This window comes from Micromonospora sp. NPDC049089, assembly GCF_040648775.1.
Classification (GTDB): domain Bacteria; phylum Actinomycetota; class Actinomycetes; order Mycobacteriales; family Micromonosporaceae; genus Micromonospora.
The window spans coordinates 1-44,802 of record NZ_JBEZEH010000030.1; the positions used below are offsets into that span (position 1 = coordinate 1).

Sequence of the window (44,802 nt, forward strand, 5' to 3'; positions counted from 1 at the left end):
CCTTTCCTGAAGGGGGGGCGGGGGGGGCCCCCCCCCGCCCCGCGGGGTCGCCCACACCGCCGGCGGCCGGGGGGCCCGCGCCCCGCGACGGTGCGTGGTCGAGCACGGCGAGCAGCTCGACCAGGTCCCGGTCGTCGACCCGGCACTCCACGGCCAACGCGCCCTGAGCGGGAGCGGGCAGCATGAGCATCGGGTCCAGCGACTCGGTGATCACGTCGAGTCGGCCAAGTCGGGCCAGACCGGCCCGTGCCAGGACGACGGCGTCGAGATCGGCTTCGGGGCCGAGCACCCGCCCCAGGCGGGTGTCGACGTTGCCGCGGATCGGGGTGACCTCCAGTTGCAGGCCGAGGGCGTGCAACTGGGCGATCCGACGCAGCGCGCCGGTGCCCACAGTGGCCCCGGGCGGCAACTCGGCGAGCGTTCGGCCTTCGCGGGCCACCAATGCGTCGCGCGGGTCCTGCCGGGCTGGCACCGCCGCGATGTGCAGCCCACCGGCGGCGGCCGTGGGCAGGTCCTTGTACGAGTGCACAGCGAAGTCGATCGTCCCGGCGGTCAGCGCGTCGCGCAGTGCGGAGACGAACACCCCGACGCCCAGCCGGTGCACCGGCGCGTTGGAGCGGTCGCCTGCGGTGACCACCTCGACCAGTTCGACGGGGCGACCGGTGGCGACGGTCAACGCCTCGGCGACCTGGCCGGACTGGGCCATCGCCAGGGCGCTGCCCCGGGTGCCGAGGCGCAGTGGGGCGGTCATCGCGCACCTCCGCTGGGTGGGGTGGGCTCGGCGGCGTCGGCTCCGGACAACGGGTCGGTGCCGGGGAGCGCCATGCCGAGGTCGGGGGTCAGCACGTCAGGGACGGTGTCCACCGGCGAGGTCTGCGGCACCTCGAGGTCGAACAGCTCGCGCAGCAGTGCCGCGTACTGGTCGCCGCCGGGCTCCGCGGCCAACTGGCGAACCTTCACGGTGGGCTGGTGCAGCAGCCGCTGCACGACCCGGTGCACAGTGCGGGCCACCTCGGCCCGCAGGTCGTCTCCGAGGTCGGGGCGACGCTGGGCCAGTCGGCGCAGCTCGGCGGTGACCACGTCGTCGGCCCGGCCGCGCAGCGCGGCCACTGTGGGTGCCACGTCGGCGCCGCGCAGCCAGGTGAGGAAGCCCTCCACCTCGCCGAGGACGATGCGTTCGACGGCTGCGGCGTCGGCAGCCGCCGGGCCGTCGGCGAGCAGCGCCGCCATCCGGTCGATGTCGATCACCTCGACGCCGGGCAGCTCGGCGACGCCCTCCTCGACGTCGCGCGGAACGGCAAGGTCGAGCAGGACCAGCGGGCCTCGGGACCTGTCGCGTTCGGCCAGCGCCGCGGTGACCACGGACCGGGTGAGGACCGGTTCGGTGGACGCGGTGGCGGCCACTACGATGTCCACTGTGGAGAGGGTGTCGGCCAGCTCGGTCATCGGCGCGGCACTCGCCCCGTACGACTCGGCGAGCCGGACGGCCCGGTCAGCGCCCCGGTTGCTGACGGTGAGCGGCCCGGCGCCCAGCCGGGACAGCGTGGCCACCCCGAGCGAACCCATCGCACCGGCGCCGACCACCAGGGCCGGGTGGCCGACGAGGTCGCCGTCGAGGTGCCCGGCGGCCAGCTCCAGGGCGGCGGTGACGACGCTCTGGCCGGCCCGGTCGATGCCGGTCTCGGCGTGGGCCCGCTTGCCGACCCGCAAGGCCTGCTGCATCAGCTCGTGCAGCAGCCGGCCGGCCGAGTCGGCGCCGGTGGCCCAGTGGTACGCGTCACGCAGCTGGCCGAGGATCTGCGCCTCGCCCACCACCATCGAGTCCAGACCGGTGGCGACCCGGAAGACGTGGTCCACGGCCGCTGTGTCGTAGTGCACGTACAGGTGGCTGGCGAGCGCGGTCGGCGAGCTGCCGGCCTGCTCGGCCAGCACGGCGCAGACGTCGCCGAGCCCACCGTGGAAACCGGACACGGCGGCGTAGACCTCCACCCGGTTGCAGGTGGAGACGATCACCGCCTCGGCCACGTACGGCTGGGCGACCAGGCGGTCCAGTGTGCGGGTCAGGTCGGCGGGGGGCACGGCCAGCTGCTCCAGCGTGGCGACCGGGGCGGTCCGGTAGGACGCGCCGACGACGAGCAGTTTCACGTGCCTATCGCCTCCTGGGTATCGGTGGCCGCGAACCCGCCCGGCAGGGCCGTGAGAGCGGACCCGCCGGTGGCGGGCAGCGCGGTCAGCGACGCCTTGCGGTGCTCGTGGAAGGACAGAATCTGCAGCTCGATGGCGAGGTCGACCTTGCGCACGTCGACCCCCTCCGGAACCGAGAGTACGCACGGCGCGAAGTTGAGGATGCTCGTCACGCCGACGGCGACCAGTTGGTCGGCGACCTGCTGGGCGGCGGCGGCCGGGGTGGCGATCACGCCGATCGCGAGGGATTCCTCCGCGGCGACCGTCGGCAGGTCGTCAATATGCCTGACGACCAGGCCGTTGATCTCCTCACCGACCCGTGAGCGATCGGCGTCGAGCAGTGCGGCGATCCGGAAGCCCCGGCTGGCGAAGCCGTCGTAGCCGGCCAGAGCGTGACCGAGATTACCCACGCCGACCAGGGCGACCGCCCGACGTTGGGTGAGCCCGAGCACATACTCGATCTGCTCGATCAGCAGCGCGACGTCGTAGCCGACGCCCCGGGTGCCGTACGAGCCGAGGTGGGAAAGGTCTTTGCGGAGCTTGGCGGAGTTGACCCCGGCGGCGGCGGAGAGACCCTCGCTGGAGACCGTCTCGTGCCCGGTGTCGGCGAGGTTGTGCAGCGCGCGCAGGTACTCCGGGAGCCGAGCGACGGTCGCCTCGGGCAGATCCGGGAGCGCCGGTACGGCACCGGCGCGGCCGGGCGCGCCTGGGTGACGGTGCTGACTCATGAGACTCCGTGCGGTGCGATCCTCGGCCAACTCCGCTGGTCGGCCGTTTGTGGACTCCCGCTGGCGACCGAGATTGCCGGCTGTGCTAGCAGGGCGCGTCGGAGTCACAGCGTAGGCGCTTGTGAAGACGTGCACAAATCGCGATCTTGTCGCTGCGTGGCGCGACCTCACCAGCCCCTCCATTCCACAAGATCGATTGAACGGCCTGGTCCGCTCACCGCCCGGGCGATTATTGCTCAATCCCGACTTCTCTGACCAATCCCGCGCCGGCCCCACCGCCACGTCCCGCGATCTTGCACTTACTGCTCTCGCTTCTCGCCCATTCAAGGGCAATTCACCAACACAAACTGCAAGATCGACGCCGTAGGGCGGGTGGGGTGGGGTGGGGTGGGGTGGGGTCGGGTGGGGTGGGGTGGGGGTAGCACTACGGCGGAGAGGCGGGGTTTCGGGATGGGTCCGGCGAGGCCACATGCCTAGCCTTTGGGCATGACCGCCGTTGCCGCCACCAGCGACCGACCGACGCTGGCACCGAGCATTCCCCGCCAGCTCTTCGTCGACTCCGGGTACGTGCTGCTCGGCCTGCCCCTGGGGCTGACCAGCTTCATCGTCCTCGTCGTCGGCCTGTCGGTGGGCGTCGGCCTGGTCGTCACGGTGATCGGCCTGCCGATCCTCAGCGGCACCCTGTACGCCGCCCGTGGCCTGGCCGACATCGAGCGGCTGCGGATGGCCGCGGTGCTCCGGCAGCCCCGGATCCGGCCGAACTACCGGCTGCCCGAGGCGGGCGCGAACGCCTGGCGCCGGATCTTCGTGCCGATCCGGGACGCCCAGTCCTGGCTCGACCTGGCGCACGGCATCCTGCGGTTGATCGCGGCGGTGGGCACCTTCGTGGTCACGTTGTCGTGGTGGGCCGCGGCAATCGCCGGCTCGCTCTACTGGGCGTACGACTGGGCCATCCCCCACCCGTCCGGTGAGGGTGACCAGGATCTGGCGCAGCTCCTCGGCCTGGGCGACTCGACCACCGCCCGGATCGGGCTGAACACCGCGCTCGGGGTGTTCTTCCTGATCACCCTGCCGATCGTGGTGCGGGGCTGCGCACTGCTCCAGGCGAGTTTCGCCAAGGCCATGCTGACCGGGGTGGCCGAGATGCGCGACCGGATCACAGTGCTGGAGGAGCAGAAGCGGGCCGCCGTGTCCGCCGAGGCCTCCGCGCTGCGCCGGTTGGAGCGTGACATCCACGACGGTCCCCAGCAGCGCCTGGTCCGGCTGGCGATGGACCTCAGCCGGGCCCGGATGCAGCTCGCCTCGGACCCGGACGCGGCCGGCCGGACCATCGACGAGGCGGTCAGCCAGACCCGGGACACGCTTGCCGAGCTGCGGGCGTTGTCCCGGGGCATCGCCCCGCCGATCCTTGTCGACCGGGGCCTGCCCAGCGCCCTGGCCGCGATCGCCGCCCGCGGGCTGATCCCGATCGAGCTCCAGGTGGACCCGCAGCTCGGCACCCCGGCCGGGCGGCTCGACCCGGCGGTGGAGAACACCGCGTACTTCGTGGTGTCCGAGGCGCTGACCAACGTCGCCAAGCACAGCCGGGCCACCGAGGCCACCGTGACGGTGACCCGGCGGGGCTCCCACCTGCAGGTGTGGGTGGGCGACGACGGGCAGGGCGGCGCGCACCTGGCGAAGGGGCACGGGTTGGCCGGCATCGCCGACCGGGTCCGGGCCGCGGGTGGCGAACTGATGGTGGCCAGCCCGACCGGAGGCCCCACCGAGATCCGCGCCGAGCTTCCCCTGTGAGCGCGAGGAGTGAGCCGGGTTTGCGAGCCCCGCAGTCGCGAACCAAGAAGATGCTGTGAGCGCGAGGAGTGAGCGGGGTTTGCGAGCCCCGCAGTCGCGAACCAAGAAGATGCTGTGAGCGCGAGGAGTGAGCCGGGTTTGCGAGCGAACCAAGAAGATGCCGTGAGCCGCCGGAAGCCGCCGCGATGGTGAGCGACGTGGTAGACACCACAGCCATGCGCATCGTGATCGCCGACGACGCCGTCCTGCTCCGGGAGGGGTTGGTCCGGCTGCTGACCGAGAGTGGGCACCAGGTGGTGGCCGCCGTCGGGGACGGTGACGCCCTGGTCGAGGCGGTGGTCGAGCACCGGCCCGACGTGTCGATCGTCGACGTCCGGATGCCCCCGTCACACACCGACGAAGGGCTGCGGGCTGCGGTGGAGGCCCGCCGGCTGGTGCCGCGTACGCCGATCCTGGTGCTCTCCCAGTACGTCGAGGTCTCGTACGCCGATGATCTGCTCGCGACCACCGGCGGCGCCGGCGGCGGGATCGGCTACCTGCTGAAGGACCGGGTGGCCGCGATCGACGAGTTCCTGGACGCGCTGCGCCGGGTGGCGGGCGGCGGCACGGTGCTCGACCCGGAGGTGGTCGGTCAGCTCTTCGCCCGACGCCGCCGTGACGACCCGCTGCGGGAGCTGACCCCCCGCGAACGCGAGGTGCTCGCCCTGATGGCCGAGGGACGTTCGAACACCGCGATCGCGCGCGCCCTGGTGGTCAGCGACGGCGCGGTGGAGAAGCATGTGCGCAACATCTTCACCAAGCTCACCCTGCCACCGGACACCGAACAGCACCGGCGGGTGCTGGCCGTCCTCACCTACCTGCGGAACTGACCTCCCGGGCCAGGGCCACCGCGTCGGTGAGGGTGTCGGCGACCGGGTGACCGGAGGCGCGCAGCCGGCCCGGGTCGGTGAACCCGCCGGTGTAGAGCACGGCACGGCCGCCGACCGCGAGCGCCGCGTCGGCGTCGTCGATGGAGTCGCCGATCAGCACCACCGAGGCGCCGTCCACGCCCAGTTCGGCCAGGTGCAGCTGGAGCGACTCGGCCTTGTAGCCGCCGCCGACCGTGGCCCGCAGCCCGTCAACGCGGGTGAAGTGGCTGGTCAGACCGTACGTGTGCACGGTCGGGACCAGTTCCTCGTGGAACCACATGGAGAGCAGGCTCTGGGTGCCCGGCCAGGAGGCCATCGCGCCGCGTGCGTCGGCGGCCAGCTCACAGGTGGTCAACCCGGTGCGGTACGCGTCGTGGAAGATCTTGTCCAGTCGACCGAACTCGTCGTCGTCCACTGCCTGCCCGAGCACGTCGGCGTAGTACTCGGCGATCGGCCTGCGGAACCGCACCCGGTGCTCGTCCAATGTGACAGTCGGCCCGCCCAGGCTCGCGAACACGACGTTGGTGGCGGACACCACCAGGCTGAGGTCGTTGAGCAGAGTGCCGTTCCAGTCCCAGACGAGGTGCGGGTGCGCGAAGGTCATCAGAGCACCATAGGTACCGGTCAGAGCTGCGGCGTGGTCAGGTCCCGCAGCAGCCGGTCCTCCTCGACCCGCCAGTAGCCGTGCTCCTTGCCGTCGAGCATGACCACCGGTAGCCGGTCCCCGTACTCCCGCTCCAGCCCCTCGTCGCCGGTGACGTCCCACTCGACCCACTTGTCGCCGGTGACCGCGACCACCCGGTCGAGCGCCGCCTTGGCGTCGTCGCACAGGTGGCAGCCGGGTCGGGTGATCAGGGCGAGTCGGGCGTCACTGGCCATCGGTTACCTCCGTGCGGTCGGTCGGCGGCGCCGACCGGAGTTGGGTCTTGCGTACCTTGCCGATCGCCGAGTGCGGCAGGGCGTCGACGAACTCGACACCGGTCGGGCACTTGAACCGGGCCAGGTTCCGTGCGCAGTGGGCGAGCAGTTCCTCGCTGGTCACCGGTCGGCCCTGCACCGGCACCACGTACGCCCGCACAGTCTCGCCGGTCCGCGGGTGTGGCACACCCAGTACCGCCGACTCGACCACCCCGGGGTGCCCGGCGAGCACCAGCTCGACCTCGTGCGGGTACACGTTGAACCCGTTGACCAGGATCAGCTCGCCGAGCCGGTCGACCAGGAAGAGGTCACCGTCCTCGTCGGCGTACGCGATGTCACCGGTGCCCCACCAACCGTCGGCGTCCGGGCCACCCCGACCGTCGGGCCAGTAGCCGGTGAAGAGGTTCGGGCCGGACACCACGATCTGCCCCGGGTCGGTGCCCGGAGCCACGTCGGAGATGTCCAGCTCGTCGGGGTCGTCGTCGGGGACGGCCAGCCCGTCCCGCCACAGGTCCGTCCCGTCGGCGCCGACCAGGCGCAGCCGCACCCCGGGCAGCGGCCGGCCGATCGAACCCGGCTTGGCCACGCCGCCGACCAGGGTGGAGGTGAGCACCGGCGCGGTCTCGGTGAGGCCGTACCCGATGTGGACCTGATGCCCGGTGACCTCGGTGAAGCGCGCCGCGACAGCGGGTTCGAGCGGTGCCGCGCCGCAGACCGCCACCCGCACCGACGCGGTCGCCGCGCGGGCCGCGGCCGCGCCGGCCCAGGTCAGGAACATCGACGGTACGCCGACCAGCACGCTGACCCGGTGCCGCGCGACCTCGTCCAGCCCTGCCGTCGGGCCCGGCTCGTCGAGCAGCACACCCGTCGCGCCGTGGTGCACTACCGCGCCGAGCCCCGAGTTGAGCCCGTACGCGTGGAACAGCGGCAACGCCAGGAGAACGGTGTCGGTCGGCCCGACCACCGGCGGCTCGATCCCGTCGACCTGTTCGTGGTTGGCGAGCAGGGCCTGGTGCGAGAGCATCGCTCCCTTGGGTCGCCCCTCGGTGCCGGAGGTGTAGAGCAGGACAGCCAGGTCGGTGCCGCCACGTCGCGGGCGGGGTGCCGGTCCGGGCGGGTCGACGGTCGGTGGCGTGCCGTGCACCGAGGCGAGCGCGGGCAGTTCGGCGGCCACGTCGGCGACCAGGCCTCGAACGTGGTCGGTGGCGATGAGCACCGACGCGCCGGAGTCGGCGAGCACGTGCCGTAGCTCCGGGGCGGTGAGGCCGGGGTTGACCGGCACGGTGACCAGTCCGGCGCGGAGGGCGCCGAGCCAGGCGATCACGAAGTCCGGTGTGTTGGGCAGCGCGATGGCGACGCGTGGCGGCGTACCGCCGGGGTCGGTGGGTGGCGCGGCGGCGGACAGGCCGCGGGCGGCGGCGTCCACAGCGGTGTCCAGTTCGGACCAGCTCACTGAGTGTTCACGCCAGTGCAGCGCGGGCCGGTCGGCGCTGTCGAGAGCCGCCCGGCGGACCCGGTCGGCGAGGTTCGGCGCGGGGCTTTCCGAGACGTCCTGCACGGTGATCGAGTCTGGCACAGCGGACCCCGGCGGGCCACGCCCGATGGTGGTGCGCCACGCCCGGAGGACGACACTGCGACAGTCCCATGTACGGGACTGTCCGGTGTGCCACCGGCGATCAGATCAGGTCCTGTCGATGGGACGTGCGACGCTGACCAAGGGCGGTTCGGCCGCCACCGTCCGGCCGGCCGGCGCGGTGGGTCAGCCGAACGGCCGGAAAGCCTCCGACCTGGGGATCCATCCTGGAACACCGAGCCGACGGAAAGTCAATCGCACACGACGGACAACCGGTCCGCCACCGGTGCGACGGAGCGGGAAATACTTCCGCCTTGTGTAACGGACTTGCCACGCGCGGGTGACGTTGGCCCTATCATCACTCGGGTCGGCTCACCCCATTTGCCGTGAGTCGACACCCCTCAGCCCGAGGAGGCCCCCGTGCCTGTGAGCGCATTGGACCAGCACCTCCACGGGAATTGCCGCGCGTCGGCAACTCCCGTGACCGTCCTGCCCGACCGGTCACCCGGCCGGTCCGCCCCGACGAGACCCAGACCGGCCCGCCCGGCGACCGACGGGACGGGGGCGACGCGATGACCACCTTCGGATACGCGGAACGTCCGGTCGGCCTGACCGGTCAACCCGCCCGCTCCCACGTCAACGAGCGGCCCGCGGCCCGTGCCCCGTCTGACGAACAGCACGGCGGCGTCGTGCGAGGTGACGGCGCGGCGCAGCGGATCCGCAGCCGGCCACACCACAACGAGCCACCGCCGCGACCCGCGGTGCCCGGTGGAAACGCGAAGCCGGCCGGCGGCCGGGTCGCCGTACCGCCGCGACCCACGATGCCTGTGCAGGGGCGTCGGGTAAGCGACACACCGGCGGTCACCACCGACCCGGCGGCGGGCGAGACAGCGGTGATCCCGGCGGTGCCGGCCACCACCGCGACCACTCCGACCGGTTTCCCGAGCCGCCCGGACCCGTCCGACCCGGCGACCGAGGTCTGGACGCTGATCGAGCGGGCCCAGGCCGGTGAGTCCGAGGCGTTCGGTCTGATCTACGACCGCTACGTGGACACCGTTTTCCGGTTCGTCTACTTCCGGGTCGGCAACCGGCAACTCGCCGAGGACCTCACCTCGGACACCTTCCTGCGCGCGCTCAAGCGGATCGGCAGCTTCACCTGGCAGGGCCGCGACCTCGGCGCCTGGCTGGTGACGATCGCCCGTAACCTCGTCGCGGACCACTTCAAGTCGGGCCGGTACCGGCTGGAGGTCACCACCGGCGACGTGCTCGACGCCGACCGGGAGGACCGGGGCCCGGAGGGCAGCCCGGAGGCGGCGGTGGTGGAGCACATCACCAACGTCGCGCTCCTCACCGCCGTCAAGCAGCTCAACCCGGAGCAGCAGGAGTGCATCGTGCTCCGCTTCCTCCAGGGCTTCTCGGTCGCCGAGACGGCCCGCGCGATGGGCAAGAACGAGGGAGCCATCAAGGCCCTCCAGTACCGCGCCGTCCGCGCCCTGGCCCGGCTGCTGCCCGACGGCTTCCAGCCGTAGTTTGTTACGGCGGGACCGACGGACGTCGATCAACGTCCGCGCAGCTCAAAGTCGGTCCCGCCCGGTGATGACCATCACTTTCTGTAATTTCCGCCCCGCCAGGCCCGTAACCCGTGCGCGGTCCGCCGCGTTTCTCCGGGTGCGACCGGTGGATGTCCCGGCAGGCCCGGGTCACCGAGGTCCGACCGGCATGCCGGCGGCACCTCACCTCCGTGGTGTCACACTGCCGCCCGGTCGCTGGCAACGACGGCGGCCGACCGGCCGTGACCAGCGAGAGGAGGTGCCTGCGGTGGACAACACCCTCTTCTCCCGCCGGCGCGCGGAGCGCTTCGCGCAGCTTCTCGACGAGGCCAACGGCGCTCGACGACACCACGTGCGATCCCGGGTGGACGGCCAACTGGCGCCGCTCGTCGCAGTGGGTCAGCGGCTCAGCGTCGACCCCCCGGCTGTCGAGGTGGACCAGGACTTCCGTACCGGCCTGCGGGCGATGCTGCTCGCAACCGCCGAGCGGGAAGGGCTGGGCAGTACGCCGGCGGCGGTCAGCGAACCGGCCGCCACCACCACCCGCGGGCGGCTGCTGCCGGCGGTCACCGCACGGCGGGCCCGAGCCCGGGGCGCGATCCTGGTCGGCATCGCCGCCGGGGCCATCGCCGTCTCCGGAATCTCCGCCGCCAGCGAGAACGCGGTGCCCGGTGACGCGCTGTACGGCATGAAGCGCTCCACCGAACGGGCACAGCTCGCCCTGGCCAGCTCCGACATCAGCAGAGGCCAACTCTTCCTGGACTTCGCCCGGACCAGAGTCGGCGAAGCCGCCAAGCTGCGCGGCGACCGGATCGGTTACAGCGCGGTCCTCGACGACATGGACGCCGACAGCCGGCAGGGAGTTCGCCTGCTGACCTCCGCCGCCGTGCAGCGGGCCGAGCCGGGCAGCCTGGACACTCTCAACACCTTCGTGTCGAGCCAGCGCCGGGCCGTACGCGGTCTGCTCGACGGGAGCACCCGGGTCGACCGGGAACGGACCCAGCGGTCGCTGGTGTTGCTGGACAGCATCCGGGAACGCTCGGACGACCTGCGCGCGGCGATCGCCTGCGGCCTGCCGGCACCGACCGCCAGCGACGCCCTCGGGCCGAACCCGAACACCTGCCCCGGGGCCCGCTGACCCGCGTCCCCATACCGCACGTCCGACCGGCCGCGCCACAGTTCGCTGTGTGCCCGGCCGGTCGCCCGTCTACGGCGGATACGCTCGCGGGGGAGCATCCGTCGTACCGGTGAGGAAGGGATTCGCGTGGCGCGCAGCCGTAAGGTGACGGTCAGCACCGACGCCGAGGGGCATACCGCAGCCTGGGCGGAGACCGACCTGGCCCCGGTCAGCGCACCCGATCCGAGCGCTGCGGCGTTCTTCGACGTGGACAACACGATGATGCAGGGCGCGTCGATCTACTGGTTCGCCCGTGGGCTCGCCTCCCGAAACTACGTCACGACCGCCGACCTGGCCCGATTCGCCTGGCAGCAGCTCCGCTTCCGGCTGCTGGCCCGGGAGCACGCCGGTGACATGTCACTGGCCAAGGAGGCCGCGCTGGCCTTCGTTCAGGGCTGGCGGGTCAACGAGGTCGAACACCTCGCCGAGGAGATCTTCGACGAGATGATGGCCCCCCGGATCTGGGCCGGCACCCACCGGCTCGCGCAGCGTCACCTGGACGGCGGTCAGCGGGTCTGGCTGGTCAGCGCCGCCCCCGTCGAGATCGGCCGGGTGATCGCCGCCCGGCTCGGCCTGACCGGTGCCATCGGCACTGTGGCCGAGGTGCTGGACGGGGCGTACACCGGACGGTTGGTGGGTGACCTGATGCACGGGCCGGCCAAGGCTGAGGCGGTCACCCAACTCGCCGCCGTGGAAGGGCTCGACCTGTCCCGCTGCGCGGCCTACAGCGATTCGGCGAACGACCTGCCGCTGCTCCGCGCGGTGGGCCGGGCCGTGGCCGTCAACCCGGACGGCACCCTGCTGCGGCAGGCCCGCCAGCACGGCTGGGAGGTGCGGGACTTCCGCAGCGGTCGCCGGGCTGTGAAGATCGCCGTACCGTCGACGGCGGCCGCCGGGCTGGTCGCGGGCGCGGTCACCGCCGGCCTGGCCCTCCAGCGCCGCCGCCGAGCCGGCTGACCTCACGCGACACGTCGCGCCGGCTGGTTCAGGGGCCGAACGGGTCGGGGCGTCGCTCCAGCAGCGTGTGCAGGGTCTGCTGGATGGTCTCCCGCACCTGGTCGGCGAGGTTGAAGACCACCAGCGGGTCGTCCGCCGAGTCGGTCAGGTGGGCGGTGGGGATCGGCGGGCAGAACTCGATCAGCCACTTGCTGGGTAGCGGCACCATGCCCAGCGGGCCGAGCAGCGGGAACGTCGGCGTGACCGGGAAGTAGGGCAGCTTCAGCAGCCGCGCCAGGGGCTTGATGTCGGCGAGCATCGGGTAGATCTCCTCGCCGCCGACGATGGCGACGGGCACGATCGGGGTGCCGGTACGCAGCGCCGCCGAGACGAACCCGCCCCGCCCGAAGCGTTGCAGCTTGTACCGGTCGGCGTAGAGCTTGCCAATGCCCTTGAAGCCCTCGGGGAACACACCGACCAGATCGCCGCCGCTGAGCAGCCGCTCGGCGTCCGGGTTGCAGGCCACGGTGCCGCCGGTCTTGCGGGCCAACTCGGAGACCACCGGCATCCGGAAGACCAGGTCGGCGCCGAGCAGCCGCAGGTAGCGGTGGGCGGGATGCTTGTCGTGCAGCGCCGCCGAGAGGATCAGGGCGTCCAGTGCCACAGTTCCGGAGTGGTTGCCGACCACCAGCGCGGGCCCGTCCACCGGGACGTGCTCCACCCCACTGACCTCGGTGCGGAACCAGTCGCGGTAGAGCAGCCGCAGCAGCGGGTGGAAGACCGCGTCGGTCAGCTCCGAGTCGAACCCGAACTCGTCGACCTCGTAGTCACCGGAGAGCCGTCGGCGCAGGAACGCCAAACCGTTCGCGACCTTGCGGTCCCAGTGGTCCCCGGGCCGGTCCGACACCGCCGACTCGGTGCCGCCGGACAACCCGCCGCCGACCCCGTCGGCCGGGGCTGGGGCCGGCGGTGCGGCCGGAGCCGGGGCCGGCGGTGTACTGGGGGTCGGGGGTGCGGTCGAGGCCGGCGGCGCGGCCGGGGTCGGCGCGGCCTGCGCGGCCGGTCGGTGCCCGTTGCGCCGCGCCGGCTCCGCGTCCGGAGCGGTCACCCGCTCGGGTACGTCGAAACGCCCGACCGACTGCGGGTCGCGCCCCTCCTCGAAGCCGCTCATGATGCCCGCTCCCGGACCGCTGAGCGCACCTGCCGGATGCCGTCCAGGACGAGTTGCTCGGCGGCGGCCAGCTGATCCCGGGTGACCACCACGCCACCGTGGTGGGCCCGGATGAAGTCCTCGAACGCCTCGGCTGTCGACCGGGGCGTGAAGCCGTACTCCTGCTCGAGCCGGCTGGTGTCGACCACCCGGCCGTGCACGAAGAGGTCGACCTGGTCCAGGCCGTAGCGGCCGAAGCCCATGGTGCGGGCCAGCGCGGCAGCCCCGGAGAGACCCGGCTCCAGCACCGGCACGGCGACCCGGCCGGCGCGCCGGATCGCCTGGGACAGCGACAGCACGCCGGGGCCGGCGACGTTGTAGGTGCCGGGATGGTCCTCCACGATCGACCGGTGCAGCACCTCCAACGCGTCGTCGAAGTGCAGGAACTGCAGGCGGGGGTCACGGCCGAAGACGGTCGGCACGAACGGCTGCGAGAAATAGCGGGTCAGCGTGGTGTCTGCGGTCGAGCCGATGAACGGGGCGAAGCGCAGCACCGTGGCGGTGACGTCGGACCGACGGCGGCGGAAGCCGCGCACGTACCCCTCAAGGTCGAGGATGTCGCGGCCGAAACCACCGCGCGGCACCTCGCGGGGTTCGGTCTCCTCGGTGAAGACCGCCGGGTCCCGGAACGACACCCCGTAGGCGGCGGTCGACGAGCGGACCACGAGCTTGCGCAGTCGGGGTGCCCGCTGGCAGGCGGCGAGCATCTGCATGCTGCCGATGACGTTCTGGTCCTTCATCCCGGACCGGCCGCCGTGCTGCGGGTCGGGTGAGGTGACGAGCGCGAGGTGCACCACCGCGTCGACGTCCAGGTCGGCGAGGAGGCCACCGAGGGAACCGTTGTCGACGCGGATCCGTTCGACCCGGTCCAGCAGGTCGGTGAACTCGATGCCGGAGTCCGGTGCGTCGACCCCGATGACCCGTTCGATGCGCGGGTCGGCGGCCAGACGGGCGGCCACGTGGGCTCCCAGGTAACGACCCACTCCGGTGACGACGACGACCCCCGGAGCACCTGAGGTGCCACCGGGGGTCATCTGACGCACCTACGCCGGCAGGATGGACCGAGCCGGGACGACCACGGCCTGATCACCTGAGCCTCCGGAGGTCGACAGTTTGGCAAGTGACGCCGAACGCCGGGCCTGAGCCCGGCGGCGATCACTTGCCGAGACGGCGACGCTGGACGCGGGTCTTGCGCAGCAGCTTGCGGTGCTTCTTCTTAGCCATGCGCTTACGGCGCTTCTTGACCACCGAGCCCATACGACAGCCTTTCGATACAACGTGCGGGGCGGACCGGATGACACCACGCAGGTGGCGACGGCGACCGCTTGCGGACAACGGACCGGACCAGTCTGGGCGGCGGGGCGCACCGGTGGGGTCTCGGTCGGGTTCCAGGGTAGCCGCAGGGCGTCAGCCGGACCAACGCGCCCCCGCCGCGGCCGCCTCTGGCGCACGACCGCGGGGCGCGCGAGCTCACTCCTCACGCCCACCGACGCCGGTCAACCGACGATCGGAGGGTGAGGCGGTGGCTCAGGCGGTCTCCTGAAAGGCACCCCGGAGATATTCGTGCACCGCATGCTCGGGCACCCGGAATGACCGACCGACCCGGACGGCGGTGAGCTCACCGCTGTGCACCAGGCGATAGACGGTCATCTTCGACACCCGCATGACCGTCGCCACCTCCGCAACGGTCAGGAACTTGACCTCCGACAGCCGTCCGTCGGACTGTGACCCGGCCATGGCTCACCGACCCATCCCATGCCCGGCGCGTGCCAACCCGACGGATGCTCCGGGCCGGGCCGACGACGCGCGTGTTACCAGTACGGTAGCGGGGCGGTTGTGACCGGCGCGATCCCTTCCTGCAACTGATCATGCTCAGGTGGCCGGTTCACCCGATCCGTGCTCCCGGTATCCGCCCGTCCGCGTCCGTCGTCCGGTTGTTCCTTTGCCGCTCATTCGGTGCGTAGCGCGACCACCGGGTCGAGACGGCCGGCGCGCTGCGCGGGAACCACCCCGAAGACGATGCCCACCACCGCCGAGACCCCGAAGGCGAGCGCCAACGACCACCAGGTGATCGCAGCCGGGATCGGCGACAGCGCGTCGACAAGCAGGGCGGTGCCCACGCCCAGCGCCATCCCGGTCAACCCGCCGATCGTGGTGAGCAGCACCGCCTCCAGCAGGAACTGCACGCCGATGTCGCGGGGACGCGCCCCGACGGCCTTGCGCAGCCCGATCTCCCGGGTCCGCTCCCGGACGCTGACCAGCATGATGTTGGAGACGCCGACGCCGCCGACGAGCAGCGAGATGCCGGCGATGGCCGCCAGCACGCCGGTGAGGACACCGAGGATGTCGCCGAGCACGCCGAGGATCTGCTGCTGGGTGACGGCGCTGAACTCGGTGTCCGGGTGGCGGCGGTTCAGCTCGGCGACGATCCGTTCGCCTAGCTCGTCGATCCGCTCCCGGTCCGGCGCCTTCACCGCGATGCCGTCGACCCGCTGGGTGCCCCAGAGTCGTTGCGCGGCGGTCACCGGCACGTGCACCTCGTCGTCCCGGTCGACGCCGAGGCTCTGCCCGAGGGGCGCGAAGACACCGATCACCCGGAACCGCACCCCGGCCAGCGCCACCTGCTGGCCGAGCGGGTCCCGGTCGGGGAAGAGCGCACGGGCGACCGAGTCACCGAGCACCGCCACCCGGCGGCTGGTGTCCACGTCGGTGCCGGTGAGGTAACGTCCGCGCGCCAGCGAGCGGGTGAACACGGCCGGGGTCGTCTCCAGGACGCCCTGCACCGTGGTGAAGTCGGAACGGGCGCCGGCCCGCGCGGTCGCCCCCGAGGCGACGGTGACCGCCACCCGATCGGGGTCGCCGACCACCCGGGTGACGGCGTCCACGTCCTTGAGGGTCAGCGGCGAGACGACTGGCGCGTTGCCCACCTCGATGCGGCCGGGGACGACCAGCAGCAGGTTGGAGCCGAGCCCTTCGACCTGTTGCTCGACCTTCTGCTTGGTGCCGGTGCCGATCGCCACCAGCAGCACCACCGAGGCCACCCCGATGATCACCCCGAGCATCGTCAGCGCGCTCCGCATCCGGTTGGCCCGCAGGGCGTCCAGCGCCACCCGCCACGCCTCGGCGACCCTCACGCCGTACCTCCGGGCCGCTCGACCCCGCGCGAGCCCGCAGCGTTCTCACGCGCCTCGCCCGGGTCGGCCTCGGGCCGCTCGACCTCGCGCGGAAGGCGCCCGGTGGCTCCGGCGGCGCCACCGGAGCCACCGGACGGGTGCCCCGGACCGCTTCCGGACGCGGACCGGGGCTCCGCGCTGGGAGCGGGGACCAGTGTCGCAGGTCGACCGTGATCAACGGACGGCGGTCGATCATGAGCGGAGCGCGGGTCGCCGCTGTCCGCCACCACCACCCCGTCGCGCATGGTGATCCGACGATGGGCGCGGGCCGCCACCTCCTGGTCGTGGGTGACCATCACCAGCGCCACCCCCGACTCCACGTTCAGTTGTTCCAACAGCCCCAGCACGGCGGCGCCGGTGGCACTGTCCAGGTTGCCCGTGGGTTCGTCGGCCAGCAGCACCGTCGGCTCGGTGACCAGCGCGCGGGCGATCGCCACCCGCTGCTGCTCACCGCCGGACATCTGGTTGGGCCGGTGGTCCAGCCGGTGCCCGAGGCCGACCCGGCCCAGCATCGCCGCCGCCCGCTCCCGCCGCTGCCGGGCCGGGAGTCCCCGGTAGACCAGAGGCAACGCCACGTTCTCCACCGCCGAGGTACGCGGCAACAGGTGGAACGCCTGGAAGACGAAGCCGATGGTCTCGTTGCGCAGGGTCGCCATCTCCGGTGGGGCGAGGGCGTTGACGTCGCGTCCGCCGATCACCAGGCGGCCACCGGTGGGCCGGTCCAGCCCGCCGAGGAGGTGCATGAGGGTGGACTTGCCCGAGCCGGACGGGCCGACCAGGGCCACGTAGTCCCCCGGCTGCACGGTGAGCGACACCCCGCGCAGCGCCTCCACCGACACCCCGTCGAGCTGGTACGTCCGGGACACGTCCACCGCCTCGATGGCCGGGACGCGCTCCCCTGCCGGCGGATCGCCGCGCGGATCCGCGACGGCGGGTTCGCTCACCGGACTTCCTGGCCGTCGCGGACCTGGTCGGCGCCGCGCACCACGATCCGGTCGCCGGGCTGCACGCCGTTGAGGATCTGCACCAGGTCGGACCCCTGGACGCCAACGGTCACCGACGCCCGGCCCGCCTTGCCGTCACGGACCACCCAGACCGCGTCCCGGCCGTCGGCGGAGAACACCGCCGACGCGGGGACCGTCACCGCGTCGGCGGCCTCGCGTACGCGCAGGTGCACGATCGCGTTCATGCCGGGGCGGGGCATCGGAGCGGGCTCGTCCTCGGCCAGCTTTCCGGCGCCCAGCGCCAGGCGGACCCGGTAGGTGACGCCGCCCTGCGCGGAGTTGGTGGGCAGCACGTCGACCGATCGGACGACCGCGTCGTAGCTGGCGCCGGTGACGGCGTCCAACTCGACGGTGGCCGGCACGCCGGCCTTGACCAGCAGCACGTCGGTCTCGTCCACCTCGGCGAGCAGACCCAACTGCCCGGTGTCGACAACGGTCAGCACGGGGGTGCCGGCGGCGACCTGACCACCGACCGCGACGGCGTCGTCCACGCCGGGCGGCGGCCCACCCTGGCTGGGGGCCAGCACGGACGGGTCGAGGCCGGCCGCCTGCGCGCCACCGGCCTGCTCCAACAGCCCGGCCAGACCGGCATTCGCCCCACCGCCGGCCCGGGTGCCGCCGGGCTGCACCACCCCGGCGATCGGGGCGCGCAGGGTCAGCGCGTCGACCGTCGCCTTTGCCAGGTCGTACGCCTGCTGGGCCTGGAGCCGTTGCGCCGCCGAGAGAGCGCCGACGGCGGAACTCAACCCGTTGATCCCCCGCTGCACGGAGCGGACCGCCTGGTCGGCGCTGCGCGCGGCGGCAGCGTACTGGCGTTGCGCGGACGTCACCTGGGTGAGCAGCGCGTCGCGCAGTTGCGGGTCGGCGATCTTCTCGGCCGCCGTGCGGGCCGCGTCGAACGCCTCGTCGGCGGCCTTGTCGGTGCCACGCCGGCTGCTGGTCAGGCTGCCAGCGCCGACGCCTCGGCCGGCGCGCTTCGCGGCGGCCAGCGCCTCCTTGGCCTGACGGAGGCGCTGTTGCGCGCTCGGCGAGTCGACCACCGCCAGCACCTGACCGCGCTTGACCCGCTGTCCGGGTTGGACGCGCAGGCTGGAGAGGGTGCCGTCGGCGGGAGCGGTGAGGGTGGCGGCGGCTCGGGCGGTGACAGTGGCGGGTGCGTCGATCACCTCGGTGACCGGGTTCCGGGTGGCCGACGCCAGCGCGAGATCGGGGCCTTCGTCGCCGCAGGAGGCGGCGGTGGTGGCGGTGAGGACGACGACGGCGGTCAGGGCGATGAGCAGGCGGGGCCGCATGGTGCTGGCGGGCCGTGACGACTGGGAACGGCGCACCCATCGATGGTACGGCGCACCGCCGCACCGCCTGCGAGCTGCGTCAGGCGGCGGTGGCGCGGACGTACGCCACGCACTCGTCGTGCAGCGTCGACCACTGCTCACCGAACGCCTTCTCGGAAGCCGCGTCGATGGTCCTGCCGTCGTGCACCACGGTCTTGAAGAAGGTGAGCAGCCGCAGCGGCCCGTACCTGTCGACGAGGTGCCGAACGGCCAGGTAGCCGATGCCGTAGCTGGCGGCGACCCGTTCGGCGGACGCGTCGTCGGCGGGGTTGACGCCCTCCAACTTGCCGTCCCAGCCGCCCCGGACCATCTTGCGCACGTCGGCGATCCCCTCGTACCGGTCGACCGCCTGGCCGCCGGCACCGGCGAACTCGGCCAGGCCCTCGACCAGCCACCAGGTGAGCTTGCCCGGGTAGCCGCGCTCCGGCAGCGACGCCGCGTGGGTCAGCTCGTGCCGCAGCAGGTCGTCTGTGCCGCTGTTGGTGAGCCCTTCGGCGTTGAGCACCACCTCGTGGTGGCCGCCGCCCACCGTCACCGCGTAACCGCCGGTCCATTCCGGACGTTCCCCGCCGTACCAGCGTTGCCACTCGGTGCGCCCGGCGTAGAAGATCCGGTACCGGTCCGGCGGTGAGCCGGTCACCGCGTACCCGTCGGCGACCTTCGCCGCCGCCTCGGCCTGCGCGAGCAGGCCGGGCAGCTTGCCGCGCAGGGCCGGGGTGGTGGCGACGATGGTCCGCGCGCCGATGGCGACCGCCAGGTTGCTGATCTCCCACGGTCGGGTGCCGGTCTCCACCGACTTGGATTCCTCCATGGCGACCATCCGGGGCTGGTCGCCGTTCTCCCGCCACCGGGTGCCGATCAGCACCGGGCTGGGCCGGCAGTTCGGCGTGACGAAGCAGTACTGGAAGCGCACCAGCAGCCGCCACTCGCCGGGCTTGCCGATGATCGGCACGGGCAGGCCACTCGGCTCGGCCCGCCAGCCGGTCACCTTGAGCTCGCGCAGTGCGGCGAAGCGTCGACGCAGGTCGTTGTGGGCGGCGGGGTCGGCGACGGCGAGGAACCCGGCGCGGTCGCCGCCCAGGAGTGCCGCTGACTGCCGGTGGAGCTGGGCGGTGATCCGGTCGGACAGCCCCCGGGCCACGGCGGTGGCCGGGTCGTCGGCCGCCGAGGCGCCGACCCGGCTGACGGTGGCGCGCGAGCCTGTCTCCCGGATCACTCCGACGACGAGCGCCGCCGGCAGGCCGCAGCCCAGCAGCAGGACGACCACCACGAGCACCGTCCACAGCGGCCAGAGCCGCCGCGGTGCTGGCTGCTGCACCTCGTCAGTCACCCGCCGAAGGGTACGACCACTACCTGGACGCGGCGAGGCCGCCCCGGGCCGATCGGCCCGGTGGCTCGTTCACCCGCCGGTACGCGGCCAGGAGCGGAACGAGATGTCCATGCTCGCGACCAACTGGTGGTACGAGCGGTCGACGTCACGGGGCAGACCGAAGCCCCCCGCGGCCTCCAGGGTCACGAAGCCGTGCAGGGCGCTGCGCAGCGCGCGGGTCGCGTCCACCGCGTCGTCCCCGGTGAGCCCGTACCCGCGCAGCACTGCGAAGACGGCACCGACGGCGCGTTCGCCGGCCTCGACGTGTTCCGGGTCGGCCGGGTCCGGCACCCGCTGGGTGGTCGGGTAGCGGCCGGGGTGCCGGAGGGCGTAGCCACGGTAGGCGTCCGCCATGGCCCGGAGCGCGTCGCCACCGGAGCGGCCGACGGCGGCGGTCGTCATTTCGGTGGCCAGTTCGGCGGTCGCCAGGGCGGCCAGTTTCTGGGTCAACGCGTCCGCCCCCCGTACGTGCTTGTAGAGGCTGGGCAGCGCCACCCCGAGCCGGCTGGCGAGCGCGGCGAGGGTGAGCTGCGGGAAGCCGACCTCGTCGGCGAGCCGGGCCGCCTCCCGTACGACGGTCTGCTGGTTGAGGCCGACCCTAGGCACCGGCGCACACCGCCAGGAAGCCGAGCAGCTCCTCGGCGGTGCGTTGCGGCCGGTCGGCGTGCGGGTAGTGGCCGGACTCCTCGATCATCCGAGCTTCGGCGGTGCCGAAGAGCCGCCGGGCGGCCCGCGCCTCGGCTCCCGGGTCGGGGAAGTCCGGGTCCTTGGAGCCCATCAGCACCAGCACCGGTTGCCGCACCTGCGGGGCACGGGCGGTCCAGTGCGGCTCGGCCGGTGCGATCACGCCGCGCGTCGCGGCCATCCGACCGGGCTCGCGCAGGTTGGCCACCATCGAGCGGCGGTACGCGGCGTCGTCGACGGGCCGGTGCACCGGGAAGAGGGTGTTGTGGAACATCCCGAACAGTCGAGGATTGTGCAGCACCGACCACATCGCCATCCGCAGCAGCGGGTTGAGCTTCGGCTGACCGACGAACGCGCCGATCTGCACGATGCCGGTGACCAGTTCGGGTGCGTCGGTGGCGGCGAAGACCACCGCCGCCGCGGCGGACGAGCTGCCGACCAGCACGGCCGGACCGGCGTCGAGGTCGCGGACCACGGCCAGCAGGTCCGCGCCGACCTCCGCCGGGGCGTACGTGGGCCAGCCGGCGCTGGACTCGCCGTGCCCCCGGACGTCGACCGAGGCGACCCGGTGACCGGCGGTCACCAGCAGCGGCACGAGGTGCCGGAAGCTCGCCCGGTTCTCGCCCATGCCGTGCGCGAGGACCACCAACGGCCCCTCGCCCTGCACCTCGTACGCGATGTGTCCACCGTCCCGCCGCACCTGGCTAGTTGTCATAGCTTTAAAGCTAAGTTACTTAGCCAACGTTGGCAAGCCGGATAGCCGAAACGGGCCGGCAGTGACCCGAGGGGTCACCGCCGGCCCGTCGGCCGAACCGGAGGAACTACTTCTTGGAGATCAGGGCACGGCCGAAGAAGACCAGGTTGGCGGGGCGCTCGGCGAGCCGGCGCATCAGGTAGCCGTACCACTCGTCGCCGTACGGGACGTAGGTGCGCACCGTGTAGCCCTCGCCGGCCAACCGGGCCTGCTCCTCGGGGCGGATGCCGTAGAGCATCTGGAACTCGAAGCGCTCGGGACCCCGGTCGAACCACCGGGCCCGGTCCTCACCGATGGCGATCATCCGCGGGTCGTGGGTGGCCAGCATCGGGTAACCGTCGCCGGACATCAGGATGTTCATGCAGCGCACGTACGACTTGTCCACCTCACGGGCCGACTGGTACGCCACCGACTCCGGCTCCTTGTAGGCGCCCTTGCACAACCGCACCCGGGACCCGGCCGAGGAGAGCTCCCGGCAGTCCGACTCGGTCCGCCGCAGGTACGCCTGGAGCACCGCGCCGGTCGACGGGAAGTCCTTGCGCAGCCGGCTCAGCACCTCCAACGTCGAGTCGGTGGTGGTGTGGTCCTCCATGTCCAGGGTGACAGTGGTGCCCGCCGCGTCGGCTGCCGCGCAGATCGCCCGCGCGTTGTCGTACGCCAACTGCTCGTCGAACATCTGGCCGAGGGCGGAGAGCTTCACGCTCACCTCGGCGGCCGGGGTGAGCCCAGCGGCGCCGAGCATCTTCAGCAGTTTCAGGTATTCGTCCCGGGTGGCGGTGGCCTGCTCGGGGCGGACGGTGTCCTCACCGAGGTGGTCGAGGGTGACCGCGAGGCCGTCGTCGACGAGCCCGCGGGTCGCGCGCAACGCGTCGTCGGTGGCGGCGCCGGCGACGAACCGGCGGACGACGTCCCGGGTGTACGGGGCAGTCGCGACGAGCCGCTCTACCTGGGATGACCGGGAGGCGGCGAGGATGACGGAACGGAGCATGAGCCGAGCGTAACGCCCCTGTGAGGGGCCCCGCCGAGGGGCGGCCGGGCCACCTCGGCCCGGGGGCGGGGCGGCGGCGGTGGCGTTGATCGGCTACAACGATGCCGTGGACCAACGCCCCCGCCGCCGACTCCGCTCGGCCTCCGTGCAGCTCGGCGCGCTCACCGCTCTCGCGCTCGCTCTCTCTGGCTGCAACATGACCTCGGACGACGACGATGACGACGACTGCGCCCTCGGGCCGGTCGGCGGCGGCGGCACCGTCGCGCTCGCGATGCGGGTCAGCGACCCGGCCGCCGGTCGCTCCGCCCCGGAGCCGACCACCGCCGCCCTGCCCGAACGCGGTGGATTCGGCACCCACCTCGCCGCCTGCGGCGGCTGACGTGCGCCGCGAGACGGTCACGCCGCGCCCCGACTGGGACGCCACCATCCGGTCGCAGGGTCTGGTCTACGTCGACACCGAGCTGCCCGACGGCGGGATCATGTCGTACTGGGACGAGACCGCCGCGTACGCGTTCGACCTGGACGAGGTGCTGCGGCTGGAGGAGGCCACCGAGGAGCTGCACCGGATGTCGGTGGCCGCCGCCGAGCACGTGGTGACGCAGCGCCGGTACGCCGAGTTCGGCATCCCGGAGTGGGCGGCCGAGGCGGTGGCCCGGTCGCTGCGGGAGGCGCCACCGACCCTGTACGGGCGCTTCGACCTCGCGTACGACGGCACCTGGCCTCCGAAGATGTTGGAGTACAACGCGGACACCCCCACCGCGCTTGTCGAGGCGAGCATCATCCAGTGGTACTGGTTGGAGCAGACCCGGCCGGAGCTGGACCAGTGGAACAGCCTGCACGAGCGACTGGTCGGCGCCTGGGCCAAGATCGGGGCGGGGCTGCACGACCCCCTGGTGCACGTGCTCTGGTCGAACGAGGAGGAGTCCGGCGAGGACCACATGACCGCCGGCTACCTCGCCGAGACCGCCCGGCAGGCCGGCCTGAGCGTCGAGCTCCAACCCATCCAGGAGATCGGCTGGGACGGCCGACGCTTCGTCGACGCCGACGACCGCCCGGTGACCACCTGCTTCAAGCTCTACCCGTGGGAGTGGATGCTGGCCGAGCCGTACGGGCCGGCGGCCCTGGCCCCGGGCACCCCGACCACCTGGATCGAGCCGGCCTGGAAACTGCTGCTCTCCAACAAGGCACTGCTCGCTGTCCTCTGGGAGCTGTACCCCGGCCACGAGCTCCTGCTCCCTGCGTACCTCGACTCGCCGCGCGGCATGCCGGAGTATGTCGCCAAGCCGCTGCTCGGCCGCGAAGGCGGTTCGGTACGCATCGTCACCGCCGATGAGGAGATCACCAACCCGGGGATCTACGGCGACGAGGGCTGGTGTTACCAGGAGTTCCGGGCGTTGCCGCAGTTCGCCGGCAATCGGATGGTGCTGGGCAGCTGGATCGTCGACGGCGAGTCGGCAGGCGTGGGCGTGCGGGAGAGCGCCAGTCTGATCACTGACGGCTACGCGCGGTTCCTGCCGCACTACATCGACGCGCCGCGCACCCGCTGAGTCGTCTACCGTTGGGGGTGTGAACTTCGACGCGTACGCCCGGACCGGTGTTGACCTGGTCAACGCCCGCCTGGACGACCTCGACGACCTGCGGGCCCTCTTTCCCGACGAGAACGGTTGGATGCGCGACGAGGTCGCCGACCGGGACGTCGCCATCTTCCGCCGGGCGCAGAAACGGTTGCGCGACGTCTTCGAGTACGGCACCTCGGGGCGCGACGCAGAGGCGGTCACCGAGCTGAACGCGCTGCTCGAGGCGTTCCCGGTGCAGCCGCGCATCTCCGGGCACGACTCCAGCGACTGGCACATGCACGTGACCAGCCGCGGCGCCTCGGTCAGCGCCGAATACCTGGCCGGCGCGGCCTGGGGGCTGTCGGTCTGGCTCTGCGAGTACGGGAGCGCCCGGTTCGGGGTCTGCGCCGACGAGCGGTGCGGCAACGTCTACCTGGACACGTCGTCCAACTGCTGCCGGCGGTTCTGCTCGGAGCGCTGCGCCACCCGCTCACACGTCGCCGCGCACCGGGCCCGCAAGCGGGCGGCGGTCGGCGAGCAGGTGACCGTCGCCCCGCAGCAGACCTCCGCCACCGACTCCCTCTCACCGGTCAGCTGACCGACACCGCCCGATCGTGGGCGGGCGGGTCAGGCGTCGACAGGTGACGGCGCGGTCAGGTGCTGGCGGGCGAACTCCAGCGCGGCGCGCAGGTCCGCCTCGCGCACCGCGCGGCTCTTCGCGCCCCGGGTGGCGACCTCCACCGCCACCGCCCCGGTGAAACCCCGGCCCGCCAGCGAGGAGAGCAGCTCCCCGCAGGGCTGGGTGCCACGCCCGGGCACCAGGTGCTCGTCGCGGCCCTCGCCGGTGCCGTCACCGAGGTGCACGTGCGCCAGCCCGGCGCCCATCCGGTCGGCCATCTCCAGGGGGTCGCTGTGCGAGGCCGCGCAGTGCGACAGATCCAGGGTGTACGACGGGTAGCCGGCGTCGGTCGGGTCCCAACCGGGCACGTACGGGACGAACTGCCGGCCCGCCATCCGCACCGGGTACATGTTCTCCACAGCGAAGCGCAGCCCGCTGAACCGGTCCGCGACGCCTGCCAGACCCTCGGCGAAGTTGCGCGCGTAATCGCGCTGCCAGGTGAACGGTGGGTGCACCACGACGGTCGGCGCGCCCAGCGTCTCGGCCAGCTCGGCGGCCTTGCGCAGGCGCTCCCACGGGTCCGGGCTCCACACCCGCTGGGTGACCAGCAGGCAGGGCGCGTGCACCGAGAGCACCGGCACGTCGTAGTGCGCGGAGAGACCGCGCAGCGCACCCGCGTCCTGGCTGACCACGTCGGTCCAGACCATCACCTCGACGCCGTCGTAGCCGAGCGCCGCGGCCAGTTGGAACGCCGCCGCGGTCGGCTCGGGAAAGACCGACGAGCTGGACAGGAGCACGGGAACGCGGGAAGTCACATCAGCCAGCGTAGCCCGGCAGCGCCGGGGGCATCGTGACGAGCGCCGGCAAAACGGCCGAAAACGGCCGCCGGATCAGATCGGCTCCAGTTGATCGAGTCGACGGAGGATGACGCCCTCCCGCAGCGCCCACGGGCAGATGTCCAGCGAGTCCAGATCCAGGCGGCGCATCACCGTCTCGGCGACCACGGCACCGGCCAGCAACTGGTGGGCCCGACCCGTGCTGACCCCCTCCAACTCCATCAACTGCGCCGGTGGGATGTGCCGGATGAAACCGATCACCTGCCGCAGACCGGCCCGGGTGAGGCTGCGTCGCGCCCACAGCCCGGCACCGGACGGGGCGGCCCCGGCGAGTCGAGCCAGCGTGCGGAACGTCTTCGAGGTGGCCACCGTCCGGTCCCAGCCGACCTGGGTGACCTGGTCGACGACCTTGTCCAGCCGGCTGTCCACGTACTCCCGGAGCTTCTCGACGGCCTCCGCCGACGGCGGCGCCGCGCTGGCCGGGTCGACCCGCAGCCGCTCGCGGGTCAGCCGGCCGGCACCGAGCGGCAGGGAGACCGCGACGTCCGGGTCCTCGTCGATGCCGGCGGCGATCTCCAACGAGCCGCCACCGATGTCGAGCACCAGCAACCGGCCGGCCGACCAGCCGAACCACCGCCGGACGGCCAGGAACGTCGACCGCGCCTCGTCCGCCCCGGAGAGCACCGCCAGGCGTACGCCGGTCTCGTCCCGGACCCGGGCCAACACCTCGGCCGCGTTCGTGGCGTCGCGCACCGCGGACGTGGCGAAAGCGATCAGGTCGTCGGCCTCCAGCCCGGCAGCCGCCGCCTTGGCCATGCCCACGGCCTTGACCAGGCCGTCGGCACCCGCCTCGGTCAGCGCGCCGTCGGGGCCGATCTGCTCGGCCAGCCGGAGCACCACCTTCTCGGAGTGCGCAGGCCACGGGTGTGCGCCGTGGTGCGCGTCCACCACAAGGAGATGCACCGTGTTGGATCCGACGTCGAGGACACCCAGTCGCATGGTGAAGACAGTAGGCGCAACACGTTTGCGCGGCTCACCGGCCTGCGGACGTCACCGCGCGTACGCTGGGCCGAGTGACGATGGAGCTCCGTGTGCTGGTGGACGACCCGGGTGACCCGCGCAGCCGCGAGGTGCCCCTGGACTTCCCTCGGGAATGGATCGAGTTCACCGATCCGGCCGACGAGACGCACCTGATCCGGGCCGACCTGACCTGGCTGCTCTCCCGCTGGACCTGCATCTTCGGCAAGGGCTGCCACGGCATCATCGCCGGCCGGGCCGCCGACGGGTGTTGCTCGCACGGCGCGTTCTTCACCGACTCGGACGACGAGAAGCGGGTTCGCAACGCCGTCCGGCGGCTCACCCCGTCGACCTGGCAGCACTTCCGGCGCGGGTTCAAGAACTGGACCGACGAGGACACCATCGACGGCAAGAACCCGGCCCGCCGCACCGCCACCCAGAGCCCCGACGCTCCGTGCGTGTTCCTCAACGACGCCGACTTCGCCGGCGGTGGCGGTTGCGCCCTGCACGCCCAGGCGCTGCGCGACGGGGTGCACCCGTTGGAATACAAGCCGGACGTCTGCTGGCAACTGCCGATCCGCCGCGATCAGGACTGGGTGAAGCGACCGGACGACAGCAAGGTGCTGGTCTCCACCCTGTCCGAGTTCGACCGGCGAGGCTGGGGAGCCGGCGGGCACGACCTGGACTGGTGGTGCACCTCCTCGACGGACGCGCACGTCGGCACCGAGCCGATGTACCTGTCGTACGCCCCGGAGTTGACCGCGCTGATCGGCGCTGCCGCGTACGAGCGGCTGGCCGAGCTGTGCGCGACCAGGACGAAGCAGGGCATGATCGCCCCGCACCCGGCCGACCAACTCTAGGGATCTTGGCAGCATTCCCGCTGCCCCGGCGGTCGCCGCTCAGCGCAGGGCGGCGTCGACAAGCGTGCGAGCGCTGCGTTGGGCCGCGTCGGCGATCAGGGGGTCGCCGTCCAGCACACCGGCGACGAGCCCGCCGTCCAGCAGCAGGGTGAGCTGCTGGGCGAGCAGTTCCGGGTCGGCCGCGCCGGCCCGGCGGGCCAGCTCGGTCACCCAGGCACGGACCACGGTCTTGTGCTCGACCGTCCGAGCGTGCACCGGCCCAGCGGCGGACGACTCGGCCGCGGTGTTGATGAACGCGCAGCCGTGGTAGCCCTCCCGGCGACAGGCGCCGGTCAGCGCGTCGAACATCCCCACCAGTTGGTCGCGTGGCTCGTCGCCGGCATCCCGGGCCGCGGACCGCAACGCGCCGAACCACGCTTGGTCGACCCGATCGAGGTACGCCAGCACGAGGTCGTCCTTGCGCGGGAAGTGCTTGTAGAGCGTCGCCTTGGCCACGCCCGACTCGGCGATCACCGTGTCCACCCCCACGCCGCGCGGCCCGTGCGCGTAGAAGAGCCGGAACGCGGTGTCCAGGATCCGGTCCCTGGCCGAGCCGGCCGGAGTGCGGGGCGCGGGCATCGGTGCTCCCTCGTTCTGCTGACGACAGCCCTGATCCTATAGACGGCTTCGTCTACGGAGGCAGTGCCCTCGGCTCCGGCGACCCCGCGAGGGCCGCGCGACTACGGCACGACGGCCTCGCGACGGCCTCGCGGACGAGGGGCGCGGGACATTGATCCTGGGCGCTTTGGAGCTGAATCGCTTGTGGCATCAGCGGAAGACACCGACTGGCGGCGGCGGATGACTCGTTTGTGACATCAGCTCCAAAGGACTGCCAACCGCACTGCCGCCCCTCCGGACGTCCAGTGCGGGCTGCACGCCGACACCTCTGCGACTCGACGGGAGGGCTGCGGTAGACAGACCTGTCTGTTAGCCTGCTTGCGATCGGCACGAGCCGATTCGATGTCCCGACGGAGGATCGATCGACATGCGTATCGCAGTTCTCGGCACCGGCTCGGTCGGTCGAGCCATCGCCGCCCGCACGGCGGAGTTGGGTCACCAGGTGACCATCGGCACCCGCGACGTCGCGGCCATCCGGGCCGGCGACCACGCCCACTGGGTGGCGCAGCACCCCGAGGTCGGCTTGGCGACCCTCGCCGAAGCCGCAAGCGGCGCCGAGCTGGTGGTGAACGCTACAAACGGCAACGGCTCGCTCCCGGCACTGGCCGCAGCCGGCGCGCCGAACCTGGCCGGCAAGGTTCTGCTCGACATCGCCAACCCGCTCGACTTCGGTGCAGGTTTTCCACCCACCCTGTCGGTGTTCAACACCGACTCCCTCGCCGAACGCATCCAGCGCGAGTTTCCACAGACCAGGGTGGTCAAATCCCTCAACACGGTGACCGCCGAGCTGATGGTGCACCCGCATCAGCTCGCCGATGGTGCGCACAGTGTCTTCGTCTCCGGCGACGACGCGGAGGCCAAGCGGATCGTCACCGGACTGCTCGTCAGCTTCGGCCACACCGACGTGATCGACCTCGGCGACCTCTCCACCGCGCGGGGCACCGAGATGCTGCTGCCGCTCTGGTTGCGGCTCTACGGTCGACTCGACACCGCGAACTTCAACATCAAGGTGGTCCGCTGACCGAGTGGAAACAGCCCGAAGGGGGCCCGCGTCGAGCGCAGACCCCCTTCGCGTACGCCGATCACGGCTCGAACTTGTAGCCCAGACCCCGCACCGTGACGATGAAGCGCGGCGCGGACGGCTCCGGTTCGATCTTGGAGCGCAGCCGCTTGACGTGCACGTCGAGCGTCTTGGTGTCACCCACGTAGTCGGCGCCCCAGACCCGGTCGATGAGCTGGCCGCGGGTGAGCACCCGGCCCGCGTTGCGCAGCAGCAGCTCCAGCAACTCGAATTCCTTCAGCGGCAGCTGCACGGCCCCGCCGTCGACTGTCACCACGTGCCGCTCGATGTCCATCCGCACCGGGCCGGCGGCGAGCGTCGGCGCACCCGCCTCGGCCACCTCCGGGCTCTGCCGGCGCAGCACCGCCCGGATCCGGGCGACAAGTTCCCGCGGAGAGTACGGCTTCGTGACGTAGTCGTCGGCGCCGATCTCCAGCCCGACCACCTTGTCGATCTCGCTGTCCCGAGCGGTGACCATGATGATCGGCACGGCGGAGCGCTGCCGCAGTTGCCGGCAGACCTCGGTCCCCGACATCTCGGGCAACATCAGGTCGAGCAGCACGATGTCGGCGCCGGTCCGGTCGAACTCGGTGAGGGCGTCGGTGCCGGTCGCGGCGACCGAAACCTCAAAGCCCTCCTTACGGAGCATGTACGACAAGGCGTCGGAGAACGACTCCTCGTCCTCGACCACGAGAACGCGGCTCAACGGGGATTTCCTTTCCATCTGCTGTCAGACCTGCCGTAGACCAGTCGGACCGGACTCGATCCCAACCGGCGGCAGTGTCGCCAGGAGGTCATCCGGTGGACTGGCGGGCAGCCGGAGGGTGAACGTCGATCCACCACCAAGAGTGCTCGACACCTCGACCCGTCCGCCATGGTTGCTCGCAATGTGTTTCACGATCGCCAGGCCGAGCCCGGTGCCGCCGGTGGCACGCGAGCGGGCCTGGTCGGCCCGGTAGAACCGCTCGAAGATCCGGTCCACGTCGGTGGGGGCGATACCGATGCCCTGGTCGGCGACGGCGACCTCGACGTGCTCGTCGTCGCCCCGCAGGGTCACCCGCACCGTGGTGTCCTCGCCCGAGTAGTTGATGGCGTTCTCCACCAGGTTCGCCACCGCCGTGGCGAGTTGGGAGTCGCTGCCGTACGCGGTCAGGCCACGTTGCCCGTCCACGATCACCGCGACACCCCGGGCGGAGGCCGTGGTGCGGGTCCGGTCGACCACCTCGGCGATCACCCAGTCCAGCGCGACTGGCTCCGGTGGCGGCTGCGGCTCAGCCCCCTGCAACCGGGTCAGTTCCAGCAACTCCTGCACCAGCCGACCCAGCCGGGTCGACTCGTGCTGGATCCGTTCGGCGAACCGACGGGCGGCCACCAGGTCCTCGGAGAGGTCGGGCGCTGCGGCGTCGGCCGGCTCGGTCGCGTCCAGCAACGCCTCGGCGAGCAGTTGCAGGGCACCGATCGGGGTCTTCAGCTCGTGGCTCACGTTCGCCACGAAGTCGCGTCGTACCCGGGTCAGCCGGTGCGACTCGGTCACGTCGACCGCCTCGACCGCGATGAACCCGTTGCCGAGACCCATTGCCCGCAGGTGCACACCGAGCGGGTTCTCCCCCGCGCTGTCGCGACCTCGGGGCAGGTCCAGCTCGATCTCGCGTCGTACGCCGGTGCGTCGCACCTGACCGGCGAGGGTACGGATCAGCGGGTGCGCGGCGATGGAGCCGGGTGTGCTGCCGGTACGCAGCAGCCCCATCGCGCGGGCGGCCGGGTTGATCAGAACGGGGACATCGTCGTTGTCCAGAACCACGACACCGGCCCGGAGGGAGTCGATCGTCCGACGACCGAGCCCGGCCTGCTGCTCGTCGACTATCGCGGGCCTCCCCCTGTTCCAGCGGAAGCTGACGCTCCCCGTCGACGTGGAGCGACCGTCCCGCCTCGGCAGGAACCGGGGCAGCAGCAAGCCGGCGGCCATCCCGGCCACCAACGCCACGGCCACCACGACCGCCACCGTCCACTCCACCCGGCGATCGTAGGGTCATTGTTAACCTGGCTACCACACAGAACGGGACGAACTACCCTCACTTACGGAAGTGTTCACCCCCACGTCTGGCGTCGTTCACCGTGGTTCATCCGGGATCCGTCCGAGCGCCCTACCGTTGGCGTCGCACCTGCTCAACCCCCTGCGCCGGCACCCGTCGGCGGCGACCGACCACAGGACGTGATGATGCGCGACGAGTTCCGGGCCGACCTCCAGATCGTCAGCCAACTGCTGGTGGACATGGCGGAGGGCGTCCGCGCCGCCATGCGCCAGGCCACCCGGGCCCTGCTCACCGCCGACCGGCAGGCCGCCGAGACGGTCATCGAGCGGGACGCCGAGATCGACGACCTCTACCGGCACGTCGAGGAGCGGGTCTGTGACCTGCTCGCCCGACAGGCGCCGGTCGCCTCCGACCTCCGGGCGATGATCACCGCGCTGCACGTGGCCGCTGATCTGGAGCGGATGGGCGACCTGGCCGAGCACGTGGCGAAGACCGCGCTGCGCCGGCACCCCTCTCCCGCCGTCCCGGCCGAGCTGCGGACGGTCTTCACCGAGATGTCCGAGATCGCCGACCGGATGGCCGTCAAGATCGGTTCGGTGCTGGCGAAGCCCGACGCCGACCTCGCCGGCGAGCTGGACCGCGACGACGACGCCATGGACGAGCTGCACAAGAACCTGTTCGCCGTGCTGCTCGGCGACGACTGGCCGTACGGGGTGGAGACGGCGATCGACGCCACCCTGCTGGGCCGCTTCTACGAGCGCTTCGCCGACCACGCGGTGAACGCCGGCGAGCACGTGATCTACCTGATCACCGGGGAGAGCGCCCCCAGCGGTAATTGACCGGCAGGCAGAGGGCCCCTCACCATCGCTGTTCGCGATGACGAGGGGCCCCCTTCTCTGGTGGCCCAGCTTCTGGTGGCTCAGCGCCCCTGGTTGGCCACCGCCGCGGCGGCTGCCTTCGCGGCGGTCGGGTCGAGGTAGGTGCCGCCCAGGGTGAGCGGACGCAGCTGCGGGTCGAGGTCGTAGCGCAGCGGGATGCCCGTCGGGATGTTCAGCTTGGCGATCGCCTCGTCGGAGATCTGGTCGAGGTGCTTGACCAGGGCGCGCAGCGAGTTGCCGTGCGCGGCCACCAGCACCGTCCGGCCGGCCAGGATGTCCGGCACGATCGAGTCGTACCAGTAGGGCAGCATCCGGTCGACGACGTCCTTGAGGCACTCGGTGCGCGGCATCAGCTCGGTCGGCAGCAGCGCGTAGCGCGGGTCACCCACCTGCGACCACTCGTCGTTGTCGTCGATCGGCGGCGGTGGCGTGTCGTACGACCGGCGCCAGAGCATGAACTGCTCCTCGCCGTACTCGTCGAGGGTCTGCTTCTTGTCCTTGCCCTGCAGGGCGCCGTAGTGCCGCTCGTTGAGCCGCCACGACCGGCGCACGGCGATCCAGTGCCGGTCGGCGGCGTTGAGCGCCAGCTCGGCGGTGCGGATCGCCCGGCGCATCAGGCTGGTGTGCACGACGTCCGGCAGCAGGCTGTGCTCGCGCATCAACTCGCCGCCGCGCCGCGCCTCGCCCTCGCCCTTCGCGGTCAGGTCGACGTCCACCCAGCCGGTGAAGAGGTTCTTGGCATTCCAGTCGCTCTCACCGTGGCGCAGCAGGACCAGCGTCCCGACGGTGGGCCCTTCGCTCGCAGTCATGCGGATCATCCTGCCTCAACCGCCCGGCGGACACGCGGGCAGCCGTCGTGACGACCACCACGTGAAAAAGCTGATGACCAGCGGATCCGGCCGCCACTAGGGTTGTAAGGCACGCCAGTCAGATCGGTCATTACTTGCAAGCGGGGCGCCATATGCGGACGATGCGGAGTTGGTTCCGGGACACCACCGGCGGCCTACCGACCACTTTCTGGTACCTGTGGTCGGGCACCCTGATCAACCGACTCGGCTCGTTCGTCCTCGTCTTCCTCGCCATCTACCTGACCCAGGAACGTGGCTTCTCGGCCTCGCAGGCCGGCCTGGTGATCGGCCTCTGGGGCGTCGGCGGGGCGTTCGGCACCACCGCCGGCGGCACCCTCGCCGACCGGTGGGGCCGCCGGCCGACGCTGCTCACCGCCCACGTGGGCGCGGCGGCCATGATGCTCGGGCTCGGGCTGGCCCGGGATCTCTGGGCGGTGGCGCTGGGCGCGCTGCTGCTCGGCATGTTCGCCGAGGCGGCCCGGCCCGCGTTCGGGGCGATGATGATCGACGTGGTGCCGGCGAAGGACCGGCTGCGTGCCTTCTCGCTCAACTACTGGGCGATCAATCTCGGTTTCGCCTGCGCCGCCGTCCTCGCCGGCCTCGCCGCCCAGGCCGACTACCTGCTGCTGTTCGTGGTCGACGCCGCCACCATGCTGATCACCGCGTTGATCATCTTCAGCAGGGTGCCGGAGACCCGACAGGCCGGTCCCGCCGCCGCCGTCACGGCAGCGGCGGCTCCGCGCGGTGCCCTGCGCACCATCCTCACCGACCGGGTCTACCTCGGCTTCGTGGCACTCAACCTGTTCGCCGCGCTGGTGTTCCTCCAGCACATCTCGATGCTGCCGATCGCGATGGGCGACGACGGTCTGAGCCCCGCCACCTACGGCTCCGTGATCGCGCTCAACGGCATCCTCATCGTGGTCGGCCAACTCTTCGTGCCTCGACTGATCCGGGGTCGGAGCCGCTCACACGTGCTCGCGCTGGCGTCAGTGGTGATGGGGGTGGGGTTCGGACTGACCGCGTTCGCCGGCACCCCCTGGTTCTACGGGCTGACAGTGCTGATCTGGACGGTCGGCGAGATGCTGAACTCGCCCTCCAACTCCACGCTGATCGCCGAGTTGTCCCCGGCCGAACTGCGCGGGCGCTACCAGGGTGTGTTCTCCCTCTCGTGGCAGATCGCAGGGGCCAGCGCGCCGATCCTCGGTGGCCTCGTGCGCGAGCACGCCGGAAACGACACCCTCTGGTACGGCTGCGCCGCACTCGGCCTGCTGACCGCGGTGGCCCACCTGGTGTCCGGGCCGGCCCGGGAACGGCGTGCGGCAGCACTGCGCCACTCCGGCGAGGCACTGGCACCGACGACCGTCTCCCGCACGGCACAGCCCGCCGAGGCGTAACGAGTGGCGCGGCGGTGCCGGATTTCCTACTGTGCAGGTTGAATAGTTAAGAACCTGAACTGTCGGGAGGTTGGGTGCACGCCCTGCGGCGCTGGTGGCACGACACCGCAGGCGGACTACCCGCCACCTTCTGGTACCTGTGGGCCGGCCTGCTAATCAACCGGGCCGGCGCGTTCGCCATGCTCTTTCTCTCGCTCTACCTCACCGACGTACGCGGCGCGAGCGAGGCGCTGGCCGGCACCGTGGTCGGCGCGTACGGGGCCGGCGGGGCGGCCGGCGTACTGCTTGGCGGGGTGCTCGCCGACCGGTGGGGCCGCCGGGCGACCCTGCTCGCCGCGCACCTGGCCACTGTCGGTCTGATGGTGGCGCTGGCCTTCACCCGACCCCTGCTGCTGATCGCGGTGCTCTCGGCGCTGATCGGCGTGGTCCACTCGATGCCCAGCCCGGCGTTCGTGGCAGCGATCGTCGACGTGGTGCCCGCCGAACGCCGCTCGCGCGCGTTCAACCTTCAGTTCTGGGCGTTCAACCTGGGCATGGCGGTCGCCTCGCTGCTCGCCGGGGTGCTGGCCGAGGCGAGCTTCACCGCGCTCTTCCTGGTCGACGCGGGCGCCACACTGACCGCCGCCGCCGTGATCGCCTGGAAGGTGCCCGAAACCCTGCGGCTGGCCCGGCCAGCGGCCGGCCCCACGCCCACCACCAGCGCGGCAGCGAAATCCGTCCGGGCCCGTCGGCCTGGACTGCACACCGCGCTCACCGACCGCACCTTCCTGGTCTTCGTCGGGCTCACCTTCGTGCTGGCCGTACTCACCATGCAGACGTCGACCATCATGCCGCTGGCCATGCGCGCGGACGGCCTGGGCCCATCGGCGTACGGGCTGGTGGTGGCGCTCGGCGGCGCGCTGATCGTGGTCGGGCAGTTGTTCGTGCCCCGGCTGATCGACAGGCACCGCAAGGACGTGGTGCTGGCCGCCTCCACGGCGCTGCTCGCGCTCGGTTTCGGGGCGCTCGCCATCGCCGACGAACTGGCCATCTACCTGGGTGCCGCAGTGGTCTGGACGGTCGGCTCGATGCTCGCCGCCCCGCCCAACGCGCAGATCAACGCGGACCTGGCGCCGCCGCTGCTGCGAGCCCGCTACCAGTCGGTCTTCTACCTGACGTTCCCAGCCGCGGCGTTCGTCGCGCCCACCCTCGGCGGGGTGAGCCTCCAACACCTCGGCGACCGGCACTGGCTGATCGTGGGCGGGCTGGGTCTGCTGGCCGCGCTCGGACACCTGCTCGCCGGACCACCCCGGGAGCGGCACGTCGCCGCGCTGCGCCGGGTTGTCGACCCAAAGCCGACAACCGACGCGGACTGCGTACCGATCGGATGACCGACGCAAAGCGCCCACCACGTCCCTGAGGTCGTGGTGGGCGCTCGAAGGCGGGGCCGGCGGCGGCGGGCAACACTCACCCCCGTAAGCATCGCCCGCTCACGCCGCCGGTCCAAACAGGTGGGAAACCGTCCCCCAACGGTTGTTCCACCCGTCCCCTCGCGCCTCGTCTGGTGCGCGGATCTGATCGATCCGCCGCTCCCCCGAACGTTTCCAAACGTGGCGCGGTGCAATAAAGCTAGTTCGCCCGGATTCTGGATTCAACCCAGAACGGCTGTCTCGCCGGTCACAACTGGCGAGTATCCGCTGCTCCGGCCTCGTCCGTTGGCAACAGCCGGGTACCCGTCGGCCATTCCCGCAAACACCTCAACCGTCTTCCCGATCGGGTGACTCGGTCCGGAAGAAGCTGCTCTGACGGCCGTTCCGCAACTGTTCCTGATAAATAAGGTTCAGTCGCCGCAGGTCAAACGTGTAGAACCACTCATCCCAGGTGATCTCGCGAATCCGGCTGCTTTCCCGGTATCCGGGAATGTTGAAGGTCAACACACCCGCACGGCCATCCCGCTCGGTGCCGGCGATGGTCGCCGGCTTGGCCCCGCGTTCCCGGGCCCACCGCTGGATCACCTCGTGGTTCGCCGTGATCAAACTCCGTCCCGGCCGCTCCGGCCGGTCCGTGATCGACGAGATCACCTGCGAACTGCGGACCGACCGCCCCGTACCCCGTCCGGTCCGGATCCCGCCGGCCGCCGTCCCGCCACCGGCCGACGGCGTCAACGTGCGCTTGGCCGCCGCGCTCTTGGCCGGTGCGGTGCGCTTCGCTGTCGTACGCTTCGCCGCCGCGCTCTTGGCCGGTGCGGTGCGCTTCGCTGCCGGCCGCGCCGGTGCCTTCTTCGCCGGCGCCTTCCGCGCGGGCGCCGTACGCGCCGTCGCTGTCTTGCGGGCCGCCGTGCTCTTCCGCACCGCAGCGGTCTTCCGGGCGGCGGTGGTCCTGCTCGCGGCCGTTGTCCTGCTCGCGGCCGTGCTCTTGCGGGCGGCCGTCGACGTCGCCGCTGTGGTCTTCTTCGCGGCCGTCGCCTTCTTCGCAGGTGCCCTCTTCGCCGCCGCCGTCGACTTCCGCCCGGCTGTCGCCTTCGTAGCGGCGGCCCGCTTCGCGGGCGCGCTCTTGTTCGCCGGCGCGGCCTTCGCGCGGCTCGACGACGGCCTGGCCGCCGACTTCCTGGTGGCGGCGGCACGACCCGCCGACGCCCTGGTGCCGGCAGCCCGGCCCGACGGGCCCGTGCTGCTCCGACCCGCGCCGGCCCGCATCGAACGCACCAACTGTTTCACCAGCTCCGGCTTGCGCAGAGCGGAGATCCCGGAGACGCCGCGTTTGCGCAGCTGCCCACGGATGTCGTCCACCCGCATCCGGGAAATCTCCGACTCGGAGACTCCGGGCGTACCCGGCGTCTGATTGCCGGACTGTCGCTTCGTCCTGGTCGCAGTCGCGCCGCGACCTGAGCTGTTCCGCTGAGCCATGGGACGCTCCGCTCCTTGGCACTCCGTCATCGGCGCGCGGGGGTCCCTTGCCGCACCGCGCGGAGCGGCATACCCGTCAGGAGCACTCCGAACCACCGCCAACTCGCCGTAGCGCCTTGCCCGCGCCGATCTTGCGTTTTCGGTCGCGGAAAAGCGAGGAATGCTCGCTACGCCGGGACAGTAAGTGCAAGATCGCGGCTGAACCTGGTCGATCATGGAGTTGTGGTGCCTGGTTTGGTGTGATGCGCGGACTTTGTCACCCACCACAACTCCATGATCGACGAGGCTGGGGCGGGGTGCCCGGGGCGGGGGCGGGGGGGCGGGGGTCAGGTTGGGTCGGGGGCGGCGGCGGAGGGCTCGAAGAGGTGGGCGAAGGCGGCCAGGTTGGCTGTCGACTCGCCCCGCTTCACCCGCCACTCGTACTCACGCCGGATCGAACTGCCGAAGCCGATCTCCAGCATCGTGTCGAACGACTCGTCGGCGTACGTGAGGACCGCGCCGAACAGCCGGTCCAACTCGTCGGCGTCCACGCCGGCCGGGTTGACCCGACCGGTCAGGTACACGTCGCCGACCGCGTCGGTGGAGAAGGAGACGCCGTACATCCGGGCGTTGCGCTGCAACAGCCAGGCCCACAGCTCCTCGCGGCGCTCGTCCGGCTGGCGCATCACGAACGCCTCGATCCGCAGCGCGTGCTCGCCGACGATCAGGTTGCAGATCGTCTTGAGTTTGTGGGTGCCCGGCAGCGTCACCGCGTACGAGCCGGGGCCGGTCGACTCCCAGGCCAGGTCCCGCTCGGCGCAGACCGATTCGATCAGGGTCGCAAGATCGCTCTTCGGGCTCACCGGACCCACTCTACGACCGACTCGGCTCACGCACCGGGTGACAGCCGGCCCCCCGGGGGTCACCAGGAGCAGGAGAGCGCTGGGTCACCCGCCAGGTCGGCGGCGAACCGGGCGCGGTGCCCGGCGATCGCCTCGCCGTAGACGCCGAGCAGACCGGCGACCGTGCGCTCCCAGGAGAAGTGCCGGGCGTGCTGCTCGGCACCTCGGGCCAGCACCGACCGGAGCGCCCGGTTCGGCAGCAGGCTGCCCATCGCACGGGCCCAGTCGACCGGGTCGTGACCGTCGATCAGTACGCCACTGACCTGGTCCCGCACGGCGGTGACCAGTCCTCCGACGGCGGCGGCCAGCACCGGTGTACCGCAGGCCTGCGCCTCCAGGGCGACCAGCCCGAACGATTCGTTGTGCGACGGCACCGCGACCAGGTCCGCCGCCCGGTACAGGGCCGGAAGGTCGTCCCCGGTGAGCGGCGGCAGGAACCGCACCCCGTCGCTGACGCCGAGCTTGGCGGCCAACTCGATCAGGGCGGTTGGCCGATCCAGCCCACTGCCGCTGGGTCCGCCGCAGATCACCACCGTCACCTGATCGGCCAACGCCGGATCGCGCTCCCGCAGCGCGGCGATCGCGCGGATCAGCACGTCGGGGGCCTTGAGCGGCTGGATCCGACCGACGAAGGCAACCACGTACCCGTCGACTGGAAGCCCCAGCCGGCGACGGCCCTGGCGGGCGGCCGCGGACCTGTCACCCGGCGCGGGCCGGAACCGGGCCAGGTCGACACCCGGCTGCACGACGGACACCCGGGTCGGGTCGGCGTCGTACCGGTCGAGCAGGTCGCTGGCCTCGACCCGGGTGTTGGCGACCAGCCGATCTGCCTCGGCGACGACCTGTTCCTCGCCGATGACCCGGGCCTTGGGCTCCGGCCGGTCCCCGGCCGCGAGCTGGGCGTTCTTGACCTTCGCGAGGGTGTGCGCGGTGTGCACCAGCGGCACCCCCCAGCGTTCCTTGGCCAGCCAACCGACCTGGCCGGAGAGCCAGTAGTGGGAGTGGATCAGGTCGTAGTGGCCGGGCGGACGGGACGCCTCGGCACGCAGCACCCCGGCGGTGAAGGCGCAGAGCTGACCGGGCAGCTCCTCCTTGGTGAGGCCCTCCAGGGGGCCGGAGGTGATGTGTCGAACCTGCACGCCGGGCGCCATCTCGACCACCGGGGGGAGGTCACCGGAGGTGGCCCGGGTGAAGATCTCCACCTCCACGTTGGCCTCGGCGAGACGCCGGGCGACTTCGAGGATGTAGACGTTCATCCCCCCTGCATCACCCGTGCCGGGCTGATGCAGGGGGGAGGTGTGTACCGACAGGGTCGCGATGCGGCGAGGCCGGGGCCACGGTTGGGCACCTCGCTGACGCCCGACACCGGTGTGCATTTCCGCCACATCCGCTCCTTCTTCACGGTTGATGCCGTCTCGCACGACCGGCGCTTCTCGGTCAACCTGTACGCCGGACGTCATCTTCCCCATCGGGCTTCGGAAATTCCCCGGCGCGGCCCCTCGGCGTGACGGACCTCATCACCGAACACGCGCCCATGACTGCCGCACGCCCGGTCGGAACGGGTCGTACGCCCGCTGTGACAATGTCGGGATGACAGCAGTCGCCATCGTCACCGGAGCGTCCAGCGGGATCGGCGCGGCCACCGCCCGCCGGCTCGCCGCCGAGGGCTTCCACGTGCTCGCCGCCGCCCGCCGCGCCGAACGGCTCACCGAGCTGGTCGCCGACATCACCGCCGCCGGTGGGCAAGCCACCGCCGTGACCTGCGACGTCACCTCGGACGAGTCGGTGGCCCGGCTGGCCGAGGCTGCCGGGAAGGCACCCGGGCCGGTCACCCTGCTGGTCAACAACGCCGGCGGAGCGCGCGGGCTGGACCCGGTGGAGTCCGGCTCGGTCGCCGACTGGCAGTGGATGTACGACGTGAACGTCCTCGGCACCCTGCGGGTCACCCAGGCGCTGCTGCCGGCGCTGGAAGCCTCCGGCTCCGGCACCATCGTGGTGGTCTCCTCCACCGCCGGCCTGACCGTGTACGAGGGCGGGGGCGGCTACACCGCCGCGAAGCACGCGCAGACCGCCATCGCCGGCACGCTCCGCCTGGAGCTGTGCGGCCGGCCGCTACGGGTCATCGAGATCGACCCGGGCATGGTGAAGACCGACGAGTTCGGGCTGGTCCGCTTCGAGGGCGACGCGGAACGGGCCGCAGCCGTCTACGCCGGGGTGCCGGGGCCGCTGGTCGCCGAGGACGTCGCCGACTGCATCGCCTGGTGCGCCACGCGTCCCGAACACGTCAACATCGACCGGCTGGTGGTCCGGCCTCGGGCACAGGCCGCCCAGCACAAGGTGCACCGGATCTAGCAGAGCTGCGCGAGGCGTGAGCCCGGTTCGCGAACGGTGAGCCGGGTCTGCGCGCCCCGCAGTCGCGAACGGAGATTGGCCCTGAGGTCGACATGAGCCCTGCGGCGCGGCGCCGGCCGGTCGGCGTGGTCACGCGCGGCACGACGAACCCGAACCGGCTCCGTCGGGTCGACAACTGGATCGTCGCCACCTGCGCCGACCGGTTGGTGACGGCGGACGACCCCCTAGTGGTCGACCTCGGCTACGGCGCCACCCCGGTGACCGCTGTGGAATTGCGCGCTCGACTCGCGGCCGGGATCCGCCCGGACGTACGGCTGGTCGGGTTGGAAATCGACGCGGCCCGGGTGGCGGCCGCGGCGCCGGCCGCCGACCCACCCGGGCTGACATTCGCCCGGGGTGGGTTCGAGTTGGCCGGGCTCCGGCCGGTGCTGGTCCGCGCGTTCAACGTGCTGCGACAGTACGACGAGAGCCAGGTCCCCGAAGCCTGGCAGACGATGACCGCCGCGCTCGCCCCCGGCGGAGCGCTCGTCGAGGGCACATGTGACGAGTTGGGGCGGCTCGCCAGTTGGCTGCTGATCGACGCCGACGGCCCGCGGACGCTGACCCTGGCCGCGAAGCTCACCACGCTGGGCAGCCCTGCCGAGCTGGCCGAGCGGCTCCCCAAGGCGCTGATCCACCGCAACGTTCCCGGTGAGCCGGTGCACGCGCTGATCCGCGCCCTGGACGACGCCTGGCAGGCCGCCGCCCCGTACGCCACCTTCGGCCCTCGCCAACGTTGGCTGCACGCGGTGACCCGCCTCCGCGAAACCGGCTGGCCCATCCTCGACAACCCCGCCCGCTGGCGCCAAGGCGAACTAACCCTCCCCTGGCCCCTCCCCTAACCGCCCCGCCCCGCCCTCGCCCCACTCCGCCCGTCGCCCGTCGCCCGTCGCCCGTCGCCCGTCGCCCGTCGCCCGTCGATCTTGCACTTTCGGTCAACGATTTGTTCCCTTAGAGCACCTATGTCCCAGCAGGAACTGCAAGATCGCCGGGGCGAGGCCGGGGCCGGAACGGAGGTCCGGACGGGCGGCGCGGGGGCTGGGGTACGGCCGTGGCACGCCGGGGGTGGTGGGTGGGTTAGAGGGTGCAGTTGATGAGGACTGGTTCGGGGTGCAGGGTCACGCCGAAGCGGGCGTGGACCTGGTCGCGGATGGTGCGGGCCAGGGTGAGCAGGTCGCTGGTGTGGGCGGTGCCGCTGCGGTTGGTCAACGCCAGGGTGTGCTTGCTGGAGATGGCCACTCCACCCTCGCCAGGATGGCCCTTGGTGAAGCCGGCCTTGTCGATCAGCCAGGCGGCGCTCACCTTGACCAGGCCGTCCGCCCCGGGCCAGGCTGGCGGGTCGCCCAGCTCGGTGGAGCGTTCCAGGAGCTGTTCGTACGTCGCGCGGTCGAGCACCGGGTTGGTGAAGAAGGAGCCGACCGAGCGAGTGTCCGGGTCGTTGGCGTCGAGCACCATTCCCTTGCCCGCCCGCAGCCGCAGCACCACCGTGCGGGCGTCGGCCAGCGGCACCTGCTCGCCCACCTCGACACCGAGGGTTCGGGCCAGCTCGGCGTAGCGCACCGGCCCGGAGAGCGGGGACCTGGTGAGTCGGAAGTCGACCGAGAGCACCACCCAGCGGTCCACGTACTTGAAGATGCTGCCCCGGTAGGCGAAGCCGCACTGGGCTGCGGGGATGACCTGGCGGGTGCCCTCGACCCGGTCGTACACCTCGACGCCGGTGATCGTCTCGGCGACCTCCTGGCCGTACGCGCCGACGTTCTGGATCGGGGTGGCACCGGTCGAGCCGGGGATGCCGGACAGGCACTCCAGCCCGGCCCAGCCGTTGGCGACAGTGGCGGCGACGAGGTCGTCCCACGGCTCGCCGGCGTCGACTCGTACGGTGACCGAGGTGGCGTCCTCGGCGATGACCCGCATGCCACGGGAGCGCACCAGCACGACGGTGCCGGGGAAGCCGGCGTCGCCGATCACCACGTTGCTGCCCCCGGCCAGGATCAGGACCGGCTCCGTCGCGGCGCGTACCGCGTGGACGAGCTCGTCGGCGCTGCCGGCGGCCACGATCCGCTCGGCCGGTCCACCCGTTCGCAGGGTGGTGTAGCCGGCGAGTGGACCGGGGATGGCACGATCGGCGTCGGTTGTCGGCTGGGCGGAGGCGTCTGGCACGCCCTTCACCTTAGGCTGACAAGTAGCCGTGGCACCCACTGGTCGCCCGGCACCCCCGGGAGGATGGCGATGAGCAGACTGCAGGGCAGCAAGGATTTCTGGATCGGGGCGCTCCGGACGGAGGGTCCGGCTTTCGCGGCAGCGGTGGCCGAGGCGCCGCCGGAGACACCGGTGCTGTCCTGTCCGGGCTGGACGGTCAACGACCTCACACTGCACCTGGCCGGCTTCTACCACTGGGTGTCGTCGTTCGCTGGTTCCGGCCAGACCAGCCAACCGCCCCGGTGGGAGAAGGCCGAGCCCGACCCGGGCGTGAACGCGCTTCAGCTGTGGCAGCAGGGTTACGACCGGGTGATGACCCTCTTCGACGGGCTTGACCCCGAGGCACCGGCGTGGAACTGGGCCCCGCAGCCGAAGAAGGCCGGTTTCTGGCCGCGACGGACGGCGCACGAGACGGCTGTGCACCGCTGGGATGCCCAGCTCGCCATCGGCGCCGGCGACCCGGTGGAGGCGAAGCTAGCGGCCGACGGGGTGAGTGAGGTGCTGGACACCTGGCTGCCGGCGGGCCGGCGGCAGGTGCCGGGTGACTGGCACGGGGTGGTGCAGCTCCGCGCGACCGATGCGGACCAGGAGTGGTATCTGCGGTTGCGCGGCGAGGGGGTGGCGCTGCTCGACACCGCGACCATCTTCGACCACGACGATCACCACGCCCGAGCCCAGGTCAGCGGCACCGCGAGCGACCTGCTGCTGGCGCTCTGGGGGCGGGTGAGCTTCGAGACGCTGGACGTCGTCGGTGACCGCGGGCTGTTGGACGGTCTGCGCACCGGCTGAGCGATCCACCACGAACGAGGGCGTCACCCCATTGGGGGTGGCGCCCTTTGTCGATGTCGGGGGTTGCCCTCGTCTGCCGGGCGCCGCACTGGCGTTGAGCGTTGATCACGGGACCACAACGCTGAGAGAGCGCTCTCTTGACAGGGGGTTGGCGACACACCACCCTGTCGTGAGAGCGCTCTCTTAGCCATCTGCCACCACCCGCCTGCCTTGAGAGAGGTCGATAAACCATGGCTGTCTTCCCGCGCCGCCGCCTCGCCGCGGTGGCCCTCGCCGCCGCCACCGCCCTGCTCGTCACCGCTGGCTGCGGCGGCGGCGACGAGCCCGGCGACGGATCGATCACCCTAACCGTCGACGTCTTCGGCCAGTTCGGCTACGAGCAGCTCTACCAGGAGTACATGACCGCGAACCCCGGCGTGAAGGTCGTCGAGCGCGGCACCGGCACCAACCTCGACGAGTACTCGCCGAAGCTCACCCAGTGGCTCGCCGCTGGCCGGGGCGCCGGCGACGTGGTGGCCATCGAGGAGGGTCTTCTTGTCGAGTACAAGGCCAATCCGGCGAACTTCGTCAACCTGCTGGATCACGGTGCCGCCGAGCTCAAGGGCAACTTCCTGGAGTGGAAGTGGAACGCCGGCCTGACCGCCGACGGCAAGCAGCTCATCGGCCTCGGTACCGACGTCGGCGGGATCGCCATGTGCTACCGCAAGGACCTTTTCCAGAAGGCCGGCCTGCCCACCGAACGTGACGAGGTCTCCAAGCTCTGGCCGACCTGGCCGGACTACATCGCCACCGGTGAGAAGTTCGTCGCGGCCAAGACCGGGGCGTCCTTCCTCGACGCGGCCACCAACACCTTCAACACCATCCTGCTCCAGACCGCCGGCAACACCTCCGGCTACAGCTACTACGACACCAGCGAGAAGCTGGTCGTCGACAGCAACCCGGCCGTGCGACAGGCATACGACACCACAATGGACATCATCGACTCGGGCCTCTCCGGCAAGTACGGCTCCTGGTCCGAGGAGTGGGTGTCCGCCTTCAAGCAGTCGAAGTTCGCCACCATCGCCTGCCCCGCCTGGATGACCGGTGTCATCGAGCAGAACTCCGGACCGAGCGCCCAGGGCAAGTGGGACATCGCCCGGGTGCCCGGCAACGGCGGCAACTGGGGCGGATCGCACCTCGCCGTGCCCAAGCAGAGCAAGCACCAGGCCGAGGCGATCAAGCTGGCCAAGTTCCTGACCAGCGCCAAGGGTCAGATCGGCGCGTTCAAGGCCAAGGGCCCGCTGCCGTCGTCGCCGCAGGCCCTCGACGACCCGGCGATCGCCCAGTCGACGAACGCGTACTTCTCCGGGGCACCCGTCGGCTCGATCTTCGGCACCGGCGCGAAGAGCCTGAAGCCGGTCTACATGGGCCCGAAGAACCAGGCCGTACGGACCGAGGTGGAGAACGCCGTACGGACCGTGGAGCTGGGTCAGCGCAGCCCCGCGCAGGGCTGGACCGACGCGGTGACCAACGCGAAGAAGGCCGCCGCCAAGTAGCCCAACCAGCGTGGGGGGGGGGGGCGCCCTCGGGGGGCCCCCCCCCCCGCGGGGCCGCGTTTGGGGGGGGGGGCGCGCACCCCGGC

General features: G+C 71.8%; 45 protein-coding genes. 18 read left to right on the forward strand and 27 right to left on the reverse strand.

Translation table 11 applies throughout. The features are described 5' to 3' along the window. From hemC to AB0B48_RS07945, 3 genes are all read right to left on the reverse strand, one after another. The coding region (gene hemC, locus AB0B48_RS07935) for a hydroxymethylbilane synthase (protein WP_357197596.1) at window positions 1-751 on the reverse strand (751 nt) is incomplete at its 3' end. Continuing rightward, window positions 748-2,145: a glutamyl-tRNA reductase gene (locus AB0B48_RS07940; protein ID WP_355005752.1), complete on the reverse strand. Its 1,398-nt coding sequence runs from the start codon at window positions 2,143-2,145 to the stop codon at window positions 748-750. The genes hemC and AB0B48_RS07940, both read right to left, overlap by 4 nt. Further along, window positions 2,142-2,912, reverse strand: coding sequence for a redox-sensing transcriptional repressor Rex (locus AB0B48_RS07945; protein ID WP_357197600.1), 771 nt, complete (start codon window positions 2,910-2,912; stop codon window positions 2,142-2,144). The genes AB0B48_RS07940 and AB0B48_RS07945 overlap by 4 nt, the downstream gene beginning before the upstream one ends. 486 nt (window positions 2,913-3,398) lie before the next feature. Here AB0B48_RS07945 and AB0B48_RS07950 point away from each other — a divergent pair, with 486 nt between their 5' ends. Continuing rightward, a complete protein-coding gene (locus AB0B48_RS07950) occupies window positions 3,399-4,703 on the forward strand; it encodes a sensor histidine kinase (protein WP_357197604.1) in 1,305 nt (434 codons plus the stop codon). A gap of 215 nt (window positions 4,704-4,918) precedes the next feature. Beyond that, entirely contained in the window at window positions 4,919-5,572 is a 654-nt protein-coding gene (locus AB0B48_RS07955; RefSeq protein ID WP_030329744.1) for a response regulator transcription factor, read from the forward strand. Here the strand turns inward: AB0B48_RS07955 and AB0B48_RS07960 are convergent. From AB0B48_RS07960 to AB0B48_RS07970, 3 genes are read right to left on the reverse strand one after another with little or no spacing between them, the layout of a single operon-like run. Next, on the reverse strand, window positions 5,553-6,215 hold the full coding sequence (locus tag AB0B48_RS07960) for an HAD hydrolase-like protein (RefSeq protein WP_357197607.1): 663 nt from the start codon (window positions 6,213-6,215) through the stop codon (window positions 5,553-5,555). The two genes, AB0B48_RS07955 and AB0B48_RS07960, sit on opposite strands and share 20 nt — an antisense overlap. Before the next feature lie 20 nt (window positions 6,216-6,235). Next, window positions 6,236-6,490, reverse strand: a complete 255-nt coding sequence (locus AB0B48_RS07965) for a glutaredoxin family protein (RefSeq protein WP_030490173.1) — start codon at window positions 6,488-6,490, stop codon at window positions 6,236-6,238. Continuing rightward, on the reverse strand, window positions 6,480-8,087 hold the full coding sequence (locus tag AB0B48_RS07970) for an AMP-binding protein (protein WP_357197610.1): 1,608 nt from the start codon (window positions 8,085-8,087) through the stop codon (window positions 6,480-6,482). Before AB0B48_RS07970 ends, AB0B48_RS07965 begins: the two co-directional genes overlap by 11 nt. Window positions 8,088-8,674: 587 nt before the next feature. Here AB0B48_RS07970 and AB0B48_RS07975 point away from each other — a divergent pair. From AB0B48_RS07975 to AB0B48_RS07985, 3 genes are all read left to right on the forward strand, one after another. After that, window positions 8,675-9,631, forward strand: a complete 957-nt coding sequence (locus AB0B48_RS07975; protein ID WP_357197613.1) for an ECF subfamily RNA polymerase sigma factor, BldN family — start codon at window positions 8,675-8,677, stop codon at window positions 9,629-9,631. 289 nt (window positions 9,632-9,920) lie between these two features. Then, window positions 9,921-10,790: a DUF5667 domain-containing protein gene (locus AB0B48_RS07980; RefSeq protein WP_355005758.1), complete on the forward strand. Its 870-nt coding sequence runs from the start codon at window positions 9,921-9,923 to the stop codon at window positions 10,788-10,790. A gap of 144 nt (window positions 10,791-10,934) precedes the next feature. Further along, entirely contained in the window at window positions 10,935-11,786 is an 852-nt protein-coding gene (locus AB0B48_RS07985) for an HAD-IB family hydrolase (RefSeq protein ID WP_357197684.1), read from the forward strand. A 28-nt stretch (window positions 11,787-11,814) separates the two neighbouring features. Here the strand turns inward: AB0B48_RS07985 and AB0B48_RS07990 are convergent, their stop codons facing one another. From AB0B48_RS07990 to AB0B48_RS08040, 11 genes are all read right to left on the reverse strand, one after another. Beyond that, on the reverse strand, window positions 11,815-12,696 hold the full coding sequence (locus AB0B48_RS07990) for a lysophospholipid acyltransferase family protein (RefSeq protein WP_357197687.1): 882 nt from the start codon (window positions 12,694-12,696) through the stop codon (window positions 11,815-11,817). A 236-nt stretch (window positions 12,697-12,932) separates the two neighbouring features. Beyond that, window positions 12,933-14,009 carry an NAD-dependent epimerase/dehydratase family protein gene (locus AB0B48_RS07995; protein ID WP_357197617.1) on the reverse strand — a complete coding sequence of 359 codons (1,077 nt, stop codon included), beginning with the start codon at window positions 14,007-14,009 and terminating at the stop codon, window positions 12,933-12,935. Window positions 14,010-14,130: 121 nt separating this feature from the next. Continuing rightward, window positions 14,131-14,232, reverse strand: coding sequence for an AURKAIP1/COX24 domain-containing protein (locus AB0B48_RS08000; RefSeq protein WP_007465623.1), 102 nt, complete (start codon window positions 14,230-14,232; stop codon window positions 14,131-14,133). Window positions 14,233-14,502: 270 nt separating this feature from the next. After that, window positions 14,503-14,712 (reverse strand): helix-turn-helix domain-containing protein, encoded by a 210-nt coding sequence (locus AB0B48_RS08005; RefSeq protein WP_007465625.1) that lies wholly within the window; start codon window positions 14,710-14,712, stop codon window positions 14,503-14,505. 212 nt (window positions 14,713-14,924) lie between these two features. After that, entirely contained in the window at window positions 14,925-16,109 is a 1,185-nt protein-coding gene (locus AB0B48_RS08010; protein WP_357197620.1) for an ABC transporter permease, read from the reverse strand. Continuing rightward, window positions 16,106-17,092, reverse strand: a complete 987-nt coding sequence (locus tag AB0B48_RS08015) for an ABC transporter ATP-binding protein (protein WP_357197623.1) — start codon at window positions 17,090-17,092, stop codon at window positions 16,106-16,108. The genes AB0B48_RS08010 and AB0B48_RS08015 overlap by 4 nt, the downstream gene beginning before the upstream one ends. Beyond that, entirely contained in the window at window positions 17,089-18,444 is a 1,356-nt protein-coding gene (locus AB0B48_RS08020; RefSeq protein WP_357197690.1) for an efflux RND transporter periplasmic adaptor subunit, read from the reverse strand. The genes AB0B48_RS08015 and AB0B48_RS08020 overlap by 4 nt, the downstream gene beginning before the upstream one ends. 79 nt (window positions 18,445-18,523) lie before the next feature. Then, the gene (locus tag AB0B48_RS08025) at window positions 18,524-19,813 is read right to left on the reverse strand and encodes a hypothetical protein (protein WP_357197626.1); all 1,290 of its coding nucleotides are present in this window, start codon (window positions 19,811-19,813) and stop codon (window positions 18,524-18,526) included. A 69-nt stretch (window positions 19,814-19,882) separates the two neighbouring features. Beyond that, the gene (locus AB0B48_RS08030) at window positions 19,883-20,458 is read right to left on the reverse strand and encodes a WHG domain-containing protein (RefSeq protein WP_357197629.1); all 576 of its coding nucleotides are present in this window, start codon (window positions 20,456-20,458) and stop codon (window positions 19,883-19,885) included. Then, window positions 20,451-21,251, reverse strand: coding sequence for an alpha/beta hydrolase (locus tag AB0B48_RS08035; protein WP_357197631.1), 801 nt, complete (start codon window positions 21,249-21,251; stop codon window positions 20,451-20,453). The genes AB0B48_RS08030 and AB0B48_RS08035 overlap by 8 nt, the downstream gene beginning before the upstream one ends. Before the next feature lie 106 nt (window positions 21,252-21,357). Continuing rightward, on the reverse strand, window positions 21,358-22,278 hold the full coding sequence (locus tag AB0B48_RS08040) for a proline dehydrogenase family protein (RefSeq protein WP_091402747.1): 921 nt from the start codon (window positions 22,276-22,278) through the stop codon (window positions 21,358-21,360). Window positions 22,279-22,357: 79 nt separating this feature from the next. Here AB0B48_RS08040 and AB0B48_RS08045 point away from each other — a divergent pair, with 79 nt between their 5' ends. Genes AB0B48_RS08045 through AB0B48_RS08055 form a run of 3 tightly spaced genes read left to right on the forward strand, consistent with a single transcriptional unit; the run spans window position 22,358 to window position 24,432 of the window. Continuing rightward, a complete protein-coding gene (locus AB0B48_RS08045; RefSeq protein WP_357197634.1) occupies window positions 22,358-22,657 on the forward strand; it encodes a hypothetical protein in 300 nt (99 codons plus the stop codon). A gap of 1 nt (window position 22,658) precedes the next feature. Continuing rightward, window positions 22,659-23,825, forward strand: coding sequence for a glutathionylspermidine synthase family protein (locus tag AB0B48_RS08050; protein ID WP_357197637.1), 1,167 nt, complete (start codon window positions 22,659-22,661; stop codon window positions 23,823-23,825). Between the two features lie 19 nt (window positions 23,826-23,844). After that, window positions 23,845-24,432: a CGNR zinc finger domain-containing protein gene (locus AB0B48_RS08055; RefSeq protein WP_357197640.1), complete on the forward strand. Its 588-nt coding sequence runs from the start codon at window positions 23,845-23,847 to the stop codon at window positions 24,430-24,432. A gap of 29 nt (window positions 24,433-24,461) precedes the next feature. On the opposite strand, the gene AB0B48_RS08060 is transcribed toward AB0B48_RS08055, so the two are convergent. Next, complete coding sequence (locus AB0B48_RS08060) at window positions 24,462-25,268, reverse strand: sugar phosphate isomerase/epimerase (RefSeq protein WP_357197643.1); 807 nt, start codon at window positions 25,266-25,268, stop codon at window positions 24,462-24,464. A gap of 75 nt (window positions 25,269-25,343) precedes the next feature. After that, window positions 25,344-26,288 (reverse strand): Ppx/GppA phosphatase family protein, encoded by a 945-nt coding sequence (locus AB0B48_RS08065; protein WP_357197646.1) that lies wholly within the window; start codon window positions 26,286-26,288, stop codon window positions 25,344-25,346. 80 nt (window positions 26,289-26,368) lie between these two features. Between AB0B48_RS08065 and AB0B48_RS08070 the strand changes: the two genes are divergently transcribed. After that, window positions 26,369-27,166, forward strand: coding sequence for a hypothetical protein (locus tag AB0B48_RS08070; RefSeq protein WP_357197692.1), 798 nt, complete (start codon window positions 26,369-26,371; stop codon window positions 27,164-27,166). 39 nt (window positions 27,167-27,205) lie between these two features. Here AB0B48_RS08070 and AB0B48_RS08075 read toward each other — a convergent pair whose 3' ends face one another. Continuing rightward, the gene (locus tag AB0B48_RS08075) at window positions 27,206-27,784 is read right to left on the reverse strand and encodes a TetR/AcrR family transcriptional regulator (RefSeq protein WP_357197649.1); all 579 of its coding nucleotides are present in this window, start codon (window positions 27,782-27,784) and stop codon (window positions 27,206-27,208) included. A 406-nt stretch (window positions 27,785-28,190) separates the two neighbouring features. On the opposite strand from AB0B48_RS08075, the gene AB0B48_RS08080 reads away from it, so the two are divergent. After that, on the forward strand, window positions 28,191-28,844 hold the full coding sequence (locus AB0B48_RS08080) for an NAD(P)-binding domain-containing protein (RefSeq protein WP_357197652.1): 654 nt from the start codon (window positions 28,191-28,193) through the stop codon (window positions 28,842-28,844). A 61-nt stretch (window positions 28,845-28,905) separates the two neighbouring features. Here the strand turns inward: AB0B48_RS08080 and AB0B48_RS08085 are convergent, their stop codons facing one another. Beyond that, window positions 28,906-29,589: a response regulator transcription factor gene (locus AB0B48_RS08085; RefSeq protein WP_030329696.1), complete on the reverse strand. Its 684-nt coding sequence runs from the start codon at window positions 29,587-29,589 to the stop codon at window positions 28,906-28,908. Between the two features lie 24 nt (window positions 29,590-29,613). Continuing rightward, complete coding sequence (locus tag AB0B48_RS08090) at window positions 29,614-30,897, reverse strand: ATP-binding protein (RefSeq protein WP_357197655.1); 1,284 nt, start codon at window positions 30,895-30,897, stop codon at window positions 29,614-29,616. 204 nt (window positions 30,898-31,101) lie between these two features. Between AB0B48_RS08090 and phoU the strand changes: the two genes are divergently transcribed. Beyond that, on the forward strand, window positions 31,102-31,755 hold the full coding sequence (gene phoU / locus AB0B48_RS08095; protein WP_238666950.1) for a phosphate signaling complex protein PhoU: 654 nt from the start codon (window positions 31,102-31,104) through the stop codon (window positions 31,753-31,755). An 80-nt stretch (window positions 31,756-31,835) separates the two neighbouring features. On the opposite strand, the gene AB0B48_RS08100 is transcribed toward phoU, so the two are convergent. After that, entirely contained in the window at window positions 31,836-32,603 is a 768-nt protein-coding gene (locus tag AB0B48_RS08100; protein ID WP_355005777.1) for a phosphoglyceromutase, read from the reverse strand. Between the two features lie 152 nt (window positions 32,604-32,755). On the opposite strand from AB0B48_RS08100, the gene AB0B48_RS08105 reads away from it, so the two are divergent. Together AB0B48_RS08105 and AB0B48_RS08110 are read left to right on the forward strand one after the other, a co-directional pair. Then, complete coding sequence (locus tag AB0B48_RS08105) at window positions 32,756-34,036, forward strand: MFS transporter (protein ID WP_357197660.1); 1,281 nt, start codon at window positions 32,756-32,758, stop codon at window positions 34,034-34,036. A gap of 74 nt (window positions 34,037-34,110) precedes the next feature. Then, entirely contained in the window at window positions 34,111-35,406 is a 1,296-nt protein-coding gene (locus AB0B48_RS08110; protein ID WP_357197663.1) for an MFS transporter, read from the forward strand. A 366-nt stretch (window positions 35,407-35,772) separates the two neighbouring features. Here the strand turns inward: AB0B48_RS08110 and AB0B48_RS08115 are convergent, their stop codons facing one another. The 3 genes from AB0B48_RS08115 to mshA form a co-directional block, all read right to left on the reverse strand. Then, a complete protein-coding gene (locus AB0B48_RS08115; protein WP_357197695.1) occupies window positions 35,773-36,810 on the reverse strand; it encodes a hypothetical protein in 1,038 nt (345 codons plus the stop codon). Window positions 36,811-37,247: 437 nt separating this feature from the next. Beyond that, window positions 37,248-37,763 (reverse strand): YbjN domain-containing protein, encoded by a 516-nt coding sequence (locus AB0B48_RS08120; protein WP_357197666.1) that lies wholly within the window; start codon window positions 37,761-37,763, stop codon window positions 37,248-37,250. 59 nt (window positions 37,764-37,822) lie between these two features. Continuing rightward, complete coding sequence (mshA, locus tag AB0B48_RS08125; protein ID WP_357197669.1) at window positions 37,823-39,187, reverse strand: D-inositol-3-phosphate glycosyltransferase; 1,365 nt, start codon at window positions 39,185-39,187, stop codon at window positions 37,823-37,825. Between mshA and AB0B48_RS08130 the strand changes: the two genes are divergently transcribed. From AB0B48_RS08130 to AB0B48_RS08140, 3 genes are all read left to right on the forward strand, one after another. Continuing rightward, window positions 39,143-39,310 carry a hypothetical protein gene (locus AB0B48_RS08130; RefSeq protein ID WP_355006098.1) on the forward strand — a complete coding sequence of 56 codons (168 nt, stop codon included), beginning with the start codon at window positions 39,143-39,145 and terminating at the stop codon, window positions 39,308-39,310. The two genes, mshA and AB0B48_RS08130, sit on opposite strands and share 45 nt — an antisense overlap. An 82-nt stretch (window positions 39,311-39,392) precedes the next feature. Then, complete coding sequence (locus tag AB0B48_RS08135; RefSeq protein ID WP_357197672.1) at window positions 39,393-40,154, forward strand: SDR family oxidoreductase; 762 nt, start codon at window positions 39,393-39,395, stop codon at window positions 40,152-40,154. Between the two features lie 92 nt (window positions 40,155-40,246). Beyond that, window positions 40,247-41,035 carry a class I SAM-dependent methyltransferase gene (locus tag AB0B48_RS08140; RefSeq protein WP_357197675.1) on the forward strand — a complete coding sequence of 263 codons (789 nt, stop codon included), beginning with the start codon at window positions 40,247-40,249 and terminating at the stop codon, window positions 41,033-41,035. 235 nt (window positions 41,036-41,270) lie between these two features. Here the strand turns inward: AB0B48_RS08140 and AB0B48_RS08145 are convergent, their stop codons facing one another. Then, a complete protein-coding gene (locus AB0B48_RS08145) occupies window positions 41,271-42,308 on the reverse strand; it encodes a UDP-N-acetylmuramate dehydrogenase (RefSeq protein ID WP_357197697.1) in 1,038 nt (345 codons plus the stop codon). A gap of 114 nt (window positions 42,309-42,422) precedes the next feature. Between AB0B48_RS08145 and AB0B48_RS08150 the strand changes: the two genes are divergently transcribed. Both AB0B48_RS08150 and AB0B48_RS08155 read left to right on the forward strand, forming a co-directional pair. Next, window positions 42,423-43,181, forward strand: coding sequence for a maleylpyruvate isomerase family mycothiol-dependent enzyme (locus AB0B48_RS08150; RefSeq protein WP_357197678.1), 759 nt, complete (start codon window positions 42,423-42,425; stop codon window positions 43,179-43,181). A gap of 230 nt (window positions 43,182-43,411) precedes the next feature. Continuing rightward, on the forward strand, window positions 43,412-44,716 hold the full coding sequence (locus AB0B48_RS08155) for an extracellular solute-binding protein (protein WP_357197681.1): 1,305 nt from the start codon (window positions 43,412-43,414) through the stop codon (window positions 44,714-44,716). Window positions 44,717-44,802 lie beyond the last annotated feature (86 nt).

Coding starts and splice junctions, on each gene's coding strand:
- AB0B48_RS07945 (WP_357197600.1), bottom strand. CDS start 2,912: ATGAGTCAGCACCGTCACCCAGGCGCGCCCGGCCGCGCCGGTGCCGTA.
- phoU (WP_238666950.1), top strand. CDS start 31,102: ATGCGCGACGAGTTCCGGGCCGACCTCCAGATCGTCAGCCAACTGCTG.
- AB0B48_RS08115 (WP_357197695.1), bottom strand. CDS start 36,810: ATGCGGGTGGACGACATCCGTGGGCAGCTGCGCAAACGCGGCGTCTCC.
- AB0B48_RS08070 (WP_357197692.1), top strand. CDS start 26,369: ATGGAGCTCCGTGTGCTGGTGGACGACCCGGGTGACCCGCGCAGCCGC.
- AB0B48_RS07955 (WP_030329744.1), top strand. CDS start 4,919: ATGCGCATCGTGATCGCCGACGACGCCGTCCTGCTCCGGGAGGGGTTG.
- AB0B48_RS08080 (WP_357197652.1), top strand. CDS start 28,191: ATGCGTATCGCAGTTCTCGGCACCGGCTCGGTCGGTCGAGCCATCGCC.
- AB0B48_RS07975 (WP_357197613.1), top strand. CDS start 8,675: ATGACCACCTTCGGATACGCGGAACGTCCGGTCGGCCTGACCGGTCAA.
- AB0B48_RS08150 (WP_357197678.1), top strand. CDS start 42,423: ATGAGCAGACTGCAGGGCAGCAAGGATTTCTGGATCGGGGCGCTCCGG.
- AB0B48_RS08105 (WP_357197660.1), top strand. CDS start 32,756: ATGCGGACGATGCGGAGTTGGTTCCGGGACACCACCGGCGGCCTACCG.
- AB0B48_RS07950 (WP_357197604.1), top strand. CDS start 3,399: ATGACCGCCGTTGCCGCCACCAGCGACCGACCGACGCTGGCACCGAGC.
- AB0B48_RS08035 (WP_357197631.1), bottom strand. CDS start 21,251: ATGACAACTAGCCAGGTGCGGCGGGACGGTGGACACATCGCGTACGAG.
- AB0B48_RS07965 (WP_030490173.1), bottom strand. CDS start 6,490: ATGGCCAGTGACGCCCGACTCGCCCTGATCACCCGACCCGGCTGCCAC.
- AB0B48_RS08100 (WP_355005777.1), bottom strand. CDS start 32,603: ATGACTGCGAGCGAAGGGCCCACCGTCGGGACGCTGGTCCTGCTGCGC.
- AB0B48_RS08140 (WP_357197675.1), top strand. CDS start 40,247: ATGAGCCCTGCGGCGCGGCGCCGGCCGGTCGGCGTGGTCACGCGCGGC.
- AB0B48_RS07995 (WP_357197617.1), bottom strand. CDS start 14,009: ATGACCCCCGGTGGCACCTCAGGTGCTCCGGGGGTCGTCGTCGTCACC.
- AB0B48_RS08075 (WP_357197649.1), bottom strand. CDS start 27,784: ATGCCCGCGCCCCGCACTCCGGCCGGCTCGGCCAGGGACCGGATCCTG.
- AB0B48_RS08065 (WP_357197646.1), bottom strand. CDS start 26,288: ATGCGACTGGGTGTCCTCGACGTCGGATCCAACACGGTGCATCTCCTT.
- AB0B48_RS08155 (WP_357197681.1), top strand. CDS start 43,412: ATGGCTGTCTTCCCGCGCCGCCGCCTCGCCGCGGTGGCCCTCGCCGCC.
- AB0B48_RS08040 (WP_091402747.1), bottom strand. CDS start 22,278: ATGCTCCGTTCCGTCATCCTCGCCGCCTCCCGGTCATCCCAGGTAGAG.
- AB0B48_RS07960 (WP_357197607.1), bottom strand. CDS start 6,215: ATGACCTTCGCGCACCCGCACCTCGTCTGGGACTGGAACGGCACTCTG.
- AB0B48_RS08005 (WP_007465625.1), bottom strand. CDS start 14,712: ATGGCCGGGTCACAGTCCGACGGACGGCTGTCGGAGGTCAAGTTCCTG.
- AB0B48_RS08000 (WP_007465623.1), bottom strand. CDS start 14,232: ATGGGCTCGGTGGTCAAGAAGCGCCGTAAGCGCATGGCTAAGAAGAAG.
- AB0B48_RS08020 (WP_357197690.1), bottom strand. CDS start 18,444: ATGCGGCCCCGCCTGCTCATCGCCCTGACCGCCGTCGTCGTCCTCACC.
- AB0B48_RS08135 (WP_357197672.1), top strand. CDS start 39,393: ATGACAGCAGTCGCCATCGTCACCGGAGCGTCCAGCGGGATCGGCGCG.